This is a genomic window from Streptomyces purpureus (assembly GCF_014648195.1).
Taxonomy (GTDB): Bacteria; Actinomycetota; Actinomycetes; order Streptomycetales; family Streptomycetaceae; genus Streptomyces; species Streptomyces purpureus.
Window position 1 is genome coordinate 11825 of sequence record NZ_BMQQ01000008.1, and the last position, 54121, is coordinate 65945.

59 protein-coding genes and 2 pseudogenes (1 of these 61 only partly in view) are annotated in these 54121 nt (G+C 70.6%); 33 read left to right on the forward strand and 28 right to left on the reverse strand.

The window, feature by feature from the left end; translation table 11 throughout:
* The 6 genes and pseudogenes from IEZ01_RS34865 to IEZ01_RS12495 form a co-directional block, all read left to right on the forward strand.
* A pseudogene (locus IEZ01_RS34865) lies at positions 1 to 472 on the forward strand (redox-sensing transcriptional repressor Rex); the annotation flags it as partial.
* The gene (locus IEZ01_RS12475; protein WP_189201680.1) at positions 469 to 1824 is read left to right on the forward strand and encodes a glutamyl-tRNA reductase; all 1356 of its coding nucleotides are present in this window, start codon (positions 469 to 471) and stop codon (positions 1822 to 1824) included. The pseudogene IEZ01_RS34865 and the gene IEZ01_RS12475, both read left to right, overlap by 4 nt.
* A complete protein-coding gene (gene hemC / locus IEZ01_RS12480; protein ID WP_019888501.1) occupies positions 1821 to 2795 on the forward strand; it encodes a hydroxymethylbilane synthase in 975 nt (324 codons plus the stop codon). The genes IEZ01_RS12475 and hemC overlap by 4 nt, the downstream gene beginning before the upstream one ends.
* Positions 2792 to 4456, forward strand: coding sequence for a bifunctional uroporphyrinogen-III C-methyltransferase/uroporphyrinogen-III synthase (locus tag IEZ01_RS12485; RefSeq protein ID WP_189201682.1), 1665 nt, complete (start codon positions 2792 to 2794; stop codon positions 4454 to 4456). The genes hemC and IEZ01_RS12485 overlap by 4 nt, the downstream gene beginning before the upstream one ends.
* 203 nt (positions 4457 to 4659) lie before the next feature.
* The gene (gene hemB, locus IEZ01_RS12490) at positions 4660 to 5649 is read left to right on the forward strand and encodes a porphobilinogen synthase (protein WP_078513373.1); all 990 of its coding nucleotides are present in this window, start codon (positions 4660 to 4662) and stop codon (positions 5647 to 5649) included.
* 134 nt (positions 5650 to 5783) lie between these two features.
* The gene (locus IEZ01_RS12495; protein ID WP_019888505.1) at positions 5784 to 6356 is read left to right on the forward strand and encodes a peptidase inhibitor family I36 protein; all 573 of its coding nucleotides are present in this window, start codon (positions 5784 to 5786) and stop codon (positions 6354 to 6356) included.
* Positions 6357 to 6404: 48 nt separating this feature from the next.
* Here the strand turns inward: IEZ01_RS12495 and IEZ01_RS12500 are convergent, their stop codons facing one another.
* A complete protein-coding gene (locus IEZ01_RS12500) occupies positions 6405 to 7148 on the reverse strand; it encodes an AfsR/SARP family transcriptional regulator (RefSeq protein ID WP_189201684.1) in 744 nt (247 codons plus the stop codon).
* A 122-nt stretch (positions 7149 to 7270) separates the two neighbouring features.
* Positions 7271 to 8149, reverse strand: a complete 879-nt coding sequence (locus tag IEZ01_RS12505) for an AraC family transcriptional regulator (protein ID WP_189201686.1) — start codon at positions 8147 to 8149, stop codon at positions 7271 to 7273.
* A 217-nt stretch (positions 8150 to 8366) separates the two neighbouring features.
* On the opposite strand from IEZ01_RS12505, the gene IEZ01_RS12510 reads away from it, so the two are divergent.
* Positions 8367 to 9014: a hypothetical protein gene (locus IEZ01_RS12510; protein ID WP_028797826.1), complete on the forward strand. Its 648-nt coding sequence runs from the start codon at positions 8367 to 8369 to the stop codon at positions 9012 to 9014.
* Between the two features lie 9 nt (positions 9015 to 9023).
* Here IEZ01_RS12510 and IEZ01_RS12515 read toward each other — a convergent pair whose 3' ends face one another.
* Entirely contained in the window at positions 9024 to 9935 is a 912-nt protein-coding gene (locus tag IEZ01_RS12515) for an NAD(P)-dependent oxidoreductase (RefSeq protein WP_189201688.1), read from the reverse strand.
* 152 nt (positions 9936 to 10087) lie between these two features.
* Between IEZ01_RS12515 and IEZ01_RS12520 the strand changes: the two genes are divergently transcribed.
* Positions 10088 to 10357 carry a DUF1876 domain-containing protein gene (locus tag IEZ01_RS12520; protein ID WP_019888512.1) on the forward strand — a complete coding sequence of 90 codons (270 nt, stop codon included), beginning with the start codon at positions 10088 to 10090 and terminating at the stop codon, positions 10355 to 10357.
* A 79-nt stretch (positions 10358 to 10436) separates the two neighbouring features.
* Here the strand turns inward: IEZ01_RS12520 and argS are convergent, their stop codons facing one another.
* On the reverse strand, positions 10437 to 12209 hold the full coding sequence (argS, locus tag IEZ01_RS12525; protein ID WP_189201690.1) for an arginine--tRNA ligase: 1773 nt from the start codon (positions 12207 to 12209) through the stop codon (positions 10437 to 10439).
* A gap of 203 nt (positions 12210 to 12412) precedes the next feature.
* Here argS and lysS point away from each other — a divergent pair, with 203 nt between their 5' ends.
* Together lysS and IEZ01_RS12535 are read left to right on the forward strand one after the other, a co-directional pair.
* Complete coding sequence (gene lysS, locus IEZ01_RS12530) at positions 12413 to 14149, forward strand: lysine--tRNA ligase (RefSeq protein ID WP_189201692.1); 1737 nt, start codon at positions 12413 to 12415, stop codon at positions 14147 to 14149.
* A gap of 158 nt (positions 14150 to 14307) precedes the next feature.
* Positions 14308 to 14517, forward strand: a complete 210-nt coding sequence (locus IEZ01_RS12535; RefSeq protein ID WP_019888515.1) for a hypothetical protein — start codon at positions 14308 to 14310, stop codon at positions 14515 to 14517.
* A gap of 28 nt (positions 14518 to 14545) precedes the next feature.
* Here the strand turns inward: IEZ01_RS12535 and IEZ01_RS12540 are convergent, their stop codons facing one another.
* The 3 genes from IEZ01_RS12540 to IEZ01_RS12550 form a co-directional block, all read right to left on the reverse strand.
* Complete coding sequence (locus tag IEZ01_RS12540; protein ID WP_040875612.1) at positions 14546 to 15811, reverse strand: DUF2637 domain-containing protein; 1266 nt, start codon at positions 15809 to 15811, stop codon at positions 14546 to 14548.
* A gap of 183 nt (positions 15812 to 15994) precedes the next feature.
* Positions 15995 to 16741 (reverse strand): hypothetical protein, encoded by a 747-nt coding sequence (locus tag IEZ01_RS12545; protein WP_019888517.1) that lies wholly within the window; start codon positions 16739 to 16741, stop codon positions 15995 to 15997.
* 158 nt (positions 16742 to 16899) lie between these two features.
* A complete protein-coding gene (locus tag IEZ01_RS12550) occupies positions 16900 to 17715 on the reverse strand; it encodes a DUF3558 domain-containing protein (protein ID WP_189201694.1) in 816 nt (271 codons plus the stop codon).
* 163 nt (positions 17716 to 17878) lie between these two features.
* On the opposite strand from IEZ01_RS12550, the gene IEZ01_RS12555 reads away from it, so the two are divergent.
* Complete coding sequence (locus IEZ01_RS12555) at positions 17879 to 19072, forward strand: RtcB family protein (RefSeq protein WP_189201696.1); 1194 nt, start codon at positions 17879 to 17881, stop codon at positions 19070 to 19072.
* 63 nt (positions 19073 to 19135) lie between these two features.
* Here IEZ01_RS12555 and IEZ01_RS12560 read toward each other — a convergent pair whose 3' ends face one another.
* Positions 19136 to 19900, reverse strand: a complete 765-nt coding sequence (locus IEZ01_RS12560; protein WP_189201698.1) for an SDR family NAD(P)-dependent oxidoreductase — start codon at positions 19898 to 19900, stop codon at positions 19136 to 19138.
* 142 nt (positions 19901 to 20042) lie between these two features.
* Here IEZ01_RS12560 and IEZ01_RS12565 point away from each other — a divergent pair, with 142 nt between their 5' ends.
* Both IEZ01_RS12565 and IEZ01_RS12570 read left to right on the forward strand, forming a co-directional pair.
* On the forward strand, positions 20043 to 20543 hold the full coding sequence (locus IEZ01_RS12565) for a hypothetical protein (RefSeq protein WP_019888521.1): 501 nt from the start codon (positions 20043 to 20045) through the stop codon (positions 20541 to 20543).
* A gap of 39 nt (positions 20544 to 20582) precedes the next feature.
* A complete protein-coding gene (locus tag IEZ01_RS12570; RefSeq protein ID WP_189201700.1) occupies positions 20583 to 21302 on the forward strand; it encodes an AAA family ATPase in 720 nt (239 codons plus the stop codon).
* A gap of 27 nt (positions 21303 to 21329) precedes the next feature.
* Here the strand turns inward: IEZ01_RS12570 and IEZ01_RS12575 are convergent, their stop codons facing one another.
* Positions 21330 to 22064, reverse strand: a complete 735-nt coding sequence (locus tag IEZ01_RS12575) for a Mut7-C RNAse domain-containing protein (protein ID WP_189201702.1) — start codon at positions 22062 to 22064, stop codon at positions 21330 to 21332.
* Positions 22065 to 22186: 122 nt separating this feature from the next.
* On the opposite strand from IEZ01_RS12575, the gene IEZ01_RS12580 reads away from it, so the two are divergent.
* A complete protein-coding gene (locus IEZ01_RS12580; RefSeq protein WP_189201704.1) occupies positions 22187 to 22618 on the forward strand; it encodes a GNAT family N-acetyltransferase in 432 nt (143 codons plus the stop codon).
* A 114-nt stretch (positions 22619 to 22732) separates the two neighbouring features.
* Here the strand turns inward: IEZ01_RS12580 and IEZ01_RS36025 are convergent.
* Positions 22733 to 22927 (reverse strand): annotated as a pseudogene (locus tag IEZ01_RS36025) (GNAT family N-acetyltransferase); the annotation flags it as partial.
* A gap of 193 nt (positions 22928 to 23120) precedes the next feature.
* On the opposite strand from IEZ01_RS36025, the gene IEZ01_RS12585 reads away from it, so the two are divergent.
* Positions 23121 to 23954, forward strand: a complete 834-nt coding sequence (locus IEZ01_RS12585; RefSeq protein ID WP_040875177.1) for a TroA family protein — start codon at positions 23121 to 23123, stop codon at positions 23952 to 23954.
* 3 nt (positions 23955 to 23957) lie between these two features.
* Here the strand turns inward: IEZ01_RS12585 and IEZ01_RS12590 are convergent, their stop codons facing one another.
* The 4 genes from IEZ01_RS12590 to IEZ01_RS12605 all read right to left on the reverse strand — a co-directional run bounded on the left by IEZ01_RS12590 (position 23958) and on the right by IEZ01_RS12605 (position 26931).
* Entirely contained in the window at positions 23958 to 24347 is a 390-nt protein-coding gene (locus tag IEZ01_RS12590; RefSeq protein ID WP_040875614.1) for a MerR family transcriptional regulator, read from the reverse strand.
* A 103-nt stretch (positions 24348 to 24450) separates the two neighbouring features.
* Complete coding sequence (locus tag IEZ01_RS12595; RefSeq protein WP_189201705.1) at positions 24451 to 25686, reverse strand: RNA polymerase sigma factor; 1236 nt, start codon at positions 25684 to 25686, stop codon at positions 24451 to 24453.
* 118 nt (positions 25687 to 25804) lie between these two features.
* Positions 25805 to 26221: a YciI family protein gene (locus IEZ01_RS12600; protein WP_189201707.1), complete on the reverse strand. Its 417-nt coding sequence runs from the start codon at positions 26219 to 26221 to the stop codon at positions 25805 to 25807.
* A 158-nt stretch (positions 26222 to 26379) separates the two neighbouring features.
* The gene (locus tag IEZ01_RS12605) at positions 26380 to 26931 is read right to left on the reverse strand and encodes a hypothetical protein (RefSeq protein WP_078513375.1); all 552 of its coding nucleotides are present in this window, start codon (positions 26929 to 26931) and stop codon (positions 26380 to 26382) included.
* Positions 26932 to 27200: 269 nt separating this feature from the next.
* On the opposite strand from IEZ01_RS12605, the gene hemL reads away from it, so the two are divergent.
* The 8 genes from hemL (at position 27201) to IEZ01_RS12645 (ending at position 35465) form a co-directional block, all read left to right on the forward strand.
* Positions 27201 to 28508 (forward strand): glutamate-1-semialdehyde 2,1-aminomutase, encoded by a 1308-nt coding sequence (hemL, locus tag IEZ01_RS12610; protein WP_189201709.1) that lies wholly within the window; start codon positions 27201 to 27203, stop codon positions 28506 to 28508.
* Positions 28505 to 29185 carry a histidine phosphatase family protein gene (locus IEZ01_RS12615; protein WP_019888537.1) on the forward strand — a complete coding sequence of 227 codons (681 nt, stop codon included), beginning with the start codon at positions 28505 to 28507 and terminating at the stop codon, positions 29183 to 29185. Before hemL ends, IEZ01_RS12615 begins: the two co-directional genes overlap by 4 nt.
* Before the next feature lie 160 nt (positions 29186 to 29345).
* Positions 29346 to 30596 (forward strand): polysaccharide deacetylase family protein, encoded by a 1251-nt coding sequence (locus IEZ01_RS12620; protein WP_189201711.1) that lies wholly within the window; start codon positions 29346 to 29348, stop codon positions 30594 to 30596.
* 77 nt (positions 30597 to 30673) lie between these two features.
* Complete coding sequence (locus IEZ01_RS12625) at positions 30674 to 31279, forward strand: TlpA family protein disulfide reductase (RefSeq protein WP_019888539.1); 606 nt, start codon at positions 30674 to 30676, stop codon at positions 31277 to 31279.
* Between the two features lie 7 nt (positions 31280 to 31286).
* The gene (locus tag IEZ01_RS12630; protein ID WP_229832925.1) at positions 31287 to 32060 is read left to right on the forward strand and encodes a cytochrome c biogenesis CcdA family protein; all 774 of its coding nucleotides are present in this window, start codon (positions 31287 to 31289) and stop codon (positions 32058 to 32060) included.
* A gap of 6 nt (positions 32061 to 32066) precedes the next feature.
* The gene (resB, locus tag IEZ01_RS12635) at positions 32067 to 33815 is read left to right on the forward strand and encodes a cytochrome c biogenesis protein ResB (protein WP_373287604.1); all 1749 of its coding nucleotides are present in this window, start codon (positions 32067 to 32069) and stop codon (positions 33813 to 33815) included.
* Positions 33812 to 34894: a c-type cytochrome biogenesis protein CcsB gene (ccsB, locus tag IEZ01_RS12640; RefSeq protein WP_019888545.1), complete on the forward strand. Its 1083-nt coding sequence runs from the start codon at positions 33812 to 33814 to the stop codon at positions 34892 to 34894. The genes resB and ccsB overlap by 4 nt, the downstream gene beginning before the upstream one ends.
* A gap of 43 nt (positions 34895 to 34937) precedes the next feature.
* Positions 34938 to 35465, forward strand: a complete 528-nt coding sequence (locus IEZ01_RS12645) for an SRPBCC domain-containing protein (RefSeq protein WP_019888547.1) — start codon at positions 34938 to 34940, stop codon at positions 35463 to 35465.
* 16 nt (positions 35466 to 35481) lie between these two features.
* On the opposite strand, the gene IEZ01_RS12650 is transcribed toward IEZ01_RS12645, so the two are convergent.
* The 5 genes from IEZ01_RS12650 to IEZ01_RS12670 form a co-directional block, all read right to left on the reverse strand.
* Positions 35482 to 37035: an ABC transporter substrate-binding protein gene (locus IEZ01_RS12650; protein ID WP_019888549.1), complete on the reverse strand. Its 1554-nt coding sequence runs from the start codon at positions 37033 to 37035 to the stop codon at positions 35482 to 35484.
* Between the two features lie 6 nt (positions 37036 to 37041).
* A complete protein-coding gene (locus IEZ01_RS12655; RefSeq protein ID WP_189201715.1) occupies positions 37042 to 39102 on the reverse strand; it encodes a hypothetical protein in 2061 nt (686 codons plus the stop codon).
* 108 nt (positions 39103 to 39210) lie between these two features.
* On the reverse strand, positions 39211 to 40128 hold the full coding sequence (locus IEZ01_RS12660; RefSeq protein ID WP_189201718.1) for an isopenicillin N synthase family dioxygenase: 918 nt from the start codon (positions 40126 to 40128) through the stop codon (positions 39211 to 39213).
* On the reverse strand, positions 40125 to 40574 hold the full coding sequence (locus IEZ01_RS12665) for a nucleoside deaminase (RefSeq protein ID WP_189201720.1): 450 nt from the start codon (positions 40572 to 40574) through the stop codon (positions 40125 to 40127). The genes IEZ01_RS12660 and IEZ01_RS12665 overlap by 4 nt, the downstream gene beginning before the upstream one ends.
* Before the next feature lie 32 nt (positions 40575 to 40606).
* Positions 40607 to 40891, reverse strand: a complete 285-nt coding sequence (locus tag IEZ01_RS12670; RefSeq protein WP_019888557.1) for a GntR family transcriptional regulator — start codon at positions 40889 to 40891, stop codon at positions 40607 to 40609.
* A gap of 152 nt (positions 40892 to 41043) precedes the next feature.
* Between IEZ01_RS12670 and IEZ01_RS12675 the strand changes: the two genes are divergently transcribed.
* Positions 41044 to 41373 (forward strand): hypothetical protein, encoded by a 330-nt coding sequence (locus tag IEZ01_RS12675; RefSeq protein WP_158685694.1) that lies wholly within the window; start codon positions 41044 to 41046, stop codon positions 41371 to 41373.
* 23 nt (positions 41374 to 41396) lie between these two features.
* Positions 41397 to 41732: a hypothetical protein gene (locus IEZ01_RS12680; RefSeq protein ID WP_189201722.1), complete on the forward strand. Its 336-nt coding sequence runs from the start codon at positions 41397 to 41399 to the stop codon at positions 41730 to 41732.
* On the opposite strand, the gene IEZ01_RS12685 is transcribed toward IEZ01_RS12680, so the two are convergent.
* The 4 genes from IEZ01_RS12685 to IEZ01_RS12700 form a co-directional block, all read right to left on the reverse strand.
* Positions 41726 to 42229 (reverse strand): hypothetical protein, encoded by a 504-nt coding sequence (locus tag IEZ01_RS12685; protein ID WP_019888561.1) that lies wholly within the window; start codon positions 42227 to 42229, stop codon positions 41726 to 41728. The genes IEZ01_RS12680 and IEZ01_RS12685 overlap by 7 nt on opposite strands.
* Positions 42220 to 42648 carry a glycine-rich domain-containing protein gene (locus IEZ01_RS12690; protein ID WP_028797830.1) on the reverse strand — a complete coding sequence of 143 codons (429 nt, stop codon included), beginning with the start codon at positions 42646 to 42648 and terminating at the stop codon, positions 42220 to 42222. The genes IEZ01_RS12685 and IEZ01_RS12690 overlap by 10 nt, the downstream gene beginning before the upstream one ends.
* Before the next feature lie 162 nt (positions 42649 to 42810).
* Positions 42811 to 43020: a hypothetical protein gene (locus IEZ01_RS12695; RefSeq protein WP_189201724.1), complete on the reverse strand. Its 210-nt coding sequence runs from the start codon at positions 43018 to 43020 to the stop codon at positions 42811 to 42813.
* A complete protein-coding gene (locus tag IEZ01_RS12700; protein WP_028797831.1) occupies positions 43017 to 43253 on the reverse strand; it encodes a hypothetical protein in 237 nt (78 codons plus the stop codon). The genes IEZ01_RS12695 and IEZ01_RS12700 overlap by 4 nt, the downstream gene beginning before the upstream one ends.
* 172 nt (positions 43254 to 43425) lie before the next feature.
* Here IEZ01_RS12700 and IEZ01_RS12705 point away from each other — a divergent pair, with 172 nt between their 5' ends.
* The 3 genes from IEZ01_RS12705 to IEZ01_RS12715 all read left to right on the forward strand — a co-directional run bounded on the left by IEZ01_RS12705 (position 43426) and on the right by IEZ01_RS12715 (position 46080).
* A complete protein-coding gene (locus IEZ01_RS12705; protein ID WP_189201726.1) occupies positions 43426 to 44178 on the forward strand; it encodes a DUF6879 family protein in 753 nt (250 codons plus the stop codon).
* Positions 44179 to 44190: 12 nt separating this feature from the next.
* Entirely contained in the window at positions 44191 to 45045 is an 855-nt protein-coding gene (locus IEZ01_RS12710; RefSeq protein WP_019888566.1) for a helix-turn-helix domain-containing protein, read from the forward strand.
* A gap of 105 nt (positions 45046 to 45150) precedes the next feature.
* Positions 45151 to 46080: a DMT family transporter gene (locus IEZ01_RS12715; protein ID WP_189201728.1), complete on the forward strand. Its 930-nt coding sequence runs from the start codon at positions 45151 to 45153 to the stop codon at positions 46078 to 46080.
* On the opposite strand, the gene IEZ01_RS12720 is transcribed toward IEZ01_RS12715, so the two are convergent.
* Positions 45983 to 46867, reverse strand: coding sequence for a LysR family transcriptional regulator (locus IEZ01_RS12720; protein WP_189201730.1), 885 nt, complete (start codon positions 46865 to 46867; stop codon positions 45983 to 45985). The genes IEZ01_RS12715 and IEZ01_RS12720 overlap by 98 nt on opposite strands.
* The gene (locus IEZ01_RS12725) at positions 46867 to 47262 is read right to left on the reverse strand and encodes a PLD nuclease N-terminal domain-containing protein (protein ID WP_189201732.1); all 396 of its coding nucleotides are present in this window, start codon (positions 47260 to 47262) and stop codon (positions 46867 to 46869) included. Before IEZ01_RS12725 ends, IEZ01_RS12720 begins: the two co-directional genes overlap by 1 nt.
* Before the next feature lie 171 nt (positions 47263 to 47433).
* Here IEZ01_RS12725 and IEZ01_RS12730 point away from each other — a divergent pair, with 171 nt between their 5' ends.
* The gene (locus tag IEZ01_RS12730) at positions 47434 to 48885 is read left to right on the forward strand and encodes a menaquinone biosynthesis decarboxylase (RefSeq protein WP_189201734.1); all 1452 of its coding nucleotides are present in this window, start codon (positions 47434 to 47436) and stop codon (positions 48883 to 48885) included.
* Positions 48886 to 48964: 79 nt separating this feature from the next.
* Positions 48965 to 49867 (forward strand): menaquinone biosynthesis prenyltransferase MqnP, encoded by a 903-nt coding sequence (mqnP, locus tag IEZ01_RS12735; protein ID WP_189201737.1) that lies wholly within the window; start codon positions 48965 to 48967, stop codon positions 49865 to 49867.
* Between the two features lie 15 nt (positions 49868 to 49882).
* On the opposite strand, the gene IEZ01_RS12740 is transcribed toward mqnP, so the two are convergent.
* Both IEZ01_RS12740 and IEZ01_RS12745 read right to left on the reverse strand, forming a co-directional pair.
* Positions 49883 to 50647 (reverse strand): hypothetical protein, encoded by a 765-nt coding sequence (locus IEZ01_RS12740; protein ID WP_189201739.1) that lies wholly within the window; start codon positions 50645 to 50647, stop codon positions 49883 to 49885.
* A gap of 269 nt (positions 50648 to 50916) precedes the next feature.
* Complete coding sequence (locus tag IEZ01_RS12745; protein ID WP_028797833.1) at positions 50917 to 51522, reverse strand: rhomboid family intramembrane serine protease; 606 nt, start codon at positions 51520 to 51522, stop codon at positions 50917 to 50919.
* Positions 51523 to 51613: 91 nt separating this feature from the next.
* Between IEZ01_RS12745 and IEZ01_RS12750 the strand changes: the two genes are divergently transcribed.
* The gene (locus IEZ01_RS12750; RefSeq protein WP_028797834.1) at positions 51614 to 52285 is read left to right on the forward strand and encodes a UbiX family flavin prenyltransferase; all 672 of its coding nucleotides are present in this window, start codon (positions 51614 to 51616) and stop codon (positions 52283 to 52285) included.
* Positions 52286 to 52292: 7 nt separating this feature from the next.
* Here the strand turns inward: IEZ01_RS12750 and IEZ01_RS35630 are convergent, their stop codons facing one another.
* Positions 52293 to 52427 carry a hypothetical protein gene (locus tag IEZ01_RS35630; RefSeq protein WP_019888577.1) on the reverse strand — a complete coding sequence of 45 codons (135 nt, stop codon included), beginning with the start codon at positions 52425 to 52427 and terminating at the stop codon, positions 52293 to 52295.
* A gap of 125 nt (positions 52428 to 52552) precedes the next feature.
* On the opposite strand from IEZ01_RS35630, the gene IEZ01_RS12755 reads away from it, so the two are divergent.
* Both IEZ01_RS12755 and mqnE read left to right on the forward strand, forming a co-directional pair.
* The gene (locus IEZ01_RS12755) at positions 52553 to 53008 is read left to right on the forward strand and encodes an Lrp/AsnC family transcriptional regulator (protein WP_019888578.1); all 456 of its coding nucleotides are present in this window, start codon (positions 52553 to 52555) and stop codon (positions 53006 to 53008) included.
* Between the two features lie 51 nt (positions 53009 to 53059).
* On the forward strand, positions 53060 to 54121 hold the 5' portion of the coding sequence (gene mqnE, locus IEZ01_RS12760) for an aminofutalosine synthase MqnE (RefSeq protein ID WP_019888579.1). Its footprint extends 102 nt past the window's final position; 1062 of the gene's 1164 nt are visible here — the first part of the coding sequence; it begins with the start codon at positions 53060 to 53062; its stop codon lies off the right edge, out of view.

The following is a 54121-nucleotide window of genomic DNA, read 5'->3' on the forward strand; positions in this document are numbered from 1 at the left end:
TATCGGTAACCTCGGCGCGGCCCTCGCCGGCTACGGCGGCTTCGCCTCCCGCGGCTTCCGCGTCGCGGCGCTGATCGACGCCGACCCCGCCATGACCGGCAAGCCGGTCGCCGGGATCCCCGTCCAGCACAGCGACGACCTCGAAAAGATCATCGAGGAGGACGGCGTCTCCATCGGCGTCATCGCCACCCCCGCCGGCGTCGCCCAGCAGGTCTGCGACCGGCTCGTGAACGCCGGGGTCACCTCGATCCTCAACTTCGCGCCGACCGTCCTCGCCGTGCCCGACGGTGTCGACGTGCGCAAGGTCGACCTCTCCATCGAGCTGCAGATCCTCGCCTTCCACGAGCAGCGCAAGGCCGGCGAGGAGGCGGGCGGCACCGAGGCCGCCGTACCCCCCGCCGTACGTGGCGCCACCCCCGGCGCCAACCGGAAGGGACCCGACGGGGACATCCCCGCCGTGATGCCGGCATGAGCCTCCTCGTCGTCGGTCTCAGCCACCGCAGCGCCCCCGTCAGCGTCCTCGAGCGCGCCTCGCTCGCCCCGGACACCCAGGCCAAGCTGCTCCAGGACACCCTCGCCGCCGAACCGGCCGCCGAGGCCACCGTCCTGGCCACCTGCAACCGCATCGAGCTCTACGCCGACGTGGACAAGTTCCACGCCGGTGTCGCCGAGCTGTCCACGCTGCTCGCCCAGCACAGCGGCGTCAGCCTGGAGGAGCTCACTCCCTATCTCTATGTGCACTACGAGGACAGGGCCGTCCACCACCTCTTCTCGGTGGCCTGCGGTCTGGACTCCATGGTCGTCGGCGAGGGCCAGATCCTCGGCCAGATCAAGGACACCCTCGCCCTCGGCCAGGAACTGCACACCGCCGGCCGGCTCCTGAACGACCTCTTCCAGCAGGCCCTGCGGGTCGGCAAGCGCGCCCACAGCGAGACCGGCATCGACCGCGCCGGGCAGTCGCTCGTCACCTTCGGCCTGGAGCAGCTCTCCCAGGGCACCGACGTCACCGAATGGGCCACGGGCAAGAAGGCCCTGGTCATCGGCGCCGGCTCGATGTCCTCGCTGGCCGCCGCCACGCTCGCCCGCGTCGGCGTCTCCGAGATCGTGATCGCCAACCGCACGGCCGCCCGCGCCGACCGGCTCGTACAGATCCTCACCGAGCCCGGCTCCACCGGCGTGGCCGCCCGGGCCGTCGAGATGGCCGCCGTCGGCGACGAGCTGACACGTGCCGACGTCGTCGTCTCCTGCACCGGCGCCACCGGCCTCGTCCTGACCGGCGAGGCCGTCGAGACCGCCATGCGCGGCCGCACGGCCCCGCTGGCCCTGCTCGACCTGGCCATGCCCCGCGACATCGACGCCGCCGCCCACCGCATGGCCGGCGTCCGGCTCGTCGACATAGAGTCCCTTGCCGAGGCCTCCGCCGACGCGCCGATGGCCGCCGACGTCGACCAGGTCCGCTCCATCGTCTCCGACGAGGTCGCCGCCTTCGGCGCCGCCCAGCGCGCCGCGCACATCACCCCGACCGTCGTCGCCCTGCGCACCATGGCCGCCGACGTCGTCGCGGGCGAGGTCGCCCGCCTCGAAGGCCGCCTCCCCGACCTCGACGACCGCCAGCGCGCGGAGATCACCCAGACCGTGCGCCGCGTCGTCGACAAACTCCTGCACGCCCCCACCGTGCGGGTCAAGCAGCTGGCCAGCGAGCCCGGCGGCGCCGGGTACGCCGACGCGCTGCGGACACTCTTCGACCTCGACCCGGAGGCGGTCGCCTCCGTCTCCCGGGCCGACCTGAATGACGCCGATGTCAAGAACCGAGGGCGAGTATGACCGAGAGGGCACTGAGGCTCGGGACCAGGCGCAGCAAGCTGGCCATGGCCCAGTCCGGGCAGGTGGCCGACGCCGTACGGCAGCTGACCGGACGGCCCGTCGAGCTCGTGGAGATCACCACGTACGGGGACACCTCCCGTGAGCACCTGGCGCAGATCGGCGGCACCGGTGTGTTCGTCGCCGCGCTGCGCGACGCGCTGCTCGCGGGCGAGGTCGACTTCGCCGTGCACTCGCTGAAGGACCTGCCGACCACCCAGCACCCCGAGCTGGCGCTGGCCGCGATCCCCAAGCGCGAGGACCCGCGCGACGTACTGATCGCCCGCGAGGGCCTGACGCTGGACCGGCTGCCCAAGGGCGCCCGGATCGGCACCGGCTCGCCGCGGCGCATGGCCCAGCTCCACGCGTACGCGCGCAGCCACGGGCTGACCATCGAGACCGTGCCGATCCGCGGCAACATCGACACCCGCGTCGGATACGTGCACAAGGGCGAGCTCGACGCGGTGGTACTCGCCGCGGCCGGACTCAACCGCATCGGCGGGACGGCGGAGCTCACCGGCTCCCTGTCGCTCGACCACCTGTCGGTCGACACCGTCCTGCCCGCCCCCGGCCAGGGGGCCCTGGCGATCGAGTGTGTGGCCTCCGACGCCGCCCTCGTCGCCGCGCTCGCCGAACTCGACGACCCGCACACCCGGGCCGCCGTGACCGCCGAGCGATCCCTGCTCGCCGCCCTGGAGGCCGGCTGCAGCGCACCTGTGGGTGCGCTGGCCGACCTGCTGGCCGACGGACAGGTTGTCACCGAAATGCGCCTGCGCGGCGTCGTCGGCACGACCGACGGCTCCACGCTGGTGCAGCTGTCCACCACCGGTCCCGTACCCACGTCGCACGGCGACGCCATCGCGCTCGGTCGCGAACTCGCGTCCGAGATGCTCGCCAAGGGTGCGGCCGGTCTTATGGGGGAGCGAGCACTTTGAGCCCCACCAGCCCCACCACTGCAACCCCGGCGTACCCCGGACACGGGCACGTCACGTTCCTGGGCGCCGGACCGGGCGACCCCGGACTGCTGACGCTCCGCGCCGTCGAGGCGCTCGCGGGCGCGGACGTGCTGATCGCCGAGCCGGATGTCCTCGACGTCGTACGCGTCCATGCGCGCCCAGGCGTGAGCACGCCTGAGCTGACGGTTGTTGACGATGCGTCAAAGGCCGCCGTTGTCCCTGTGTTGAGGGATGCGGCCAATCTTGTCATGGAGGCCGCGCGGGGCGGCAAGCGGGTCGTCCGTGCGGTGACCGGCGACCCCGGCCTCGACGGCAACGCCGGCGCCGAGATGCTCGCCTGCGCCGCCGAGGGCATCGCCTTCGAGGTCGTGCCCGGTGTCGCCACCGCGGTGGGCGTCCCCGCCTACGCCGGTGTGCCGCTGCGCGACTCCGAGGGCACCGACGTGCGCTTCGTCGACGCACGTACCGCCAGCGACCGCTGCTGGACCGAGGTCGGCGCCTCCGACGGCACCGTCGTCGTCTCGACCACCCTGGACGCGGTCGCCGCGGCCGCCGGGGAGCTGGTGGCGGCTGGCCGTAAGCCGGACACCCCGCTCACGGTGACCGTGGCCGGCACGACCACCCGGCAGCGGACCTGGACCGCGACGCTGGGCACCATCGCCCAGGTCTTCAAGCAGGGGAAGGTGCTGCCGTCCCCGGACGGGCACCAGCCCGTGATAGCCGTGGTCGGGGAGCGCAGCTCCGCCGCCCAGCGCGACCAGCTGTCGTGGTTCGAGTCGAAGCCGCTGTTCGGGTGGCGCGTCCTCGTCCCGCGGACGAAGGAGCAGGCGGCGTCGCTCTCCGACCAGCTGCGGTCCTACGGGGCCGTGCCGCATGAGGTCCCGACCATCGCCGTCGAGCCGCCGCGCACGCCCCAGCAGATGGAGCGCGCGGTCAAGGGCCTGGTGACGGGCCGCTACGAGTGGATCGCCTTCACCTCGGTCAACGCCGTCAAGGCGGTCCGGGAGAAGTTCGAGGAGTACGGGCTCGACGCCCGTGCCTTCGCGGGCATCAAGGTCGCCGCAGTGGGCGAGCAGACCGCCGCCGCGCTGGTCGACTTCGGCGTCAAGCCGGACCTGGTGCCCAGCGGTGAGCAGTCCGCGGCCGGCCTCCTGGAGGACTGGCCGCCGTACGACCCGGTCTTCGACCCGATCGACCGGGTGTTCCTGCCGCGCGCCGACATCGCCACGGAGACGCTGGTCGCGGGCCTGATCGAGCTCGGGTGGGAGGTCGACGACGTCACCGCCTACCGGACCGTACGGGCCTCGCCGCCGCCGGCGGACACCCGCGAGGCGATCAAGGGCGGTGGCTTCGACGCCGTGCTGTTCACCTCCTCCTCCACGGTGCGCAACCTCGTCGGCATCGCCGGCAAGCCGCACAACGTGACGGTCATCGCCTGCATCGGCCCGGCGACCGCGAAGACGGCGGAGGAGCACGGCCTGCGGGTCGACGTCCTGTCGCCCGAGCCGTCCGTCCACAAGCTGGCGGAGGCGCTGGCGGACTTCGGCATCCGCCGCCGCGAGGCGGCGCTGGAGGCCGGGGATCCGGTGACCCGGCCGAGCGAGCGCAGACCAGGGGCGCGGCGGCGTCGTACGACCTGAGACGTGTGGGGTGCGGGGCCTTCAGGGATCCCGCGCCCCGGTGACGCGGCCGGGCGCGCGCAGACGCCGGACGACCTGAGACGTGTGGGGTGCGGGGCCTTCCGGGGCCCCGCACCCCACTGCGTTACGCCCGTCCGCCCGGAAGGCGTCGGGCAACAAGGTGTCGGTAAACGCACCCCTCACGCGGGCGTAGCCTCGAGCGTATGAACTCGTACGGATCCTTTCCCGGTGCGCGGCCGCGGCGGCTGCGGACGACGCACGCCATGCGGCGCATGGTCGCCGAGACGCGGCTGCACGCGGCCGATCTGATCCTCCCCGCGTTCGTCCGGGAGGGCATCAGCGAGCCGGTGCCGATCGCCGCCATGCCCGGCGTCGTGCAGCACACCCGGGACACCCTGCGGAAGGCGGCCGTGGAGGCCGTGTCGGCCGGAGTCTCCGGGATCATGCTCTTCGGCGTGCCCGAGGACGCGAAGAAGGACGCCGCCGGAACCGCCGGCACGGACCCCGACGGGATCCTCCAGGTCGCGATCCGGGACGTGAAGGCCGAGGTCGGCGACGAGCTCGTGATCATGTCGGACCTGTGCCTGGACGAGTACACCGACCACGGGCACTGCGGTGTCCTGGACGCCGACGGACGCGTCGACAACGACGCCACGCTGGAGCGGTACGCCGAGATGGCGCAGGTCCAGGCCGACGCGGGCGTCCATGTCGTGGGCCCCTCCGGGATGATGGACGGCCAGGTCGGCGTGGTCCGGGACGCCCTGGACACCATCGGCAAGGAGGACGTGTCGATCCTCGCCTACACCGCGAAGTACTCCTCCGCCTTCTACGGCCCCTTCCGGGAGGCCGTCGGCTCCTCGCTGACCGGCGACCGAAAGACGTACCAGCAGGACCCCGCCAACCTGCGGGAGTCGATGCGCGAGCTCGCCCTCGACCTCGAGGAGGGCGCCGACATGGTCATGGTCAAGCCCGCGGGCCCGTACCTGGACGTGCTGGCGAAGGTCGCCGAGGCCGTGGACGTCCCCGTCGCCGCGTACCAGATCAGCGGTGAGTACGCGATGATCGAGGCCGCCGCCGAGAAGGGATGGATCGAGCGGGACCGGGCGATCCTGGAGACCCTGACCGGGATCCGGCGCGCCGGCGCGCAGATGATCCTCACGTACTGGGCGACCGAGGTCGCCCAGAAGCTCTGACACCCGGCAGCGTCTGACGCCCCGCGCACAACGCGGGCACAACACCGCCACAACGGGCGTACAACGCGCCGCTGAGAGCCTTCCCTCTGTTCGGACCGCACCATTCGGCAGTTCGAGAGAGGGAAGGCACTTCTGTGACACAGCAACGCACTTTCCGGGGGATCGCTCGGCTCGTCACCGCGCTCGCGGGAATCTTCGTCGTCCTCGTCGGCGGGCTCGCCACCGCGGGTGCCGCGGGCGCCGCGAGCACGCCCGGCTTCCAGGCGCAGGCCAGGAACGCCGGGCTGAGCGCCGGGCAGGCCGAGGGGCTCCAGGCCCAGGTGGACGCGTACAAGGAGCGCACGGGCGGGGTGCAGACCGCGCCGAACAAGATCGCGTTCCCGGGCGGGGAACTGACGGTCGTCGTGCCGGGCGAGAAGTACGCGCGTGATCTCAGCGACCCGGTCGGGACCCTGGCGGCCTGCCAGCACCTGCGCTTCTGCGCGTACAGCGGGACCAACTTCACCGGCAGCCAGATCAACATGTACACCTGCCGTACCTACAACATCCCGTGGTCCGGGGACGGCTCCTGGGACAACAACCAGTCGTCCGGCACCCGCGCCAAGATGTACAACAGCTCCGGGTCGCTGATCTACACGACGCCCGGCGCCCGTAGCTACGACAAGGTCGGCAGCTGGACGCCGGTGTACAAGGTCCGCAACTGCTGATCCCGTAGCAGTCCCGCGAGTTCGCCGGTCCCGGCCGTCGCCTGTACGTCAGGTGGCGGCCGGGACGTTCTGCCCGGTGAGGATGGACTGCTGGAGGCGCAGCAGTTCGGGGCCCGGGCCCAGGCCCAGTTCCTCGTCGAGGAGGCGGCGGCCGTCGTGGAAGACGTCGAGGGCTTCGGCGCGCCGGCCGGAGCGGTAGAGCGCCACCATCAGCTGGGCGCGGAAGCGTTCGCGGAAGGGGTGGTCGGCGACCAGGGGGCGCAGCCGGGCCGCGGCGGTGCTGTCCTGGCCGGTGGCGAGGTCGGCCTGGGCGAGCAGCTCGCAGGCGGCGAGGTGGAGTTCGTGGAGGCGGAGCGTCTCGCCGCGGACCAGGGGGATGTCGAGGTCGCCGTAGGCCGGGCCGTGCCACAGGGCGAGCGCGTCCTGCAGGACCGTACCGGCGTCGTGGGCGGCGCCGTCGTCGAGGAGGCGGCGGGCGCGGGCGCAGGCCGCCTCGAACCGCTGGGCGTCGATCTCGTCCGGTCCGGGGTGGAGGAGATAGCCGGTGGGGCAGGTGAGGACGCGGGCCTCGCCGAGGAGGCGGCGGAGTTTGTGGATGTGCCAGCGCAGCATGTCGGCGGCGGACGGTGGGGGCGCGGGCGCCCAGAGGGCGTCGATGAGGGCGTCCCGGGAGAGCACGGAGCCCGCGCGGGCGAGGAGTACGGCGAGGAGGGCGTGCTGCTTGCCGCCGCCGGGTGTGATGCGGTGCGGCCCGTCGTGGACGATGATCGGCCCGAGCACACAAAAACGCATGAATCCCCCTTGTGTGGAGCGGTTGGGCGTTGTTCCGGTGTGGTCGGGGGTGAGCGTGGCACGGCGCCGGGGCGGCGTATTGGAGAAATCTGCGGTCCTCGGCGCGGGCCCGCCGCCGGCCTTCAGGCCGGGTGGGGCAGCAGCACGCTGGTGACCTCGCCGCGCAGCCGGTCCTGCTCGCCGGGGGCGCCCGCGCCGCTCGTACGGTCGGCACGGAAGCGGCCCGGAGTCAGCCCGGTCATCGCCGTGAACTCCCGGTTGAGATGGGACTGGTCGAAGAAACCGCAGGCCTCCGCGGTCCGCGCGTACGACAGATCGGTGGCGAGCAGTCGCAGGACGCGGCCGAGGCGGTGGATCCGGGCGGCGGTCTTCGGTGTCGTCCCTATCTGCTGGACGAAGTGGTGGTGGAACTGTCGTTTGCTCCAGCCGGAGCGGGCGGCCAGCGCGTCGAGCGGCGCGGTGCCGCCGGTGCGCCGCAACTCCTCCCACGCCCAGGCCACTTGGGGGGCGTGCGGGCGGCCCGAGGCCGACCAGCGCAGCAGCGTGGCGTCGAGCCGGGCGAACCGTTCGGGCCAGGTGGGGGTCTCGGCGAGCCGCTCGGTGAGTCTGCGGACGCGGGGGCCGAGGATGTCGGTGGGGTCGGCGGCGTTGCCGGGAGTGTCCGCGAGCGCGGCCCCGAACAGCGCGAAGGCCGCCCACGGCGAGAGGATGATCTCCACACCGTGCAGGCGGCCGTCGTGTTCCCCGATGACCGGCCCGGTCCGCAGACCGGCCAGCAGGGAGTGGTACGAGCCCGTTTCCGTGGCTCCGTGGAGGTCCAGACGGGAGCCGAAGCCCAGCATCAGGGTCACGGAACCGTTCGGCACCTCAAGGCGGCGGCGGGGCTGGGGGAGTGCGAACCGGAAGCCGCGGTAGCAGCGGACCCCGGGCCACAGACGCCGGTCGGGTAAGGAGAAGACCGACTCCCAGGTGCCCTCGGGACATGCGTGGTGACACAGCATGGGCACGAGTGTGGGGGCTGGGGGCGGTGGTGTCGTGGGGCTTTTGCGACAGTCCGGGGCGGGGCGGGGTGACTGCCGAGGCCGGGGGCACCGGTGGCGATCGGCTGCAACCGTGAGGTGTTCATGCCGCGTCCCCGTCCGTGCGTTGCCCGTCGTCCGGCCCCATTGCCCGGCCCCATCGCCCGGCCTCATCGCCTGGCTCAGGAGGAGGAGCACCATGGTCACTCAAGGCGCCACACCACCACCCGCCCGCAGGAGCGGAGGGTGTCTCTCGGCCCTGCTGACACTGGCCGTGATCCTCGGCCTCGGCTACGGCGCGTCCCAGCTGTTCGGCGACGACTCGTCCTCGTCCTCCTCGGGCTCTTCGGGCTCCTCCGGTGGCAAGTCCTCCTCCTGGAAGGTCGGCGACTGCGGCGGACCCGACCCGGACGACCGGCCCGACGGGATCAAGGCCCTCGACTGCGACGACTCCGGCGCGACCTTCAAGGCCCTGGAGATCAAGGAGGCCAGCTTCCTCGCCGACTCCGTCCAGTGCCCGCCCGGCACCGACCTGATCGTCCAGGTCAAGGTCTCCTACGGCGGCAGCGGCAAGGGCGGCGGCATCCCCACCAACACCGTCTGCGGCCGCAACCTCTCCGGCGACCACCCCGGCGACGCGGGCGCCGGTGGCGGCCAGCTGGTGAAGGGCGACTGCGTGACCTCGCAGGCCCAGGAGGTTCCCTGCGCCTCCGGCGGCAGCGGCGTCCTCAAGGTCCTCGACCTCGTCAAGGAGAAGGAACAGTGCCCGGCCGGCACCGACGACCCCATGCAGCTGACCATCGGCATCGGCAGGCCGTACGACGTGATCTGCGGCGGCCGGGTCTGAGGCGCCCGGTCACTGCTTGAGCATCATCACCAGACGGGACAGGCCGTCGGCTCCGTGACCTTCCTCCACCGCCCGGTCCAGCAGCGGCGCGAGGAGGAGGAAGAAGCCGGGGTCGACGCCCTGGGCGCGGAAGGTGTCCGTGAAGTTGGGCAGGACCTCCCGGTTCATGGCGAGGTTCGACACATCGGTCAGGTGCTGCTCCGTGTCGATGGCCGTGGCCAGGTCCGGTACGGCCCCGAGCATCGCCGTGATCCACTCCTGGAGCGGTCCGGCGAACTCGGTGGCCGGGACGGACTCCGAGCGGATCAGGGCGAAGGCCTGGGCGACCCCCAGGAACATGCCGTACATGCCGGTCAGCAGCGCCAGGTCGTGCAGGGCCGCCCGGCCCGGTTCCGTACCGACCCAGCGCGTGCCGCCGAAGGCCGCGAGCGTCGGCCGGTGGGCCTCGTAGGCCTCCTCGTCACCGCTGTAGAGGACGTACGCGGCCGGGCTTCCGATCATCTGCGGGACGGCCATGATCCCGCCGTCGACGTACGCGGCGCCCGCCTTCGTCGCCCATCCGGAGATCGAACGGGCCTGCTCCGGGGTGCCGTTGGTGAGGTTCACCAGCGTCTTGCCGGTGAGGTCGAGGCCGGCGAGCGCCTCGGTGACGTTGTCGTTGGTCGACAGGCAGACGATCACCAGCGGGCTCGCCGCGACCGCCTCGGCCGGCGAGGCGGCCGGCAGCGCGCCCTGGGCGGTGAGCGGGCCGGTCTTGGCGGCGGTGCGGTTCCAGACGGTGAGGCGGTGGCCGGCGGAGAGCAGGGTGGCGGCGAGGGCGGAGCCCATCAGGCCGAGGCCGAGGACGGAGACGTCGGTCGGGGCGGCGGAGGTGGTCTTGGGCGTGTTCTCGGGGGTGTTCCCAGCGGTGTTCTCAGGCATGAGTCGATCTTTGCCCCACGCCGTGAGGCCAACAAGTACCGACTAAATAGTGGGGTACTTACCTCTTGGTAAGTAATGGAGTGCGGGCGCGCTGTGGTGATCTGCGGGCTCCCGGCGCACCCTGGAAGGAGTACCTCTGGAGGTGGTCCCTCATGCAGACACTCGTCGGATGGCACATCGACATGGAATTCAAGGAAGAGGGCGACAGGACACGGGCGGCCGCCATGGTCAGACTCGCCGACGGCACCGAATTCCGCTCCCACGGCACCGCCAACCGCCACCCCTCCGACCCCGAACAACTGCGCGTCGGGGAGGAGATCGCCGGAGCGCGCGCCCTCATGGAGCTCGCATCCCAACTCCTGCAGAAGGCACACAAAGAGATCGACGAGGTGTCCGGCCGCACCTCCCACCCCCTGAGGTGACAAGCCGAACCTGAGGTGAAAAAGCCGAGGGGGTGCGCCCGGCGCGACCGCCGGACACACCCCCAGGGGCAGGAAGGCGTCAGAGACGCCCGGGCGTACGGATACCGAGCAGCGCCATGCCCTGGTGCAGCGTGCGCGCCGTCAGGTCGACCAGGAACAGCCGGTTCTCCACGACCTCCGGCGCGTTGTCCGTGCTCAGCACCTGGCACTGGTCGTAGAACGTCGTCAGGTGCGACGCCAGCTGGTACAGATACGCCGCCAGCTTGTGCGGGGCGTACTCCGCGGCCACATCGGCGAGCAGCTCACCGAACCCGTCCAGGTGCAGCCCGAGCGCCCGCTCCGCCGGCGCCAGCTCCAGCTCCGGGTGCGCCACCGGACGCGCCTCGCCGGCCTTGCGCAGGATCGACTGGATACGGGCGTACGCGTACTGCAGGTAGACGGACGTGTCGCCGTTGAGCGACACCATCTGGTCCAGGTCGAACTTGTAGTCCCGGGCGGCCGACGTCGACAGGTCGGCGTACTTCACCGCGCCGATGCCCACATACCGGCCGTTCTCGACGATCTCCTGCTCGCTCAGGCCCACCTTCTCGGCCTTCTCCCGCACCACCGACGTCGCCCGCTCGACCGCCTCGTCCAGCAGGTCGACGAGCCGCACCGTCTCACCCTCACGGGTCTTGAACGGCTTGCCGTCCTTGCCGAGGACCGTGCCGAACGCCAGCTGGACCGCCTTGACCTCGTCGTTCAGCCAGCCCGCCCGGCGCGCGGTCTCGAAGACCATCCGGAAGTGCAGCGACTGCCGGGCGTCCACCACGTACAGCAGCGTCGACGCCTTCAGGTTCCGCACCCGGTCCCGGATCGCGGACAGGTCGGTGGCCGCGTAGCCGTACCCGCCGTTCGACTTCTTCACGATCAGCGGGGTCGGCTTGCCGTCCGGCCCCTTCACGTCGTCGAAGAACACGCACAGCGCACCCTCCGACCGCACGGCCACACCCGACTCCTCCAGGAGGCGGCACGTCTCGTCCAGCATGTCGTTGTAACCGGACTCGCCGATCACGTCCGGGTCGCGGATCTCCATGTCCAGCTTGTCGAAGACCGAGTAGAAGTAGATCTTCGACTCGTCCACGAACCGCTGCCACAGCGCACGCGTCTGCTCGTCCCCGGACTGCAGGGCCACCACCCGGTCACGCGAGCGCGCCTTGAACTCCTCGTCGGAGTCGAACAGCGCACGCGACGCCTTGTACAGCCGGTTCAGGTTCGACATGGCCTCCTCGCCGGAGACCTCCTCGCCGGACTTGTGGTCCAGCTCGTGCGGGTGCTCGATCAGATACTGGATGAGCATGCCGAACTGCGTGCCCCAGTCCCCGATGTGGTGACGCCGCACGATCTGCTCGCCGCTGAACTCCAGGATCCGGGTCATCGCGTCACCGATCACCGCCGACCGCAGGTGCCCGACGTGCATCTCCTTCGCCACATTCGGCTGCGCGTAGTCGATCACCGTCGTACCCGGCTGCTCGGCAAAGCCGACACCCAGCCGGTCGCCGTCCGCGTACCGCGCGGCCAGCGTCTCGGTGATCGCCCGGTCCGAGACCGTGATGTTCAGGAAGCCAGGCCCCGAGACCTCGATCTCCTTCAGCACCTCGCCCGTCCCGATCCCCTCGACGACCTTCGCCGCCAGCTCCCGGGGATTGGCCTTCGCCTTCTTCGCCAGCGCCAGGATGCCGTTGGCCTGGAAGTCGGCCCGGTCGCTACGTCGCAGCAGAGGGTCGGCGGCACCGGCCTCCGGCAGAGCTGCCGAGAGGGCCGCCGCGAGGCGCTGCTCAACGGTCGAAGCGAGGGAAGGGACCGAGGCCATGAGCTTCCGTTCCTGTAGATCAGTCGTCGGTGTATTTCGCTTGTCAAGTGTCCCACGGGCCAGCAAGGTGTTTTCCCGGCCTGTGGACAACTCGCCGGGCAACTCCCCGACGCGGATCACCCGCTGTGGACAACCTTCGGAGGACTCCTTCCGTCTGGGAGAATGACGTACACAAGCTTCGAGAATCCCGATCACTCAAGGACGTGCCGACCGTGGCTCAGAGCAGCACCGAGACCGACTGGGTCTCCCGTTTCGCGGACGAGGTCATCGCCGAGTCGGAGCGACGTGCGCCTGGCAAACCGGTCGTCGTCGCCTCCGGACTCTCCCCCTCCGGCCCCATCCACCTCGGCAACCTCCGCGAGGTCATGACCCCGCACCTGGTCGCCGACGAGATCCGCCGCCGCGGATACGAGGTCCGCCACCTCATCTCCTGGGACGACTACGACCGGTACCGCAAGGTGCCGGGCGGCGTCGAGGGCATCGACGAGTCCTGGGCCGAGCACATCGGCAAGCCGCTGACCTCCGTGCCCGCCCCGGCCGGCTCCCCCCACCCGAACTGGGCCGAGCACTTCAAGGCCGCCATGGTCGAATCCCTGGCCGATCTCGGCGTCGAGTACGACCCCATCAGCCAGACCGAGCAGTACACCGCCGGCGCCTACCGCGAGCAGATCCTGCACGCCATGAAGCACCGCGCGGCCATCGACGCCATCCTCGACCAGTACCGCACCAAGAAGGCCCCCGCCAAGAAGTCGCAGAAGCCCGTCGACGAGGCCGAGCTGGAAGCCGCCGAAGGCTCCGGCGCCGCCGCCGAGGACGACGGCTCCCAGGGCGCCGCCGGCTACTTCCCGTACAAGCCCTACTGCGGCCGCTGCGAGAAGGACCTCACCACCGTCGTCTCCTACGACGACGACACCACCGAGCTCGTCTACACCTGCAGCGCCTGCGGCTTCGGCGAGACGGTCGCCCTCAACGAGTTCAACCGCGGCAAGCTGGTCTGGAAGGTCGACTGGCCCATGCGCTGGGCCTACGAAGGCGTCATCTTCGAGCCCTCCGGCGTCGACCACTCCTCGCCCGGCTCCTCCTTCGTCGTCGGCGGCCAGATCGTCCGCGACATCTTCGACGGCGTCCAGCCCATCGGCCCCATGTACGCCTTCGTCGGCATCTCCGGCATGGCCAAGATGTCCTCCTCCCGAGGCGGCGTCCCGACCCCCGCCGACGCCCTGAAGATCATGGAAGCGCCCCTGCTGCGCTGGCTCTACGCCCGCCGCAAGCCCAACCAGGCCTTCAAGATCGCCTTCGACCAGGAGATCCAGCGGCTCTACGACGAGTGGGACAAGCTGGAGGCCAAGGTCCAGGACGGCACCGTCCTGCCCGCCGACGCCGCCGCCTACTCCCGCGCCGTCCGCACCGCCGCCGCCGAGCTCCCGCGCACCCCGCGCCCGCTCCCGTACCGCACGCTCGCCTCCGTCATGGACATCACCGCCGGACACGACGAGCAGACCCTGCGCATCCTCACCGAACTCGACCCCGACAACCCCGTCACCAGCCTCGACGAGGTCCGCCCCCGCCTGGACCGGGCCGAGAACTGGATCACCACCCAGGTCCCGGCCGACCAGCGCACCATCGTCCGCGACCAGCCCGACACCGAACTCCTCGACTCCCTCGACGACGAAGCCCGCACCTCCCTGCGGCTCCTCCTCGAAGGCCTCGACACCCACTGGTCCCTCGACGGCCTCACCACCCTCGTCTACGGCGTACCGAAGGTGATGGCCGGCCTCGACCCCGAAGCCAAGCCCACCCCCGAGCTGAAGGTCGCCCAGCGCTCCTTCTTCGCCCTGCTCTACAAGCTCCTCGTCAGCCGCGAGACCGGACCGCGCCTGCCCACCCTGCTCCTCGCCGTCGGCGCGGACCGCGTGCGCACGCTCCTCGGCGCCGCGTAACGCCGCCGCCTACGCGAAAGGGGCCGCCACCATCCGGTGACGGCCCCTTTCCGCATCCCCCGCACAATCCAAGACGGCCCCATGTGCATCCTTCGGACTACCTGCCATTCGGCCGTGCGCATGACGAAACCACGCCGCCGCCGGGGGACCGTGGACACATGAAGAACGAACTGATCGCGATCATCGGCTGGGTCCTCGGCGTCCAGGGTGGCCTGGGCGCCGGCGGACGCATCTTCGGGGACGGACCCTGGGGCCTGCTCCACAAATGGTGGGACATCCCCACCCCCGGCTACATCGCCCTCGCCGTCCTCGGCATCGCGCTCGCCCTCTACGGCGAAACCACCAAGAAGCGCGCCGCCAAAGCCTGACCACGCCCACGCCCCGGCACCGGCGGGCTCACGCGATGTGGTCCGCCTCCAGCTCCGACTCGAACCGCTGCCGGAACATCGGCATCAGCCGCCGCAGCAGCGTCGCGCTCAACGGATGCTGTATCCCATGGACGTCGACAAGAATGATGTCCAGCTGCTCGTTGCTCGGAAACGCACCGTGCTGATGCGCATAGTCGCGGTACACCGGATACGCCAGCTCGGCGAACTCCTCCACATCCGCCTGCGTCACCGGACCCGCCTCCATCCGCGGCCCCGGAATCGTCGCCTGCGCCTCCTGCACCCCCGGCACATCCTCCGGCCCCGCCGGAATCATCACCGGCGTCGGCTCCAGACCCTCCACATACGTCGGCGCGTACTGACCCTCGTACGCCCCCTGCGGCATCTGCTGCGCCTGGAACCACGGGGACTCGTGGCTCACCGCCACATCCTCCCCCTGCTCGGGATGCGGCTGCGCCTGCCCGCCGCCCGGAAGCTCATGACCCCCCTGAACCCGCCCCGGAGCCCCGGCCCCCGCCTGCCCCGCCTGCCCCGCCTGGAGAGCCGGCGCGTCATCGGCGTCCCGCGCCACCGTCGGATTCGGCGGCAGCAGCACCGGCTCGATCCCGGCCGCCGCCAGCCCCGCCGGAGCGGTCTCCGCCAACGGCACCCCGTACTTCGCCAGCCGCAACGGCATCAACGCTTCCACCGGCGCCTTACGCCGCCACGCCCGCCCGAAACGCGCCTGCAGCCGCGCCTGATAGATCAGCCGATCCTGCTCCAGCTTGATGACCTGCTCGTACGAACGCAGCTCCCACAGCTTCATCCGCCGCCACAGCCGAAACGTCGGCACCGGCGACAACAGCCAGCGCGTCAGCCGCACACCCTCCATGTGCTTGTCCGCCGTGATGTCGGCGATCCGCCCCACCGCGTGCCGCGCCGCCTCGACCGCCACCACGAACAGCACCGGGATCACGGCGTGCATCCCCACACCCAACGGGTCCGGCCACGCGGCCGCACCGTTGAACGCGATCGTCGCCGCCGTCAGCAGCCACGCCGTCTGACGCAGCAGCGGGAAGGGGATCCGCATCCACGTCAGCAGCAGGTCCAGCGCCAGCAGCACACAGATACCGGCGTCGATACCGATGGGAAAGACCAGGGAGAAGTCGCCGAAGCCCTTCTTCTCCGCGAGTTCGCGCACAGCGGCGTACGACCCCGCGAAGCCGATCCCGGCGATGATCAAAGCTCCCGCGACCACGACGCCGATGAGTATCCGGTGCGTGCGTGTCAGCTGCATCGCGGCCACCCGCGATCCCCTCCCGTTGTCGACATCAAGCCAGCACAGCGTGGCACACGTGTACGGAGCCCGACCCTCGGGGGGAGGGACGGGCTCCGCAAAAGCCAGCCATAAGCCGGACGTTGGGCGTCTTGCGCCCTTATGCCACTCCTCGGCGCTACGTGCCGGGGCTACCTGTTGGCGCTACTTGTTGGCGGCCGCGATCGCGGCGACCGCCTCCTTGGCCGCCTTCGTCGCGCCCTCCATCATCGCCTTCTCACCCGGAGCGCCGTCACCGGCGTAACCGGCGCCGTTGAAGGACAGCACCACCACCGCGTTGGCCGTACGCGCCACGATCGTCGCGTACTTGAACTCCTCGTCGGTCTTCTTCGTGTCGTACGCCACCGCGGTCGCCTCGTCCCCGATGCCGTTCGCCGGCGACGTCCGCATCTTCGAGGCACCCGGGGTCGCCTTCAGCTTGGCGATCTCCTTCTCGGCGCTCTCCTTGGCACGCTCATCACCGCTGCCCAGCACCGGGTCCGAGTTGTAACGGAAGAGCGAGACGTCGAGCCAGCGGTACTGCGACCCGTCGACACCCTTGTCCTCCAGGCCGTTCCAGGAGCAGCCACCACGGTTGGCCGGGTTGCTCGACTTGCCCGGCGTGCCCGCCTTCGTCTTCACCTTCGGCACCAGGTCCTCGATCGTCTTGGCGGCGATCGCCTGACAGGCCGAGGGCAGCTTGGCGTACTTCGCCGGGATGACCGTCGGCGTCGGCTTCTCCGAGACGCCACCACCCGGGGCGGCGGACGACGCCCCGGCCGAGGGCGCCTTCGCCCCAGGCGCCTGGCCTTCCTTGCCGTCGGAGTCCGACGAGCAGCCGGCGACGGCGAGCATCACGGGGACGGCCGCGCAGGCGAGTATGCGGGTGAGTCGCGGGGCTGATCGGTGCATGGTTCCTTCAGTCGTCACTCGGGTGCTTGGTCGCTTCGGGTCGTCCGGTGCCGTACGGCGTTCTTCTGTTGTCGTCGCCGGGCGTCATCGGGTCTGTCCGGACACGTTACGTGGCCCACGGCCGCCAAGGCCGCCGCCCACCGGCGCCCCGACAGGAGCTACTCGTTGAACCGCTCGGCCAGGCTGCGGGCCAGACCCTGCGCCTTGTCCTGCAGTTCCTTGCTGTCCGGCAGCCCGGCCGGGGCCGTCGGCTGCGCCACGTACTCCACCGTCACGACCACGTTCGATGTGCGGAACACCACGCTCACGGTCCGCTGCTGGGCGCCCGACCCGGCCCCGGTCAGTACATCGTTCAGGAACGCAGCGTCACCGAGCCCCTCCAGCACCCGCGGCTCCAGACCGAGCCCGGTACCGGTCCCCGAGGGGGATGAAGCCGGGGCGGAGGGGGCGCTGGAGGTCTTCGCGGGCGTCCCGGAAGGGGTGCCCGAAGGGACGGCGGGCGTGCTCGCGGGAGCCGAGCTCGCCGGCGCGGGCAGCGCGGCCGCGACCTGCTTGCGGGCGTAGACCGCCTGCGCGCGGTCGTCGTCGCTGACCGTGGCGTCGTAGGAGACGACCCGCTCGAAGTCCAGCCGCAGCTGGTGCGACGCGTCGGGCGCGTCCGCCTTCCAGGTGCAGCCGGCCCGCCGGTCGGTGTCGTACGTGACGGCCGCCGTGCCCCGGTAGACCCGCGCCTGCTGCTCCTCGGGCATCCCGGCGGCGCCGGGAAGCAGGTCACGCAGGGTGGTGCGCTCGACCGAGCCGCAGGGCTCGAAGAGCGTGCGGTACTTGCCGGGGGCCGCGGCGGGCGCGGCCGGCCCGGCCTTGGCATCGGTCGCGGAGCCGTCGGTCCCCGCCCCGGCGGTGCAGCCGGTGACGCCGGCGGCGAGCGCCGCGGCGAGTGCCGCCAGACCGGGTGCGTACGCCTTTCGCTGCACGGTCCCAGGCTCCCTTCTGCCCAAAAACTCGTTGCCGTCGGATGGCGGCCGGTGGACACAATGTGTATCGCACGCGCAGCCGTCGATGCCGGTCCGTAGTCACGTATACGGACCTTGGAGCCGGTTTTTGCGTTATCAGGCTTTTCGGGGGAATTGAGGAAGTATGTCGTACGTAGAGGTGCCGGGCGCGAAGGTGCCCATCCGCATGTGGACGGATCCCGCGACGGTCGACGACGGGGCCATGCAGCAGCTGCGGAACACCGCGACGCTGCCGTGGATCAAGGGCCTGGCCGTGATGCCGGACGTGCATTACGGCAAGGGCGCGACGGTCGGCTCCGTGATCGCGATGCAGGGTGCGGTCTGCCCGGCGGCGGTCGGTGTGGACATCGGCTGCGGGATGTCCGCGGTGAAGACGTCCCTGACGGCGAACGACCTGCCGGGGGATCTGTCGCGGCTGCGGTCCAAGATCGAGCAGGCGATTCCGGTGGGGCGGGGGATGCACCGGGAGATGGTGGACCCGGCGCGGCTGTACGGGTTCCCGATGGCGGGGTGGGACGACCTGTGGGCGCGGTTCGACGGGGTCGCAGAATCGGTCAAATTCCGCCATGAGCGGGCTGAAAAGCAGATGGGAACGCTCGGCGGGGGCAACCATTTCTGTGAGCTTTTGATCGATTCTGACAACTCTGTGTGGTTGATGCTGCACTCCGGCTCCCGGAACATTGGTAAGGAGCTCGCCGAGTACCACATCGGTCAGGCGCAGAAGCTGCCGCACAACCAGGGCTTGATCGACCGCGATCTGGCGGTGTTCGTCGCGGAGACCCCGCAGATGGCGGCCTACCGGAACGACCTCTTCTGGGCGCAGGAGTATGCGAAGTACAACCGCGCGATCATGATGGCGCTGTTCCAGGACGTTGTTCGCCGGGAGTTCAAGAAGGCGAAGGTGACCTTCGACCCGGTGATCTCCTGCCACCACAACTATGTGGCGGAGGAGCGTTACGAGGGCATGGACCTGCTGGTCACCCGCAAGGGTGCGATCCGTGCGGGCTCCGGCGAGTACGGGATCATCCCCGGCTCGATGGGCACCGGCTCGTACATCGTGAAGGGTCTCGGCAATGAGGCCGCGTTCAATTCGGCCTCGCACGGCGCTGGCCGACGGATGAGCCGGAGCGCGGCGAAGCGGCGCTACTCGGCGAAGGACCTGGAGGACCAGACCCGGGGCGTGGAGTGCCGTAAGGACTCCGGCGTCGTGGACGAGATCCCGGGCGCCTACAAGCCGATCGAGAAGGTCATCGACCAGCAGCGGGACCTGGTCGCGGTCGTCGCGAAGCTGAAGCAGGTCATCTGTGTGAAGGGCTGACGCCCACGGGTCTCATGGAGAAAGGGGCCGCCCCGGCCGGGGTGGCCCCTTTTCCCGTACGGATCACAGCTCGCGGTGGACCTTGGTGTTCGAGGCCTGGGCGCGGGGGCGGACCACCAGGAGGTCGATGTTGACGTGGGGCGGGCGGGTGACGGCCCAGGCGATCGTGTCGGCGACGTCGTCCGCGGTGAGGGGCTCCGCCACGCCCGCGTAGACCTTCGCGGCCTTCTCGGTGTCGCCGCGGAAGCGGGTCGTCGCGAACTCCTCGGTCTTGACCATGCCGGGGGCGACCTCGATCACGCGGACCGGGGTGCCGACGATCTCCAGGCGGAGGGTTTCGGCGAGGACGCGGGCGCCGTTCTTGGCGGCGACGTAACCGGCGCCGCCCTCGTACGTGGCGTGGGCCGCCGTGGAGGAGAGGACCACGACCGTGCCGTCGCCGCTGGCGGTGAGGGCGGGGAGCAGGGCCTGGGTGATGTGCAGGGTGCCGATGACGTTCGTCTCGTACATCTGGCGCCAGTCGTCCGGGTCGCCGGTGGCCACGGGGTCCGCGCCGAGTGCGCCGCCGGCGTTGTTGACCAGGACGGCGATCGTGCGGAAGGCGGTGGCGAAGGTCTGAACGGCCTCGCGGTCGGTGACGTCGAGGGCGTAGGCGGTGGCCTGGTGGCCCGCTTCGTTGATCTCGGCGGCCAGGGCCTCGATGCGGTCCTTGCGGCGGGCGGTGAGGACCACGCGGTAGCCGGCCGCGGCGAGCTGCCGGGCGGTGGCGGCGCCGATGCCGCTGCTTGCTCCGGTGACGACGGCGATCCTGTTCCCGGCGGCAGTCATGGCAGTGCTCCTCGCGCGTGTGGTCGATATGCGGTCAGGATAGGCGCGGCCGGCGGACACCGGCCGGGGGTCCGCGCCGCGCGGGCTGACGGTTCATCAGGAAATATGCGGAGAAATCGGTTGTGATCGGTATCTTCGGATCATGAGTGTCCTGCGCAGTGCTTTCCTCGCGGCGGCCGTCGCCGCCGTGTCGGTGACCACCACCGCGGCCGGCGCCGCTCCCGCCGACCGGACCGGCCGGACCGAGCCGGCCGTCGTCCCCGAGGCCGACGTGGCGCACCACGGGCACGCCACCCTCTGGGACGGGCGGATCGGCGTCTGGCTCACCAGCCGCAACCACGGCCCGGCCGCCCTGGCCGACCTGACCGTACGGCTGGAGTTCTCCCAGCCCCTCGCCCCCGACCAGCAGCCGCCGAGCGGTTGCCTGCGGGACGGCGACCGGGTGCTCCTGTGCGGTACGGGCGCCCTCACCGCGGACGGCTCGCCGCGGGAGCTCGCCCTCGACCTGCGGGCCGTCGGCGCCCCGCACGAGGTGACCGTGCGCATCGACACCGTGTGGAACGGCGGCGCGACCGACCGGGACCCGGCCAACCACCGCCACGAGGTCCTCGTCCCGGCGACCGGCGACCCGTACATCTTCTGACTCGACGGGATTGTCAGACCCCGGTGCGACACTCGACCCGTGATCGTCGAACGCGCATACGCTCATCTGTCGCCGTCCGACCAGCAGGACCTCCAGCAGGAGTGGCCCTGGTCCGTGCCCTGTGTGCGCCAGCTCCTCACCGAAGGGCTGCGCTTCACCGCCCCCGTCACCTTCCTCGTCGGTGAGAACGGCTCCGGCAAGTCCACTCTCGTCGAAGCCCTGGCCGAAGGCTTCGGCCTGGACTCCTGGGGCGGCTCGCACGACTGGCGCTACGCCACCCAGCGCGGCAAGTCCGCCCTCGGCGAGCGCATACGGTTCGACGCGGCCCCCCGGGGCCGCCGCATGCTCGGCAACCGCGCCGCGCGCAAAGGCTTCTTCCTGCGGGCCGAGACCGCCCTCGACGCCCTCGACCGGGAAGGCTTCGCCCCCGACCAGGTCAGCCACGGCGAGGGCTTCCTCGCCGCGTTCCGCGGGAAGTTCCTCCAGCCCGGCCTCTACGTCATGGACGAGCCCGAAGCCGCCCTCTCCTTCTCCTCCTGCCTCGAACTCCTCGGCCACATCGACCAGTTGGTCAAGAAAGGCGGCCAAATCGTCTGCGCCACCCACTCGCCGCTGCTCACCGCCCTGCCCGGCGCGGACATCATCGAGATCGGCCCGCACGGCATGCGCCGCGTCGCCTGGAAGGAGCTCGCCGTCGTCGACCACTGGCGCCGCTACCTCGCCGACCCGCAGACGTACCTCCGCCACATACTCGCCTGACGCCTTCCGGCCCCGGCGCGGGCCCTGCTAGACCGGCGCGTCACCGAACTCGCGCAGCGCGTCCCGCACGATCGCCTCCAGCCGGGCGTGGTGGGCGCCCCGCCAGTAGACCCGCTCGCACGCCGCGCACTGCGCGAAGACGTCGTACGTACGCTCGGTGCCCTGGTGGAGCTGTCCCCGTACGGAGTCCTTGTCGGCGTCCGCCAGCTCTCCGTTGCACGCGGTGCAGCGGGTCCACGGCGCCAGGCGCGGCGCGAACCGCCCCAGCACGTCGCGCAGCTGATCGTCGGGACGGTCGCTGTAGACGTACGCCCCCGCCCACAGCTCACGGCGGCGCAGCAGCCCCCGGTCCCGGGACAGCATCACCCGCCGCTCCCTGGCGGAGAGCGCGGCGAGCGCCGGGTCGCCGATGTCCTCGCTCTCGTACGCCGCGTCCACACCGAGCAGTCGCAACCGCCGTGCCAGCGTGCCCAGATGGACATCGAGGAGAAAACGCAGCGGGGCGCCCGGAACCTCCTGCGGCCGCTCGACGCCGTACACCTCGACGCTCTCGCCCGCCGCCGGAATGTGCGAGACGGCCACCGCACGGCCGTCGACGAGGAGACGGCCCGCCTCCGTGAGCGGTACGCCCAGCGACTCGACGACATGGCCGAGCGTGGACGCGCCGTCGGTCCTCAGCGTGGTGCGCCCGCCGCGGCGGTCCGCCGGTACGAACAGGTGCAGGTCGGGGGCGAAACTGATCTGGATCTCCGGTCCGTTCACGCCGTCAGCATGTCATCGACCGCGCCGCGCCAGCCAGGAAATTCGGGGCTTCGGGCGCCGGTGCCTGTGCCTCGATCGCCAACTCCCTGGGCGACGGCGGGACGCCCCGGTAGCGTGCCAGTATGAAGATCATCGACCTTGAGCCGGGCGACCCCCGCCTCCACGACGACCTCCTGCCGGTCCTGCTCGAGCTGCGCCCCCATCTCACGGGCGAGCTCTTCCGTGAGATCTACGCCAAGGGCCACCCCCAGGGGCTCCGGTTCACCGCCGCGTACGCCGACGACGGCAGCTGCGTCGGCGCGGCGGGCTGGCGGATCGTCGACAACACCAGCCAGATCCGCAAGCTCTACGTCGACGACCTCGTCACCGCCGCGCACGCCCGCTCCACCGGCGTCGGCCACCACCTCCTCGCCCACCTCGAAGCCCACGCCCGCGCGGCCGGCTGCCACCACCTCAACCTGGACTCCGGCACCCACCGCACCGACGCGCACCGCTTCTACCACCGTGAAGGCCTCACCATCGCCGCCTTCAACTTCGACAAGGAGCTCAGCTAGACACCGCCGGACCGCCTGCCGTCGGGCATCGCGGCGGCCAGGTCGAGCCGCCAGTCATGGCAGCGCAGGGGATTCCCCGGCGGATACTCGAAGGCCCGCTCACTCCGCCGGGAGCAGCACCACCCGGTACATCCGCCCCGCGCCCGTCCGGTCCGCGCTCAGCTTCACGTACCGCCGGTGACGCCCGACCAACTGCTCATCCGACTCCGGGCCACCGAGATGGCCCGTCAACTCCGGCGCGTTGACGGCCTGAAGCAGGGCGAAGTCCCGCTCGGAATCCGACCACGGCTCGATCCATACCCCTCCCAGGGAGCCGCCATGACCGCACTCTAGGGCGGGGGTCTGACAGCCCGGGCCGATGCGCCTCCACCACCCGGGGGCGCACGCCTGCGCCCTTGTGCGGCTCGTCGAACCGCACCAAGGTGTCCGGAAAAGCAGCCCCGCCGGGAGGGAGCAGCGCGTGACACACGCCGGACCATGGGAATTCACGGACGACAGGGGCATGGCATTACGGCTGCGGCGCAGGCCGGAGCGGGTGGCGGCCTACATACGGGCCGGAGCCGCCCTTGAGGACGCGGGTCTGCGGCCGGTGGCGGTGTACGGCTCGGGTCACGACGGTCCCGCGCCCGACCCGGTCAAGGCCGGGGCCCTGGCCGGGGCGGGCGTCCCTTACCTGGGGCCCGGGCGGAGTCTTCGGGACGAAGAGCTGGTCGCCGTACGGCCCGATCTCGTCGTCGACGTCACGTACGACGGCAAGAGCGCCTACGCCCTCGACGAGGCCACCACCGAACGTCTCGGCCTGCCCCTCCTCACGCTCTCCGTCGGCGCCGAACTGTCCCTCGGGGACATCCTCGACCGCTTCGGCGAACTGGCCGCGGCCCTCCGCGACGATGACACCGGGGCCCCGGGCGCAGGAGAACTGGGCGCCGCCGAACAGGCCGTACGCGCCGCGGCCGCGGCCAACCCCTCCGTACGTGTCCTCGCGCTCTCCGCCGCCGGCCCCGACCAGGTCCATCTCGCCCGCCCGCACGCCTGGCCCGAACTGGCCCACCTGCTGGCCCTCGGCGTCCCGCTCGCCGAACCAGGACCCGGCGCCGGTACGAACTGGCTCACCGCCGGCTGGGACCTGGCCGCCGCACTCCGCCCCGGCCTCGTCCTCCTCGACAGCCGCGCCAACGCCGTCCAGGCCGACGCGCTGACCGCCTACCCGGCCTGGCGGGCCCTGACCGCCCACGCGCGCGTGACGCCCTGGAACCCGGAGACCCCGCCGAGTCCCGCCGCGCACGCGCACTTCTGCCACACCGTCGCCGCGGCCCTCCAGGCGGTCGCGGGCTAGCCGCTACCGTCCGGCCGGACGGAAGAGCCTCGCGCGCAGCGCCTCCGCGAACTCCTCCGCCCTCGCCAGCTGCGCCCGCAGATCCGCCACCCGCTGGGCGGCGGCCCGCTCGTACCGCTCGACCCGGCCGAGCAGCACCTCCCGCTCGTCCGGGTCGAGCTCCGCATCGCAGTCGAGACGGTCCATCGCCGCCAGCAGCTCCCGGGTCTCGTCGAGGGCGAAACCCAGCGGCTTCATCCGGCGGATCAGCATCAGCCGGGCCACGTCGCTCTCGGTGTAGAGCGGGAAGCCACCCTCCGAACGGGCCGACGGCACGACCAGACCACTGTCCTCGTAGAGGCGGATGGTGCGCAGCGACATCTCGGTCCGCGCGGCGACCTCGCCGATCTGCATGTGCTCGGCCTGCGCGCATTGCTCGGTGAACACGGCTGACACCCTCCCACATTAGGATTGTCCGTTTTGTCTGCCTGTCATGATGCCCTTCCATGACGCGGCGTCAGCCCAGCCGCGCCGCCCGCCGCCGCAGATAACGCGCCTCCGGCACACTGAGCGTCGCGGCCGCCGCCACCCCGTACGCCTCCCGCGCCGCCTCCCGGTCCCCGGCCCGTTCCAGCAGATGCGCCCGTACCGCCGCCAGCCGGTGGTGTCCCGCCAGCCGCTCCTCCAGCCGCGCCACCTCGGCGAGGCCCGCCCCCGGCCCGTGCACCATGGCCACCGCCACCGCCCGCCCCAGCTCCGCCATCGGCTCCGGCGCCCGCTCCACCAGCAGGTCGTACAGCGCGAGGATCTGCGGCCAGTCCGTGTCCTCGGCCCGCTCCGCCTCGTCGTGCAGCGCGGCGATCGCCGCCTGCAGCTGATACGCCCCCGCCGGCCCCTCCGACAGCGCCTCCTCCACCAGCGCCGTACCCTCCGCGATCGCCGCCCGGTCCCAGCGCGTACGGTCCTGCTCGTCCAGCGGCACCAGCTCACCGTCCGGCCCGGTCCGCGCCGCGCTGCGCGCCTCGGTCAGCAGCATCAGCGCCAGCAGCCCCGTCACCGCCCCCTCGTGTGGCAGCAGCCGGCGTACGGCCCGGGTCAGCCGGATCGCCTCACGGGCCAGATCGGCCCGGTGCAGGGCCCGGCCCGATGTCGCCGTATAGCCCTCGTTGAAGATCAGGTACAGGACCTGGAGCACGGCCGCCAGCCGCTGGTCCCGGTCCTCGGGACCGGGCTGCCGGAACGGCTCACCGCGCAGCCGTGCCTTGGCCCGGCTGATCCGCTGCGCCATCGTCGTCTCCGGCAGCAGATGCGCCCGGGCGATCTCCGCCGTGGTCAGCCCGCCGACGGCGCGCAGCGTCAGCGCGATCTGCGCGGCCGGGGTCAGCTCGGGGTGGCAGCACAGGAAGAGCAGCGTCAGGGTGTCGTCCTCGGAGGGCCCCCGGCTCTCGCCCGGCGCGGGCGCGGCGAAGGCGTCCCGGGGCGTGAGCCGTGCGGCCGTCTCCTCACGCCGCCGCCGCGCGTCGTCGGCGCGCAGCGCGTCCGTCAGCCGCCGTGAGGCGACCTTGATCAGCCAGCCGCGGGGGTTGTCCGGCACACCGGCCGACGGCCACTGCCGCGCGGCGGCGAGCAGGGCTTCCTGTACGGCGTCCTCGGCGGCGTCGAAGTGCCCGTACCGGCGCACGAGCGCGCCGAGGACCTGCGGCGCGTGCAGGCGCAGCAGGTCCTCGACGTGGTGGAGGCGGTCGTTCGGCATGGGGCGGGCCCGGGATGCCGGAGGGTGGGTGACAGATGCCGACTGTCAGCGTCGCGTATCTGTCAGCGCCCGTCCGTCATCCGTCATGGGACGTCCGTCATCGGTCAGCGGTGAGCTGTCAGACCTCGCCGCGACCCGACTCGTCGATCGGCCGGATCACCACCGGGTAGTCCTTGCTTCCCTCCGGGACCGGGCACTGTGCGACCCGCGCCGCGATCTCGGTGACCCGTTCCAGGCTGTCGCAGTCCAGCACCCAGTATCCGGCGAGGACTTCCTTGGTCTCTCCGTACGGGCCGTCCGTGACGACCGGCCGTCCGTCGGATCCCAGGCTGACGAAGCGGGTCCGGGCGGGTTCGACGAGTCCCTGTCCGTCGACGAGTTCCCCGGTCTCGGCGAGGTCGTTGTTGATCTCACCCATGAAGGCGAACATCGCCTCCAGTTCCTTCTCGCTCCAGGCGGGGCTGTGCGCGGAGCCCTTTCCGTTCATCGCGTCGTAGTCCGCCTGGGCGCCCTGCACCATCACGAGGTACTTCATGGCTTCGCTCCCTTGGGGTGCGCCGTCGCCCCGTGCGGGCGACTCTCACCGGAGACGTCGGAGCCGACGGCGCGTTCTCGACACGCCCCGGGCTTTTTCTCCGCACCACTTTTCCCGACTACCGCCGGGTACGCGCGCGGCCCGGCCCCGGCGTGGCGCTACGGCCAGACCAGGCAGTAGGGCTGGTGGCCGGCCTCGTGGAGGCGGACGGAGAAGTCCTGCCATTCGTGGAGGAGCTGGTAGACGTTGAAGGCGTCGCGGGGGCCGCCGCGGTCGGGGACCGTGGACCAGATGAAGGCGGCGGCGCCGACCGATTCCTCGCCGATGTCACGCAGGGGGTCGACGACGGTCATGGGGAGTTTGACGACGGCGTAGTCGGGGTGGAGTACGACCAGTTCCAAGGGCGGGACGCGGTGCAGGGGCATGCCCTGGATGCCCGTGAGGACCATCGCGGCTATGGTCTCGGGCTTGATCTTGGTGAACATTCCGCCCATGCCGAGCTCGTCGCCGCCCAGTTCCTCGGGGCGCATCGAGATCGGGACGCGGGCCGCGGTGGCGCCGTCGGGGGCTCCGAAGTACTTGTAGGTCACGCCCAACCGGCCACTCCTGCTTCCCGTGGGCTCGTCCGTCCGTCGTCGGTGCTTCCCCCGCCGGGCAGGCTCGGGACCCAGGTCGTCGGTCCCCTCGCCCAGTCCGCCACCGCGATGCATATCTCCACCCGACTGCTTTTTAGGCAACACGGCCCCCGCCGCGCAACCCGATCATCGTGACAGTGACCTCCCCCACGCTCGTGCGGTGAAACACCTGTCCGCAAGAACGTCCTGGCCTCTGACACCATGGATTCATGAGCTTTCCCTATGACGCCTCATTTTCGCAGACGCGGAGGCCGGCCGCCTCGTCGTGAGAGGCGGGCGTACAGGTAAGCCCATGCCGTCGCCGTTCCGCGGCCGTCAATCCGTACTCGCAGGTCAGGACCAAAGTGCCGTATTCATACGAAGCCCCAGTCTCACAGACGCTTTTCGACCGCGCGTCCCTCGTGACGCCCGGCGGCGTGAACTCACCGGTGCGTGCCTTCCGGGCCGTGGGCGGTACGCCCCGGTTCATGGTGTCCGGCACCGGTCCGTACCTCACCGATGCCGACGGCCGTGAGTATGTCGATCTCGTCTGCTCGTGGGGGCCGATGATCCTCGGCCATTCCCACCCCGAGGTGATCGCCGCCGTCCAGGCCGCCGTGGCGCGCGGCACGTCCTTCGGTACGCCCGGTCAGGGCGAGGTGGAGCTGGCCGAGGAGATCGTCGGGCGGATCGAGCCGGTCGAGCAGGTGCGGCTGGTGTCGTCCGGTACCGAGGCGACGATGTCGGCGATCCGGCTGGCCCGTGGTTTCACCGGGCGCGCGAAGGTGATCAAGTTCGCCGGCTGCTACCACGGGCATGTGGACGCGCTGCTGGCCGCGGCCGGTTCGGGTCTGGCCACGTTCGCGCTGCCCGACACGCCCGGGGTGACCGGTGCGCAGGCCGGGGACACGGTGGTGCTGCCGTACAACGACCTGGAGGCCGTGCGGGCCGCTTTCGCGGCGCATCCGGGGGAGATCGCCTGTGTGATCACGGAGGCGTCGCCGGGCAACATGGGTGTGGTGCCGCCGAAGGACGGGTTCAACGCCGGTCTGAAGGAGATCTGTGCGGAGAACGGCGCGCTGTTCATCTCGGACGAGGTGATGACGGGGTTCCGTACGTCGCGTGCGGGCTGGTACGGCGTCGACGGGGTGAGGCCGGATCTGATGACCTTCGGCAAGGTCATGGGCGGTGGCTTCCCGGCCGCGGCGTTCGGCGGGCGGGCCGACGTCATGGCGCATCTGGCTCCGGCGGGCCCCGTCTACCAGGCGGGCACGCTGTCGGGTAACCCGGTCGCCACGGCGGCGGGTCTGGCGCAGCTGCGGCTGCTGGACGGGGCCGCGTACGAGAAGGTCAACGCGGTGTCGGCGCAGATCCAGGGGCTGGTGACGGACGCTCTGAGCAAGGAGGGTGTGGCGCACCGGCTGCAGACGGCGTCCAACATGTTCTCGGTCTTCTTCACCGAGGACGAGGTGATGAACTACGACGACGCCAAGCGGCAGGAGTCGTTCCGCTTCACCGCCTTCTTCCACTCGATGCTGTCGAACGGCGTGTATCTGCCGCCGTCGGCGTTCGAGTCGTGGTTCGTGTCGACCGCGCACGACGAGCGGGCCGTCGAGAAGATCGCCGGCGCGCTGCCCGCCGCCGCCCGTGCCGCGGCGGAGGCCACCGCATGAGCGGCAGCGACATCACCGTCGTGCATCTGATGCGCCATGGCGAGGTGCACAACCCCGACGGCGTCCTGTACGGGCGGCGGGCGGGCTATCACCTGTCCGACCTCGGCCGGCAGATGGCGGACCGGGTCGCCGAGCATCTGGCGGAGCGGGACATCACGTATGTGACCGCCTCGCCGCTGGAGCGGGCGCAGGAGACGGCGGCGCCGATCGCGAAGGCGCACGGGCTGAGCGTGGACACCGACGAGCGGCTGATCGAGGCCGGGAACGTCTTCGAGGGGAAGACGTTCGGGGTCGGGGACGGCGCGCTGCGCAAGCCGGGGAACTGGAAGCATCTGACCAATCCGTTCCGGCCGTCGTGGGGCGAGCCGTACGTGGAGCAGGTCGTACGGATGATGGGCGCGCTGGACGCGGCGCGGGACGCGGCCCGTGGGCACGAGGCGGTCTGCGTCAGTCATCAGCTGCCGATCTGGATTCTGCGCAGCTTCGTGGAGCGGCGGCGGCTGTGGCACGACCCGCGTCGGCGGCAGTGCACGCTGGCGTCGCTGACGACGTTCACGTACGAGGGCAACAAGATCGTGTCGGTGGGGTACAGCGAGCCGGCGCGTGATCTGGTGCCGCCGCATCTGCTGGCGGGCGCGAAGCCCGTGAAGGGGAGGTCGAAGGCCTTCGGCGCCTGAGCCGCGAGTCTCAATCTCTTCAGCTTCTCTTCAGGGGCGGTCGTTGACGGGATGTCATACGGCCGCCCCTGAAAGTTTGTTCTGATATCCGGAACCTGTAGGTCCGTTCCCGCATCTCACCTATTGCCGGTTTGAATGACAAATCGCGAATGGGGTCGATATGCGAGGGATCAGTCGAAGGGGCCTGCTCGGTGCGGGTGCGGGAGCCGCGGCGGCGATCGGGATCGCGGGCTGCACCTCCACGAGCAAGGGCGAAAACGGCACATCCGGGCAAGACGGTCAGGGGAAGGGTGATCCGGGCGACCGGCCGAACCCCTCTCCCTCCTCCGACGGCCGACCCCTCGGGGACGGTTCCACCGCCGACACCGGCAAGCAGCCCCACCAGCCCCAGCGGCCCGTCCCGCTCGAACCGGGCCAGACGCCCCCGCAGTTCGTCGTCTTCTCCTGGGACGGCGCCGGCGAGGTCGGCAACGGCCTCTTCCCCCGCTTCCTGAAGCTCGCCAAGGACCACGGCGCCGCGATGACGTTCTTCCTCTCCGGGCTCTACCTCCTGCCGGAGTCGAAGAAGACCCTCTACCGCCCGCCGAACAACGGCATAGGCGCCTCCGACATCGGCTACCTCAAGGACGAGAACATCCGGCGGACGCTCGCCTGCGTCCGCCAGGCCTGGCTCGACGGCCATGAGATAGGCACGCACTTCAACGGCCACTTCTGCGGCGGGCGCGGCTCCGTCGGCAACTGGTCGTCCGCCGACTGGCAGAGCGAGATCGACCAGGCGGTGAAGTTCGTCACCGAGTGGAAGACCAACACCGGCCGGCGCGACCTCGACCCGCTCCCCTTCGACTACCGCAAGGAGCTCGTCGGCGCCCGCACCCCGTGCCTGCTCGGCCAGGACAAGCTGCTGCCCACCGCAAAAAAGCTCGGCTGGCGCTACGACGCCAGCTCCCCCGGCGGCACCCAGCGCTGGCCCGCCAAGCGCCAGGGCCTCTGGGACCTGCCGCTGCAGGCCGTCCCCTTCCCCGGACACTCCTTCGAGGTGCTCTCGATGGACTACAACATCCTCGCCAATCAGTCCAAGAATTCGACGCAGGGCATGCCCTCGCGCTTTCCCGGCTGGCGCAAGCAGGCCACCGAGGCGTATCTCGCCGGATTCACGCGCGCGTACGAGTCCAATCGCGCGCCGCTCTTCATCGGCAACCACTTCGAACAGTGGAACGGCGGCATCTACATGGACGCCGTCGAAGAGGCCCTGAAGGGCATGGCCGGCAAGAAGGATGTGAGGCTGGTCTCGTTCCGGCAGTTCGTGGACTGGCTGGACGTACAGGACCCGAAGATCCTCGCCAAGCTCCGCACGCTCGGCGTCGGACAAACACCGGCCGGCGGCTGGAACGGCTTCCTGCGCGCCGTTTAGTCGGGCTTGACAAGGGGCTTTACGGGCACCGAGGGGGGCGGCCAAGATCCGTGGAACGCCCATGCGAAACTTTTCACATGAGCCTTAGCCGCGCCCCCCGACGCACCCTGCTCGCCGTCGGAGCCCTCTCGGCCGCCCTTGCCCTGACGGCCTGCAGCTCGGACAGCAACGGCAAGTCCGGCGGAGGCGGAGACACCAACTTCGTCGCCAGTACGGGCGGTGTCGAAACCGTCGCCAAGGGCGAGCGCAAGGCACCCAACAAGCTCGTCGGCGAGACCCTCGACGGCAAGCAGCTCGACGTCGCCGACCTCAAGGGCAAGGTCGTCGTCATGAACCTGTGGGGATCGTGGTGCCCGCCGTGCCGGGCCGAGGCGCCGCATTTCGCCAAGGTCTCCAAGGAGCTCAAGGCCAAGGGCGTGGAGTTCGTCGGGATCAATACCCGCGACCCCAACAAACAGCCCGCGATCGCCTTCGAGAAGGACTACGGCATCACCTACCCGAGCCTGTACGACCCGGCCGGAAAGCTGATCGTGAACGGCTTCCCCAAGGGCAGCCTGAATCCGGCCGGTATTCCCTCCACGATCGTCCTCGACAAGGACGGAAAGATCGCGGGACGGGCCCTGATGGCCCTCAACGAAACCAGGCTCCGCCAGCTGATCGACCCGCTGGTCGCGGAGAAGTGATCGCGTGCTGACCCTCGCAGCCGCGGCCGCCGACGAATTCGGCCGCAACGAGACCGTCTACAGCGGAGCGATGATGCTCGCGCTGCCGATCGCCGTCATCGGCGGTCTGGTCTCGTTCTTCTCGCCCTGCGTGCTGCCGCTCGTACCCGGCTACCTCAGCTACGTCACCGGGGTCAGCGGCACCGACCTGGCCGAGGCCCGCCGCGGCCGGATGGTCGCCGGCGCGAGCCTGTTCGTCCTCGGCTTCACCGCCGTCTTCGTCTCCGGCGGCGCCCTCTTCGGCAACTTCGGCACCAGCCTGGTCGGCCACCGGGAGATACTCTCCAAGGTCGCCGGTGTGCTGATGGTCCTGATGGGCCTGCTCTTCATGGGTCTGATGCCCTGGATCACCCAGCGCGAATTCCGCTTCCACAAGCGGCCCACCGCCGGACTCGCCGGCGCGCCGGTCCTCGGCGTGCTCTTCGGCGTCGGCTGGTCGCCCTGCTTCGGCCCGACCCTCACGTCGGTGAACATGCTCGCCTTCAGCGAGGCCAGCGCGGGACGGGGGGCGATACTGATGGTCGCCTTCTGCCTGGGCCTCGGCGTGCCCTTCGTCGTCGCGGCCGTCGCCTTCCGCAAGGCGCTCGGCGCCTTCGGCTGGGTGAAGAAGCACTACGCGTGGGTGATGCGGATCGGCGGAGTGATGATGATCGCGACGGGTCTGCTGCTTCTCACAGGTGTGTGGGACACGCTGGTGCAGACGATGCAGAGCTGGGCCGACGGCTTCACGGTGGGGATCTGAGTACCAATGAGCAAGGCCGATTCCATGAACAAGGCTGCTTCCGAGGCCGCTTCCGAGTCTCCGACGGGGGCCGAGGGGGCGCACGAGCTCGGTGAGGCCGGGGCCCAGCTGTCGACCGCGCCCCGCGAGGAGAACGCGATCGGCGGTCCGACGCTCGGCGTCGTCGGCTGGATCCGCTGGTTCTGGCGGCAGCTGACCTCCATGCGGGTCGCGCTGATCCTGCTGTTCCTGCTCTCCCTCGGCGCGATCCCCGGCTCCCTGATCCCGCAGAACAGCGTGGACGAGCTGAAGGCGCAGGCCTTCAAGGACGCCCACGAGACCCTCACGCCGATATACGAGAAGCTCCAGCTCTTCGACGTCTACGGCTCGGTGTGGTTCTCCGCGATCTACATCCTGCTCTTCGTCTCCCTCATCGGCTGCATCGTGCCCCGCAGCTGGCAGTTCGTCGGCCAGCTCCGCGGCCGCCCGCCGGGCGCCCCCGGCCGCCTGACCCGGCTGCCCGCGTACACCACCTGGCGCAGCGAGACCGAGCCGGAGCAGATCCGCGAGGCGGCCCTCGCGCTGCTGAAGAAGCGCGGCTTCCGCGCGCACGTCGCCGGTGACGCGGTCGCCGCCGAGAAGGGCTATCTGCGGGAGGCGGGCAACCTCCTCTTCCACATCGCGCTGATCGTGATGCTGGTCGCCTTCGCCACCGGACAGCTCTTCAAGTCCGAGGGCGGCAAGCTGATCGTCGAGGGCGACGCCTTCTCCAACACGCTCACGCAGTACGACGACTTCAAGTCCGGGTCGCTGTTCAGCACCGACGAGCTCGTGCCGTTCAGCTTCGACCTGGACAAGTTCACCGGCACGTACGAGCGGTCGGGGCCGCAGCGCGGCACTCCGCGTACCTTCGAGGCCGCCGTCACCTACGGCAGGCCGGGTGAGGCGCAGAAGAAGGCCGTCATCCGGGTCAACGAGCCGCTGAACGTCGACGGTTCGAAGGTGTATCTGATCGCGCACGGCTACGCGCCGGTCGTCACCGTCAAGGACGGCAAGGGCAAGGTCGTCTTCAAGGGCGCCGTGCCGCTGCTGCCGATCGACAACAACATCACCTCCACCGGCGCTATCAAGGTGATGGACGGCTACCGCGACCCGAAGACCGGCAAGAAGACCCAGCTCGGCTTCAAGGCGTTCTTCGTGCCGACCTTCGCCGGCGCCGGGCAGGGCAACATGTTCTCGCAGTTCCCGGCGCTGGACTTCCCCGTGATGGCGGTCACCGGCTACACCGGCGACCTGCGCGTCGACGGCGGTCTGCCGCAGAACGTGTACCAGCTGGACACCAGCAAGATGAAGCAGTTCACGGTCGGTGAGAACGGGCAGGTCGCCCAGCGGCTGATCCCCGGCGAGACCATGACGCTGCCGGGCGGTGCGGGCTCGATCACCTTCGAGAAGGAGATCAAGGAGTGGGCCAGCTTCCAGGTCTCCCAGCAGCCCGGCAACGGCCTCGCGCTCGCCGGGGCGATCGCCGCCATCGCGGGCCTGGCCGGCTCGCTGTTCATCCAGCGGCGCCGGATCTGGGTCCGGGCCGTGCGCGGCGCCGACGGTGTGACCGTCGTCGAGATGGCCGGACTCGGCCGCAGCGAGTCCACCCGACTGCCCGAGGAGCTGGGCGAGCTGGCCCTGACGCTCCACGCCGAGGCGCCCACCGCCCCGGACACCCCTGAAGAACCCGAAGCCGACGAAGCAGCCGTTCCTGCCGAAGGGCACGAGAAGTGATCATCGCCGCCGCGACCAACGAGAGCCTGGCGCAGATGAGCAACACGCTCATCTACTCCTCGATGGCCGTCTACACCCTCGCCTTCCTCGCCCATATCGCCGAGTGGGTCTTCGGCAGCCGCAGCAAGGTCGGCCGTACCGCCGCCGCCCTGACCGCCCCCGCGGCCGCCGCCGCCTCGGTCACCGTCCAGGTGAAGGGGCAGGCCGGCTCCACCGCCGTCCTCGACAGGCCGAAGGTGGTCACCCGGGCCGCCGCGGGCCGGCGCGAGGTTCCCGACGGCCCCGGCGCGGCCGGCGGCACCGTCAAGGGCGACCTGTACGGGCGGATCGCCGTCTCGCTGACCGTCCTCGCGTTCCTGGTCGAGGCGGCCGGTGTCGTCACCCGGGCGCTGTCGGTGCAGCGGGCCCCCTGGGGCAACATGTACGAGTTCTCCACCACCTTCTCGACGGTGGCGGTAGGCGCGTACCTCGGTTTCCTTCTCGCGAAGAAGAACGTCCGCTGGATCGGCCTGCCGCTGGTCACCACCGTCCTGCTCGACCTGGGTGTGGCCACGACCTGGCTCTACACCGAGAGCGACCAGCTGGTCCCGGCGCTGCACTCGTACTGGCTGTGGATCCACGTCTCCACCGCGATCTTCTGCGGGGCGGTGTTCTACCTCGGCGCGGTCGCCACGCTGCTGTACCTCTTCCGTGACTCCTACGAGGACAAGCTGGCGACCGGGGGTGAGCCGGGCGCGTTCGCGCGGTCCGTCCTGGAGCGGCTGCCGGCGGCCGCGAGCCTGGACAAGTTCGCCTACCGGATCAACGCGGCGATCTTCCCGCTGTGGACGTTCACGATCATCGCGGGCGCGATCTGGGCCGGTGACGCATGGGGCCGCTACTGGGGCTGGGACGCCAAGGAGGTCTGGTCGTTCATCACCTGGGTCGCCTACGCCGCGTACCTGCACGCCCGGGCGACGGCCGGCTGGAAGGGCCGCAAGGCCGCGTACATCGCGCTGATCGCCTTCGGCTGCTTCCTCTTCAACTACTACGGCGTCAACATCTTCGTGAACAGCAAGCACTCCTACGCGGGCGTCTGAGCCCCGGCTCGCGCCCTGGGGCCGTCCGGGTGACGCTGGAGGTATGGCCGCCGAAGCGATACCCCGCGGTGCGAGTGAGACCCGAGGCGACACGCATGTGCTGCGGTACGTGCTGAGCCTGCCGCACGAGATGGTGCGGGTCTGGGCCGCCGTGGCCACTCCGGAGGGACTTCCGCAGTGGCTCGCGGCGGCCGACCCCTTGGAGCCACGGCTCGGCGGAGCGGTGACGCTGCGGTGGCTGAACAGCGAGACGGTGGTCTCCGGCCGGGTCACGGCGTGGGACCCGGAGTACGTCGCCGAGTACACCGTCGAGGAGCCGCACGGCCGGATCCGCTTCCATCTGGAGCCGGCCCGGGACGGCGGTACGGTCCTGCGTTTCACCAACGAGTTCCAGGGCTCCGACGAGCTGCGCCTGGACTGCCTTGCGGGCTGGCACCACCACTTCGAGCTGCTGGAGTCGGCGCTGGAGGGCCGGCCCACGGACTGGCTGACCTGGACGCCGGAGCGGTGGCGCGAGCTGCGCGAGACGTACGAACGCGAGGAGGCGCGCTGGCCGCGCTGGGAGCCCTGAGCCTGCGCGCGGGCTGTCAGCCCTTTCCGGGCGGGAGGCAGTTGTCCTTCGGGGGGTGGCCCTCCGGCCAGGCCATCTGCACGAAGCGCTGGCTGCCGTCGAGGGCGAGCTCCACGATCGGCACCGCTTTGTTGTACGGGTTGCCGTAGTTGTCGAGGCAGATCCAGCCGCTCGCGCCCTCCACCCGCAGGGAGCCCTTCACCTGGGGCCACTGCGCGCCGACGTCGCGCAGTTCCGGCAGGGTGCTGCCGGTCGGGGTGGCCTGGCGGATGGCGTGGACGGCGGTCGCCATGGCGTCGTACGCGACGATCGACTGCCCGTCGGCGAGCGCGATGGGGCCGATCGGGCCGCTGGGGGCGCGGGCGGCGCGGGCGAGCGTGGTGACGAACGTGTCGTACGCGGCGGTGGAGCCGCCTGTGGTGGGGACGGGTCGGCCGGGGACGGGCTTCCAGGCGTCGGGGTGGGCCAGCGAGGCGTAGCGGACGGTCACCTTGGCGCGCAGGGCCGCGCGGTCGAGTTTCTTGTCGCCGCCGAGGTAGGAGCCCTCGTCGCCGGTGAGGACGGTGAAGGCGCGGCTCTTGCAGCCGCGGGCGCCGAGCGCGTTGATGAACTGGCGCAGCTGGGTGTGGCGGCCGGCGAAGAAGACCGTCTCGGCGGTGGTGTCGCAGATGAGGTGGGTGATCTGCCGGAAGGTGTTGGCGGTGGTGCCTTCCTCGGTCATGTCGGCGGGTGAGGTGAACAGCTGCGGCTCGTAGGGTGCTTTGCCCTTGAGGGAGGCGGCGAAGGCGGATTTGAGGGTGTCGGTGTAGTGGTCGCCGGTGCGGGTGTCCTGGACGAGGATCGCCTTGGCGGCGTCCACCTTGCCGAAGGCGGCCAGGGCGCGGGCCTCGTCGCCGTTGGTGGGGGAGACCCGGGCGAGGCCGGGGTAGCGGTTGCGGCCGGGCCCGTTGGCGATGTCGTCGGCGGTGATGGTGGTGCCGACGACGGCGACACCGGATTTGGTGAGTTCGGTGACCGCGTCGCGTATCTCGGTGGAGCTGGTGGCGACGCCGGAGACGGCGCGCAGCTGGTCCGGGGCGCCGGTCATCGTCTTGAGCTGGTCGACGGTGGTGCGCCAGTGGGCGTTGCCTTTGCCGGTGTTGGCGAGGACGAGGCGGATGCGGGGCTTCTGGTCGTTGGACTCGTGGTTGGCGCGGTACTGCTGGGCGTAGGCGCCCTGGAGTTCGTGCAGGACCTTGCCGCTCATGCCGGTGTCGGTGGAGGTGATCGGCAGCAGGATGGCGACGGTGACGTGGTCGCCGCTGCCGAGGGTGGCGTTCTCGCGGGCGATGGCGGTGGCGACCTCGCGCAGGGCGGGGACGCCGAAGTCGTGTCCGGTGCCGTTGACGCCGACGCATTCGGTGCTGCCCTGGGGGCGGGCGACGCCGGGGGCGCAGGAACGGTCCTCCGGGTCGTTGACGGTGTCGACGACGTAGAGCGTGGCGCCGACGGTGACGGCGAGGGTGATCACGGAGGTGACGACCTTCTGCCGGGCGGTGTAGAAGACGCGGTAGCGCAGCCGGTTGGGCATGGGTGCTCAGGCTCCGTCCTCGCTTCCGGGCGGCACCGTCAGGTCCCGCCAGGCGCGGATGTCCTTCGGCCAGTGGGTGGCCGCGTCCCACAGCGGACTGCTGCCGGTGCGGTGGCGCCCGGAGAGCTGGCGCAGTTCGTGCGCCATCCGCTCCACGACGTCGTCGTCCGGCAGGGCGAGCGGATCGGTCAGCAGCCATACGGCGTGCAGGAGCCGCCGCAGGCAGAGGTGGAGTTCGGCGGCGTCCTCCTCGACGCCGGGGGGCAGTTCGGGGACGTCCTGGCCGAGGGCGACGGCGCGGCGGGGGTCGGCTGCGGCGCGGTGCTGTTCGCGCGGGTGGGGCGCGGAAGCGATGAACGTGAGCCGGCCCAGCCAGCCGGTGATGTCCGGCTGGGGGAAGTCGAGCCGTAGCCGGGTCACGGCGTCCTCGGTGCGGCCGAGCGCGAGGTCCTGGTGGAGGCGGTACGGGCCTGGGTCGGGGCCGTAGAGGCCGTGGAGGGTTTCGTGGACGGCGCGCCAGGCGGTGTAGGCGGGGTGGTCGGCGTCGTGGAAGCGCAGCCGGTGCAGCAGCAGGGCGCGCAGCAGCGGGTCGCCGACGAAGTGCCTCGGTCCGCTGGGCCAGTCGTCGGCGTGGAGCAGGTCCCGTACGCGCAGGACGAGGTCGCCGTCGGGGGATTCGCCGCGGAGCCGGGTGCGGGCGAGGGTGCGGGCGGAGTCCTCGTCGTGGGCGGCGGCGAGGACGGCGAGCGGGTCGGGGCGCAGGCCGGGGAGGAGTTCGCCGAGGAGGGTGGCGGCGACGGGCCTGGGCGGGGTGTCCTCGCGCAGTTCGACGGTGAGGTCGAGGAGGGCGCCGGGGGTGAGGGTGGGGCGAAGCCGGGCGGGGGCCTGGCCGGCGGCGCGGCTGAGGAGGGTGACGCCGAGCGGGCGGCCGCCGGTGAGGCGGTGGGCGGCGCGGGCGAGTTCGGCGGGGGTGCGGCCGGCGGGGTCGTGGCGGTCGAAGGCGCGCTGGGTGTGGGCCGGGCTGAGCGGGGTGAGTTCCACGGCGAGGATGCCGGAGGTGATGTCGGCGCCGCGGGGGCAGGGGGCGCGGTGGGCGGTCTCGGGCAGCCGCAGCCGGGTGGCGTGGCGCAGTCCGGCGTGGTCGCGGACGCGGGAGGAGGCCATGACGACGATCTGGTCGCGCCGTCCGGTGGCGCGTTCGCGCAGGAGCGGTTCGACGAGGCGGCGGCCGAGGGGGAGGTGGGCGTTGTCGAGAAGGACGAGGGGGCGGCCGCGGCGGGTGCCGCGGCGGGTGAGTCCGGTGTAGGCGCGGCCGAGGTCCTCGACGAGGGCGCCGACGAGGAAGTCCTCGGCCTCGGTGCGGCGCCGGCCGCCCTGCTCGAAGTCGATGGCGAGTTGCTGGAGGCCGGCCTTTCCGCGGCCGCCGGCGTTGCGGTAGGAGCCGTACCAGGCGTCGGACTTCTGCTGGAAGCGGCCGAAGACCTCTTCGAGGACGGTTTCGACGGTGGCTTCGGCGAGGAGTCCGGCGAGCGGGGCGGTGGATTCGGCGGCGCTGGCGGCGAGTTTGGCGAGGACCTTGGTGACCCAGGTGGCGGCGGCGCCTTTGGTGGCGTCGACGGTGGCCAGGACCGGGCCGAGGCGCTGGAGGTCGCGGCGGGCGCGTTCGTCGTCCTCCTGGGACCAGCCGATGGAGGCGACGGCGACGAGGCCGAGGGAGAGCCGGGGGAACTGGACGGTCTTGGCGCTGTGGATGCGTGGGGCGAGCTGGACTGCGAGTTCGGCGAGGGCGCCGGTGAGCGGGTTCCAGCCGGGGCCGTGGTCGGCGGGCGGTTCGATGTGGGCGCAGTCGAGAAGGGCGAGCGGGGTGCCGCCGCGGTAGGCGTTGCGGATCTGTTTGAGCAGGGCGGTCTTGCCCATGCCGCGGCCGCCGGTGAAGACGGTGACGGGCGGGTCGTCGGGGTGTTCGTAGGGGACGGGGGTGAAGCTGTACGGGGTGAGTCCGGTCAGGCGCGCGGTGAGACCGGCGGGTTCGAGGACCGCCTCACGGCCGTACAGTTCTCTGTCCACCGCCACCCCCCAGTGTCACGGGACACTTCCTGTCACAGCGTCAAGTTCAGAATATCGACAGGGAGTTGGGATCTGGGCAAGGATTCGGTGGATCTCGGGGAGGTTTCGTCAGCCGGCGGTGATCGCGTCGAGCCGGCCCCGCAGGTACGTGTGGGATTCGACGCCGCCGATGGTGGTGCCGGGGGTGCACTCGTAGAAGTAGACGAGCGACATCAGTTCCTCGGCGGGGGCGTCGACGGGCGGCGGCAGGACGCGGTGGCGGCCCGAGCGCCAGCGCCCGCCGGTCCAGTGGGCCATCAGGTCGCCGATGTTGATGGTGAACGCGGCCGGGTCGTAGGGAGCGTCCTGCCAGCCGTGTTTGTCGGTGTACACCTGGAGCCCGCCCTTTCCGGCCTGCCGGTCCAGGACGGTGACGGTGCCGAAGTCGGTGTGCGGCCCGATCCGGAACTGCCCCGGCCGGGCGGGTCCGACGGTGTCCGCGCCGGGGTACCAGTTGATGTTGAAGCCCCAGGTGGGGTGGGCGGTGTGCCGGGTGAAGAAGTCCTCGCCCTCGCCGAGTGCGCTGCCCAGGCGGGCCAGGAGGTGGTCGGAGAGCGCCCGCATCTGCGCCAGGTAGGTGGTGACCAGCGGTTCGAGGGCGGGTGTCTCGGCGGGCCAGGTGTTGGGCCGGAACCACTCGGCGTCCACGGCCGGGTCGCCGGTCGGCTCGTCCGCCGCGAACGACAGCGACTCCTTGAGGTCGGGCGGGGTCTCGGTGCCCTCCGCGTAGCCGTTGGCCTCGGCGCCGGGGCCCAGCCAGCCGCGCCCGCCGACCTTCACGGCGTACGGCTCCTTCGCGGCGGCGGGCAGGCGGAAGAACCGGCGCGCCTCGGCCCGGATCTCCGCCCGCAGGCCGGGGTCGACGCCATGGCCGGTGACCAGCAGAAATCCGGCGGTGCGCAGGGCGCGGTCGACGACGGCGCGCTGGGCGGCCGGATCGTCACGCAGGTCGATGGTGGGGACGGGGGTCCCGGGGGTGTCGGTCATGCGCCGATGTCCTCGTTCCAGAGCGCGGGGCGGGCGGCGATGAAGTCGCGCATGAGGGCGACGCACTCGGCGTCGTCGAGCACCACGATCTCCACGCCGTGGGCGGCGAGCCAGTCGTGCCCGCCGTGGAACGTCTCGGCCTCGCCGACCACGACCCGGCCGATGGCGAACTGCCGGACCAGGCCGCTGCAGTACCAGCACGGGGACAGGGTGGTGACCATCGTCGTACCGCGGTACGAACGCTGCCGGCCGGCCGCCCGGAAGGCGTCGGTCTCCGCGTGCGCCGACGGATCGCCGTCCTGCACCCGCCGGTTGTGCCCGCGCCCGAGGACGGTGCCGTCGGGCCCGTACAGCGCGGCCCCGATGGGAATCCCGCCCTCGGCGAGCCCGGCCCGCGCCTCGGCGACGGCGGTGGCGAGCCACCGGTGGGCTTGGTCGTGGTCCATGGAGGTGACTCTTCCCCGGCGGGGCGAGGACGTCACACCCGCTGCTGGTCCTCGTCCGTCGGCAGCGGATCGACGACGAATGTGCCCTTGCCGTGAACGGTCAGGATCAGGCCTCGCTCGCGCAGGACGCGGGCTGCGCGACGGACCGTTAGGTAGGCGACTCCGTATTCCTCGGCGAGGTCCCGCTCGGCGGGCAGACGGGCGCCTGGGGCCAGCTGTCCGGCCGCGATACGGGCGGCGATGTGGTCGGCCAATGCGACGTACACCAGCTGGGGGCCCTGCGGGTCGAACTCGGGGATCTGGCTGCGGTCGGTCACACGACCAACGTAAGCACCGAAGACCTGTGCGAACCAATGGTGAGCTATGCAGAGCTATACATGCCTTATAGGCTCCCCGTGACAGACAAGACCCCGGCGAGGTGGCTAGACCTCCCGGGGCATGGCCACCAACTACTCAGGGAGTTGATGACGTGCGGAACCCTATCGCGCGCCGACTGGGCCGGGCCTGGATTCCGGTCCTCCTCTGGCTGCTCGTGCTGACCCTGCCGCCCACCGGCAGGCACCGCCCCCGCGCCGCGTCGCCGTCTCCCGCGCCACGGCACCGCGCCCCTGCCCGCCGGTCTCCGTACGCCAGGGAGCAGGCGATGCTCCTCGACGGCGCCCTCTCGCCCCTGGAGCGCCCGTACCTGGCGGCGGCCGCGTCGCGGACGGCGCAGCGCAGGCGGCGGCGCGCGCTGTGGCCGGCGACGGTCGGGGTGGACGTCGACCACCGGAACATCCACGCGGGGGGTGCGCGGTGAGCCGCTGCGGGGCGAGGCGGTCCGTGTTCGCGACCGCGGAAGTCGTGCGGCCGGTGTGGGCCGGCTCGGTCTGCGTGCTCGCCGTGGGCCATGACGGTCCGCACCGCGACCGTGCGGGCGACGCCTGGTGGGTGACACCGGAGATCGCCGACGCGGTGAGCGCATCCCTGCTGGCCCGCGCCCTTACGCCCACGCCCGAGCCGGAGTTCCGCTCTCCGCGCTGCATCGTCGGCCGCCACGACCGCTGCCGGGACGGGGTACCCCGCGAGACCGACGTACCGGAGGTGCGCCTCCTCGTCTGCACGTGCCCCTGCCACGGTCTGAACGCCGCGGACGCGGTGCCCAGGCAGGCTCAGTAGCGTCGCCCCGCCTCGGCTTGCGCCTTGAGCAGGGCGAGGTCGAGGCCAACGACGCGCATGTGGCCAGTCCGTAGGAGCTCGTGGTTGAAGTACAGAGCGCCGAAGCGGTGCTCCTTGTGCTTCTGGAACTCCCATCTCGCGTCCCGGAGATCCGCCAGCCGGCCACCGCCGGAGACGCGGGCCCGGGACGCCTGGCTCGTGATCCACTGCGCGTGCTGCTCGGCCTGGTCGCGTTCGCGGCAGTACTGGGTGGCCAGGGTCCACAGGATGCCCGGGGAGGAATCGTGGTCAAGGACGCCGACGATGCCGACCTCCCCGCAAGCGATGTCGCCTTCGGAGCGAGTGGAGTAGGCGAATAGCTCGCCAAACATGTGGAAGACGGTGACGCGGTCGCTGTCGACAACGGGCATGTGCTCGCGGCCTTCGACGGGGCGCCGTCCGTCCCGCGCGCAGGCGGCGCGGGACGGACGGACCAGGCGGGTGGGGGTCAGCAGCACGGCCCGTCGCCGCAGCAGGCCGGCTCGTTGCAGTCGGCTGCCGTGCCCCAGAGGGCGTCGTCGGCGAAGTAGCCGGCGGCCCGGAGCCTGTCGACGACCTGCCGCATCACGAGGCCGTCCCGGTAACGGGAGTTGGGGGCGTGGTGGATGTAGCGGCCGTACCGTGTCCGGCACCAGTCGGTGTACTCCTGGCTGTGGAGCATGAAGGTGTGCCAGGCGGGGTCGACCGTCTTGGACGGCGACAGCGGTTCCCCAGTCGTGCCCATCAAGTCGAGGAGCGCCAGGCCCTGGTCCATGACCCGTTCGGCCATGGGCAGGTCCATGCGGTACTCGTCCGCGCAGAATGCGGCAAGTCGTTGAAACAGCGGCGGCGGAACGAGGTCCCGACCGTGACGGACTTCAAGCGCGGTCGCGGTCATGCGATGCTCCTTGTGTGCGTGCCCGGCATGCGGCCTACCCGCACGCCATCGTGCGCCCGGCTCTCGGAAAGAGCCCGGCTGCCGTCCCGGTCTGTCCGGCCAGGAGGAGGCCGGGGCGGCGCCCTGCGGGTGGGCTCGACGTTCCCGCCCACCGGCGGGAGATCAGGGGTGTGTGCGGCGGCGGGCCATGTCCTGGTATTGGGCGGTGGCGACGACCGGGTCGTCCGACCCGACAGCCAGTTCCGCCCGGTGTGTTGCGCACGCGTAGACGTCCGCTCCGCCCTGCACCGCGATCACGATGACGGGAGCTCCGTTGGCGCTGGTGATCGAGTGGCACAGGGCGCAGGCGCGGCTGCGGGGGTCGTGCTTCACGCGGCCGCCTCCTTGCCCGAACGCGAGCCCGAGGTGTGGCTTCGACACGCGCGTGGGAACCAGTTCGCGGTGTAGTCGAGTATCCGGAGCGGGCGCGGGCCGAGGTCGACCGCCGTTCCGGTGGCCAGGCTGATGCCGCACCAGACACAGTCCTGGCCGCGCTGCTGCCGCTGCGTCAGGGTCCCGATGCGTGGCAGCGTCACCGCCGTCGGTTCTTCCGTCTCTGTGGCCATGACGAGGACCGTAGGGAGGGCCTGTTGACGCATACCAGGCGATGTTCTCGAATGTTCTCGCACTCTGACGGGATGTTCTCCTGTGGTCTCGTGCGAGGGAAGGCACGCTGTAGGTCCACACTGCTAGTTCGGTGATGCTGGTGGCGGCAAGCCCGACACCAAGGGAGACGACATGGCACGACGACTGCGGTTCAACGGAACGGACAGCAAGAGTGGTGGATGCCCTGCCCTCCACGAGGACCTGGACTCTGGGGAGATCATCGTCCAGGGCAGGCCGCTGACCGAACCCGATGACATCGCCCAGCTTCAGCACTTCGACCCCGGCGACGCAGCCGTGGCCGTACCGCGTGAACTCCTCGTCAACCACGGCCCCAAGGAGATGGAGCGCATTCCCAAGCTGATCAGCCTGGACGAGTTCGGCCAGTTGTTCCACCACTTCGAGCACTCCGCGTGGCACCTGGAGACCCGCCGCGGCTACGCCTCCGACCGCGAGGACCCGGGGTACGAGGAGTTCCTCAGGACTGGGACCGCGCCCATGGACCTCGATAGCGAGTGGTGCACGAACATCCGTCGGCAGACCGAGGCGGGCAAGTACGTCGGCCGGGTGCGCGTGGTCGACAACCCGCCGACCGAGGGGCAGCTGTTCCTCCTCAGCTACGCCCGGTGCAATGCGGCCACAGGCGAGGACGTGCGGAATCTCTGGCGCGAGGACGGCGTTCGTGCGCACCTGCCCGAGGAGGACTTCTGGATTCTCGACAGCCGCTTGGTGGCCATCCTCCGCTTCGACGATGAGGACGTGTTCCACGACGTTGAAATCGTCACAGAGCCCGCCCAGGTGCTGCGTTACTGCCAGGTACGCGACGCCGCAGTGCACGCCTCCGTGCCGTACGACGAGTTCGCGGCTCAGCTCGCCACGAAGGGCTAGTGAGCGGCACCGGTGAGCACGGACTACCAGCAGGCGCGGGAGGTCCTCGGCGCGCGCCTGCGAGAGCTGCGCTTCTCCGCCTCTGGCGGCCGGCTCACCGGTACGCAACTCGCAGAGCGACTCGGCTGGCCGCACTCGAAGGTGTACAAGTTGGAGGGCGGACGGCAGACCGCGACCAGCGAGGACCTTCGCGCGTGGGCTGACGCCGTTGGCCGGCCCGACACCTTCGCGGAACTGGACGCCAGGCTTCGTGGGTTCGAGTCACACATCCGATCCTGGCGGCGCCAACTCGCCGCTGGCCATCGTCCCGTGCAGGACAACTGGAACGCCGCCGTCGACCAGGTCCGCACCATTCACGCCTGGGAAGAGTCGGTCATCCCGGGCATGCTTCAGACCGCCGACTACGCGCGGCACATCTTCCTGCGGTACGCCGACCTTCAGGGCACCGTTCGCGACACCGACGAGGCGGTACGAGCCAGGATGAAGCGGCAGAACTGGCTGTACCAGAGCGGCAGGCACCTCCACGCACTGGTGTGGGAGGCTGCGTTGCACGCGTTGGTGTGTCCGCCTTCCGTGCTCGTCAGCCAGCTCGATCGGCTCACTGGAGTCATCGGGATGGACACCGTGAAGCTCGGGATCATCCCGCTTGGCGCATCGCTCAGAATCCCCACTGCGAATGGGTTCTGGGTCCTTGACGAGCAGGTGGTGATTGCCGAGGACTGGCATGCGGAATTGTGGCTCGATGACGATGAATCCGTGGCCATGTACCTGGGGGTCTGGCGCACGCTCAAGGAGTCAGCGGTGTTCGGATCAGACGCCCAGAATGTGATCAACAGCGTCCGCCGCTCGATGAGACCCCGGGATTGACGAAACCGCCCCCTCTTGGGTCATCGGCTCCGCCGATGACCCCATCGGCAGGACGCCCCACTGGCTCGTGGACCGGGCCCGGGCCGGATTCGTAGCGTCGCCGTCATGAGAAACGAGACCCGAGGAACCGCCGAACTGACCCTCGCCATGGTGCTTTCCGGCACTCTCGGCATCTTCGTCGTCGAGTCCGGGGCGTCACCCTTCGACGTGGTGTTCTTCCGGTGCCTCTTCGGGGCCGCCGCCCTCGGCGCGTACAGCCTCCTCCGCGGCTACTTCACCGGGCACGGCCTCACGCCGAAGAAGCTGGGGCTCGCCGCGCTCGGCGGGGTGTTCATCGTCTTCAACTGGGTCTTCCTCTTCGAGGCGTACGAAGCCACCTCGATCTCCTTCGCCACCGTCGTCTACCACACGCAGCCGTTCTTCCTGGTGGTCTTCGGCGCCGTGCTCTTCCGGGAGCGGATCACGGCGGCGAAGTTCGGCTGGCTCGGGGTGGCGTTCGTGGGGCTCGTCCTCGTCTCCGGCATCCGGCCCGGGGACACCGCGTCCCTCAAGGGGCTCGGGCTCGCGCTCGCCGCCGCCGTGCTCTACGCGCTGTCGACGATCGTCACCAAGCGGATCACCGGCGTACGGCCCCACCTGATCGCCCTCGTGCAGGTCCTGGCCGGCATCCCGCTGCTGCTGCCCTTCGCCGACTTCGGCGCGGCCGCCGGGCTCGGCGCCGGATGGGGCTGGCTCGCCGGCCTCGGACTCATCCACACCGGGCTCATGTACGTCCTGATGTACGCGGCCTACCAGAAGCTGCCCACCGCGAAGATCGCCGTGCTCGCCTTCACCTACCCCGCCGTCGCGATGTTCGCCGACTGGGCGGTGTACGGGCACCACATCGGCCTCGTCCAGGCGCTCGGCGTCCCGCTGATCGCCCTCGCGAGCCTGAAGATCACCCTTGCTGCTCGGACACCAGCCGCCGCGCCTGCTCCACGAACAGCCGCACATGCGCCGGCAGCCGCTTCCCCCGCCGCCACGCGATCTGAGTGAAGAGCGTGAACGGCGGACGCCAGTCCAGCTCCACCAGTGCCCCGGACGCCAGCTCCTCGGAGACGGTGACCCGGGGCACCAGGGCGATGCCGAGCCCGCCCGCCACGCCCCGCTTGGTCGCCTCGATCGTGCCGAACTCCATGAACGGCGGGGACCACTGGCTCAGCGACTCCTCGAACAGGTCGCGGTAGGGACATCCCGGCTCCGTCCCCACCAGCTGCGCCGCCGCCAGGTCGGCCGCCGTGAGATCGGCGCGGGCGGCCAGTGGATGCCGCGGCGAGGCGACGAGCACCAGCGGCTCCTCGGCCAGAACCTCGCTCTCCAGGCCTTCGTGCTCGGTGTCGGGCTCCATCAGGAAGCCGATGTCGTACGTTCCCTGGCGCAGCGCCTGCCGGGTCTCGTCGCCGAGGGTGGGGCGCAGCGACAACCGCACCTTCGGATAGCGGTGGTGGAAGAGCTCCAGGAGCGGCGGCAGCCGGTAGGACGTCAGCGACTCCATCGTGCCCACCGCGATCGACCCGGCCGGCTCCCCGGTCTCCACGACCGCGGCCCGCGCCTCGTCCGACAGCTCGATGATCCGGCGGGCGTACGGCAGGAGCCGCTCACCGGCCTCGGTGAGCCGGATGCGGCTGCCGAGGCGTTCGAACAACTCCACGCCGAGCGAGGACTCCAGGGCGCGGATCTGGCTGGTGACGCTGGACTGGGCGTAGCGCAGGTCGGCGGCGGCGCGAGTGAAGGAGAGGACGGAGGCGACCTTCTCGAAGGTGATCAGGAGCCGGAGCTCCATCAGCTGTCGCCGTCCTTGGCGTCGTCGCCCTGCTCGCGCTTCTTCAGCTCCTCCTCGCGGCGGCGCAGGTCGGCCTCCCAGTCCTTGAGGACGGCCTCGTCCTGCTTGTTCTCGTCCTTGAGGGACTTCAGGAACTCGGGGTTGTCGTCGGGGGCGACCCACTCGTGGCGGTGGTTGCGGTGCCATTCCGAGGGCGTACGGCCTCCGGCGGGGGCGCGGCGCAGCTTGCCGGCCGCGAGCCAGACGATCGGGCCGACCACCCAGAACAGCAGGATGATGAAGACCCAGGCGATCTTGGGGAGGTGCTTGGCCTCGTCCTCGGGGGTGTTGAGGCAGTCGATGAAGGCGTAGATCGTCAGCGCCAGCGGCAGGATGTACATCAGCGCCCTGAGCATGTGGGACAGCCCCCTGGAAGCAATGGCGAGGCACGCTTCTCCGGCCCCGGTGACAGCTCCAGCGTAGCCCGTGACCGCTGTGCTGTTCCGGGGGACGACCCCCGGACCCCCGGCAGGAATCGCCCGGCCCCGGGGCGGAGGCGCGAGCGGTGCTCAGGGATACTTGGCGCCATGGCTTACGACGATCTCCGCTCGCTGCTCCGGGCCCTGGAGCGCGAAGGCGACCTCAAGCGCATCAAGGCCGAAGTCGACCCGTACCTGGAGGTCGGGGAGATCGTCGACAGAGTGAACAAGGCGGGGGGTCCCGCCCTTCTCTTCGAGAACGTCAAGGGCTCCTCGATGCCCCTGGCGATGAACGTCTTCGGCACCGACCGCCGGCTCCTGAAGGCGCTGGGGCTGAAGTCGTACGGCGAGATCAGCGACAAGATCGGCGGGCTGCTCAAGCCGGAGCTGCCGCAGGGGTTCGTCGGCGTGCGGGAGGCCTTCGGCAAGCTGGGCTCGATGGTCCATGTGCCGCCGAAGAAGATCAAGGACGCCCCGGTCCAGGAGGTGGTCCTGACCGGTGACGACGTCGACCTGGATCAGCTTCCGGCCCTCTTCACCTGGCCGAAGGACGGCGGCTCCTTCTTCAACCTGGGCCTCACCCACACCAAGCACCCCGAGACCGGCGTACGCAACCTCGGGCTCTACCGCCTTCAGCGCCACGACAAGCGCACCATCGGCATGCACTGGCAGATCCACAAGGACAGCCGCAACCACTACGCGGTGGCCGCTGCCCGCGGGGAGCGGCTGCCGGTCGCGATCGCCTTCGGCTGCCCGCCGGCCGTGACGTACGCGTCCACCGCGCCGCTGCCGGGCGACATCGACGAGTACCTCTTCGCCGGGTTCGTGGCGGGCAAGCGGATCGAGATGGTCGACTGCAAGACCGTGCCGCTGCAGGTCCCGGCCAACGCGGAGGTGGTCATCGAGGGCTGGCTGGAGCCGGGCGAGATGCTCCCGGAGGGCCCCTTCGGCGACCACACCGGCTTCTACACCCCGCAGGAGCCCTTCCCCGCCCTGAAGATCGACTGCGTGACGATGCGGAAGCGGCCGCTGCTCCAGTCGATCGTGGTGGGTCGGCCGCCGACCGAGGACGGCCCGCTGGGCCGGGCCACGGAACGTTTCTTCCTGCCGCTGCTGAAGATCATCGTGCCGGACATCGTGGACTACCACCTGCCGGAGTCGGGCGGCTTCCACAACTGCGCGATCGTCTCGATCGACAAGAAGTACCCCAAGCACGCGCAGAAGGTCATGCACGCCATCTGGGGCGCGCACATGATGTCGCTGACCAAGCTGATCATCGTGGTGGACAAGGACTGCGACGTCCACGACCTGCACGAGGTGTCCTGGCGGGCGCTGGGCAACACCGACTACTCCCGCGACCTCACGGTGGTGGAGGGGCCCGTGGACCACCTGGACCACGCCTCGTACCAGCAGTTCTGGGGCGGCAAGGCGGGCATCGACGCGACGAAGAAGCTCCCCGAGGAGGGCTACACCCGCGACGGCGGCTGGCCGGACATGGTGGAGTCGGACCCGGCGACGGCCGAACGGGTGACACGTCGCTGGAAGGAGTACGGACTGTGAGGACGTTGCGGATGATGGGCTCGTGCAGCGCGGAGACGGGGTTTCCCCGCCTTCGCGGGGGTGATCCGGAGTACGGGCTGTGACCACGGCGGCCGTACCCGGCGCGCGCCCGGGCCGTACGAAAGCCTTCCTGCGGCTGGTGATGATCGAGCACTCGGTCTTCGCGCTGCCCTTCGCGTACATCGCCACGCTGACGGCGATGTTCCAGGCCGACCGGCGGATCGACTGGGTCACGCTGCTGCTCGTCACCGTCTGCATGGTGGGCCTGCGGACGTTCGCGATGGCCTGCAACCGGATCATCGACCGCGAGATCGACGCCCGTAACCCACGTACGGCCGGCCGCGAGCTGGTGACCGGCGCGGTGTCGGTACGGTCCGCGTGGACGGGGGCGGGGATCGCCGTCGTCGTCTTCCTGGGCGCGGCGGCCCTGCTGAACCCGCTCTGCCTGGCGCTCGCGCCGCTCGCCGTGATCCCGATGGTGGTCTATCCGTACGGCAAGCGCTTCACCAACTTCCCGCACGCGATCCTCGGCCTCGCGCAGGCCATAGGGCCGATCGGGGCCTGGCTCGCGGTGACTGGGGAGTGGTCCTGGGACGCGGTGATCCTCGGCTTCGCGGTCGGGATCTGGATCGGCGGCTTCGACCTGATCTTCGCCTGCCAGGACGTCCAGGCCGACCGCGCCCAAGGCGTCATGTCCGTCCCCGCCCGCTTCGGGATCCCGGCGGCGCTCTGGGGCGCGCGGGCCTCGGCGGTCGTCACGACGGGGCTGCTGGTCTGGTACGCGCTGGCCACGCAGGCGGGCCTCTTCCTCTGGATCGGCCTTGTGATCGTGATCGCCGCGTTCTGCTACGAGCACACGATCGTCAAGCCCCACGACCTGTCCCGCCTGAACCGCGCGTTCTTCACGACGAACGGTTTCATCGGCATCTCGCTCTTCCTGTGCGCGCTGATCGACCTGCTGGTGCGCGGCCTGACCGTGTAGCCGGCCGGGAGCGGCTCAGTCGATTTCGAAGCGCCCGGGGGTCGGTGCGGCCGGCGGCCCCGGCCGCGGAGCCGGGTCCTGGGCCTGCGCGGCGGGCGCGTTCATCTGCCGGAAGCCGCCCAGAGGATTGCTCCAGCTCTCGTCGGAACTGCTGTCCGAGTCGTAGTCCGAGTTCGAACCCACGCCGGCGTTGATGTCCTCGCCCTTACGGGGGGCGCCGCTCCTGTCGTTGCGCCGCTTGATCGAGTCCTGAAGGGTGTTCGGGTTCTCGAACAGCGGGAGACCGAGACCGGGGGCGGACTCGCCCGTCGCGGCCTCGAAGACCGCACGGGCGAAGGTGGTGCAGTTGAACGTGGCCAGGTTGTAGGAACGGCCCTCATTCGTCCGGATGAAGTCCCTCGCGCTGTTGTACTGCTCCTCCGTGAGCTCGGCGGTGAGCTTGGACGTCGCGTTGGCCGGGTTGTCGTGGTTCCTCATGACCTTCCCTTTCACCGAGGCGAAGGGCTTGTTGTGGGGGACCTCCTCGGCGGGGAAGAAGCCGTACGACTTCCATGTCTCCTGTCCGCCCTCGTCCTTGTAGAGGGCGACCCAGGCGTGGCCGAAGCCGAGGTTCCAGTAGTCGAGATGGTGGGTGCGGGCGGTCTTGCTCGTCTGGATCTGGATCCGGTACCGCGTGCGGTCGTCCTGCTCGCCGCCGGCTTCCACCCGCTGGATCTGACGCTGCCGGCCGAGCGCGCGGACGACCGCCGCGTTCCCGACGCTGCGTTGCAGCGCGTGCATGTCGGCGGGGGTGAGGTGCTGTGCTTGAACGGGCCGGTCGTCGTGACCCTGACCGACGGGGTTCGGAGCCAGGGGTGCCCGCCGGTCGCGGCCGTTTCGGCCGCGGCCCGGAGCCGCCTCGGCTGTTCCTCGGTCTCGGTGCATGAACATGGCCGCTCCGGGAGGCATGGCGTCACGACGGGTGCCCCGCAGTCTCCCCACGGCGCGGGCGTACGGTCGAGGTCCGCGAGGGCAGAGCCAGGGGCACCGCGGGGGCACGCGGGCACCCGTCAGGGGTGCAGGGCGGCCCGCTCACGGCCGGGGCGGAAGAGGAACGCCGCGCACACGCCGGCCACCAGGCCCACCAGATGGCCCTGCCAGCTCACCGACGTGTTCGCCGGGGAGATGCCGAGCAGGATCGAGCCGCCCCAGACCGCCGCGACCAGGACGCCGACCACGATGCCCAGCGCCTTGCGCTCGACGAAGCCGCGGACCACCAGGTAGCCGAAGAGGCCGAAGATCAGGCCGGAGGCGCCCGCGGTGTTGGTATGGGACGGCGATATCAGCCAGACGCCGAGGCCGTCGGCGACGATGATCACCGCGCAGACGACGAGGAAGCGCCGTATACCGCCGAGCGCGGCGAGGAAGCCGAAGATGAGCAGCGGGACGGTGTTCGCGGCGACATGGGCGAAGCCGAAGTGGACGAAGGCGCTCGGGACGACGTCCACGAGCTCGTCCGGATGGCGGGGGACGATCCCGAAGGTGTCCAGCGCGTGGCCGCTCGCGACGTCGGCCGCCTCAAGGAGCCACAGCAGCGCGACCCACGCCAGCATCAGTTTGGCCGCTGTCCTGGCCCGGTCGGCGGTGCGCCACCGCTCGGCTTTCGTTCCCGTCATCGCGGCCCCCTGCGGTGAATACGTTCACCCCTGGAACGGACGGGGCACCTTACTCGGTTCCGCCGCCGCGCCGCCGGATAGGCTCGGCGGCGTGGAGCCGGTTACAGAGCAGCGTCGTCCCTGGGTCGTCGGAGTGTCGGGGGCGTCCGGGACGCCCTACGCCGCCGCCGTTCTGCGGGGGTTGCTGGACGCGGGGGAGAGTGTCGACCTCGTCGTGTCGCGGGCCTCGCGGCTGACGCTGCTCGACGAGACGGGGATCGCCTTCCGGGACGCGCACTGGCGGGACGATCTGACGACCTGGCTCGCGCGGGGGGCCGACGGGAAGCCGGACACGTTCCGGGTGGACGTCGGCGACGTGCGCTACTGGGCGGCGGGAGACCTCGCCGCCGGGCCGTCCTCGGGGTCGTACCCCGTCAAGGGAATGATCGTCGTGCCCGCGTCGACCGCCGCCGTGGCGGGGCTGGCGCTCGGGCTGTCGAAGGATCTGCTGCAGCGGGCCGCGAGCGTGATGCTCAAGGAGCGGCGGCCGCTGATCGTCACGGTCCGGGAGACGCCGCTGAACGGGCAGACGCTGCGGCATCTGGTGACGCTGGACGAGGCGGGCGCCGTGGTGCTGCCCGCCTCTCCGGCGTTCTACGCGGGGGCGACCCACATCCAGGATCTGGTGGACTTCGTCGCCGGGCGGGTGCTCGACGCGGCAGGGGTGCCGCACGGCCTGTACCGCCGCTGGAAGGGAGAGCTGGGTGGCTCTCAGGCGGATTAGCGCCGGATCAGCGCTTCTTGGAGCGGCCGGGCTTGCGGGTCTTGTCGACTCGGTAGGCGGCGGCCGGCTGGTGAGCACGCGAGCGGTTGGCCAGCTCCTGCAGCGAGCGCATGTGGGCGTAGGCCATCTCGATCGTGTACACGGTGAGGTCACTCCTGAAAGATCGTCTTTGATCAACTGAATGATTCGCAGGGTGTCGAGCCCTGTGTACCTTTGATTCTACACCTAAACTCGCGGTATTGCTGGACAATGGAAGGCTTCAGGCATATGGACGCCGTTGACAGGCAGCTCATCCAGGCTCTGCGGGAGAACGGCAGGGCCTCGTACGCCGAGCTCGGCCGGCTCGTCGGGCTCTCCGGGCCCTCCGTCACCGACCGGATCAACCGACTGGAGGCCGCCGGCGTCATCACCGGCTACCGCGCCACCGTCGACGCTGCCTCGCTCGGTCTCGGCGTCACCGCCCTGATCGGCATCTCCCTCTCCGACGCCGCCGACCACGAGGACGTGGCGCGCCGGCTGAAGGACCTCGCGGAGATCGAGGACTGCTGGTTCATCGCCGGTGACGACTCGTACATGCTCAAGGTCCGGGCCAGCGACGTGGACGGCCTGGAGAAGACGATCCGCCGCCTCTCCGGCACCAAGGGCGTCTCCCGGACCCGTACGACCATCGTGCTCTCCACCAAGTGGGAGAACCGGGTCGGAGATCTGCCCGAGGAGGGCTGAGAGTACGGTGGGTGGAGCCTGAATTCGTCAGAAAATGGGAGGCGGCCGCAGATGGACGCGGGACTCAAGCGCGAGCTGGAGCAGAAGGTCCGTTCCGGAGAGCGGCTGAGCCGCGAGGACGGCATCGCTCTGTACGAGTCCGACGACCTGGCCTGGCTCGGCGGCCTGGCCCATGAGGTCCGGACCCGTAAGAACGGCGACGTCGTCCACTTCAACGTCAACCGCCACCTCAACATGACGAACGTGTGCACCGCGTCGTGCGCCTACTGCTCGTTCCAGCGCAAGCCGGGCGAGAAGGACGCGTACACCATGCGCATCGAGGAGGCCGTCCGCCTCGCCAAGGCGATGGAGAACGAGAACCTCACCGAGCTGCACATCGTCAACGGGCTCCACCCCAACCTCCCCTGGCGCTACTACCCCCGCTCCCTCTCCGAGTTGAAGAAGGCGCTCCCGAACGTCTCGCTCAAGGCGTTCACCGCCACCGAGATCCACCACTTCGAGACGATCTCCGGCATGTCGGCCTCCGACATCCTCGACGAGCTCATCGAGGCCGGTCTGGAGTCGCTCACCGGCGGTGGCGCGGAGATCTTCGACTGGGAGGTCCGCCAGCACATCGTCGACCACCGCACCCACTGGGAAGACTGGTCGCGCATCCACCGGCTGGCGCACTCCAAGGGTCTGAAGACCCCGAGCACGATGCTCTACGGGCACATCGAGGAGCCCCGGCACCGGGTGGACCACGTGCTGCGGCTGCGTGAGCTCCAGGACGAGACCGGCGGCTTCCAGGTCTTCATCCCGCTGCGCTACCAGCACGACTTCGTCGACATGCAGGACGGCAAGGTCCGCAACAAGCTCCAGGCGCGCACGACGATGGCGACCGGCGCGGAGGCCCTGAAGACCTTCGCCGTCTCGCGGCTGCTCTTCGACAACGTCCCGCACGTCAAGGTGTTCTGGGTGATGCACGGCGTGCAGACCGCGCAGCTCGCCCTCCAGCACGGCGCCGACGACATGGACGGCTCGGTCGTCGAGTACAAGATCACGCACGACGCCGACAACTACGGCACGCCGAACAAGCTCTCCCGCGAGGACCTGCTCGACCTCATCCGCGACGCC

Bases quoted from the DNA above. Each gene is read 5' to 3' on its own strand.
- resB (WP_373287604.1), top strand. From the start codon at position 32,067: ATGAGCAAGGCCGATTCCATGAACAAGGCTGCTTCCGAGGCCGCTTCC.
- IEZ01_RS12615 (WP_019888537.1), top strand. From the start codon at position 28,505: ATGAGCGGCAGCGACATCACCGTCGTGCATCTGATGCGCCATGGCGAG.
- IEZ01_RS12545 (WP_019888517.1), bottom strand. From the start codon at position 16,741: ATGCACCGATCAGCCCCGCGACTCACCCGCATACTCGCCTGCGCGGCC.
- IEZ01_RS12510 (WP_028797826.1), top strand. From the start codon at position 8,367: ATGGTCACTCAAGGCGCCACACCACCACCCGCCCGCAGGAGCGGAGGG.
- IEZ01_RS12475 (WP_189201680.1), top strand. From the start codon at position 469: ATGAGCCTCCTCGTCGTCGGTCTCAGCCACCGCAGCGCCCCCGTCAGC.
- IEZ01_RS12725 (WP_189201732.1), bottom strand. From the start codon at position 47,262: ATGCTCAGGGCGCTGATGTACATCCTGCCGCTGGCGCTGACGATCTAC.
- IEZ01_RS12505 (WP_189201686.1), bottom strand. From the start codon at position 8,149: ATGCTGTGTCACCACGCATGTCCCGAGGGCACCTGGGAGTCGGTCTTC.
- IEZ01_RS12590 (WP_040875614.1), bottom strand. From the start codon at position 24,347: ATGCAGATCGGCGAGGTCGCCGCGCGGACCGAGATGTCGCTGCGCACC.
- IEZ01_RS12625 (WP_019888539.1), top strand. From the start codon at position 30,674: ATGAGCCTTAGCCGCGCCCCCCGACGCACCCTGCTCGCCGTCGGAGCC.
- IEZ01_RS12690 (WP_028797830.1), bottom strand. From the start codon at position 42,648: ATGACCGCGACCGCGCTTGAAGTCCGTCACGGTCGGGACCTCGTTCCG.
- IEZ01_RS12650 (WP_019888549.1), bottom strand. From the start codon at position 37,035: ATGCCCAACCGGCTGCGCTACCGCGTCTTCTACACCGCCCGGCAGAAG.
- hemC (WP_019888501.1), top strand. From the start codon at position 1,821: ATGACCGAGAGGGCACTGAGGCTCGGGACCAGGCGCAGCAAGCTGGCC.
- IEZ01_RS12600 (WP_189201707.1), bottom strand. From the start codon at position 26,221: ATGAAGTACCTCGTGATGGTGCAGGGCGCCCAGGCGGACTACGACGCG.
- IEZ01_RS12595 (WP_189201705.1), bottom strand. From the start codon at position 25,686: ATGCCGAACGACCGCCTCCACCACGTCGAGGACCTGCTGCGCCTGCAC.
- IEZ01_RS12580 (WP_189201704.1), top strand. From the start codon at position 22,187: ATGAAGATCATCGACCTTGAGCCGGGCGACCCCCGCCTCCACGACGAC.
- IEZ01_RS12540 (WP_040875612.1), bottom strand. From the start codon at position 15,811: ATGCAGCTGACACGCACGCACCGGATACTCATCGGCGTCGTGGTCGCG.
- IEZ01_RS12620 (WP_189201711.1), top strand. From the start codon at position 29,346: ATGCGAGGGATCAGTCGAAGGGGCCTGCTCGGTGCGGGTGCGGGAGCC.
- IEZ01_RS12705 (WP_189201726.1), top strand. From the start codon at position 43,426: ATGGCACGACGACTGCGGTTCAACGGAACGGACAGCAAGAGTGGTGGA.
- IEZ01_RS12560 (WP_189201698.1), bottom strand. From the start codon at position 19,900: ATGACTGCCGCCGGGAACAGGATCGCCGTCGTCACCGGAGCAAGCAGC.
- IEZ01_RS12730 (WP_189201734.1), top strand. From the start codon at position 47,434: ATGGCTTACGACGATCTCCGCTCGCTGCTCCGGGCCCTGGAGCGCGAA.
- IEZ01_RS12515 (WP_189201688.1), bottom strand. From the start codon at position 9,935: ATGCCTGAGAACACCGCTGGGAACACCCCCGAGAACACGCCCAAGACC.
- IEZ01_RS12555 (WP_189201696.1), top strand. From the start codon at position 17,879: ATGTCGTACGTAGAGGTGCCGGGCGCGAAGGTGCCCATCCGCATGTGG.
- IEZ01_RS12755 (WP_019888578.1), top strand. From the start codon at position 52,553: ATGGACGCCGTTGACAGGCAGCTCATCCAGGCTCTGCGGGAGAACGGC.
- IEZ01_RS12535 (WP_019888515.1), top strand. From the start codon at position 14,308: ATGAAGAACGAACTGATCGCGATCATCGGCTGGGTCCTCGGCGTCCAG.
- argS (WP_189201690.1), bottom strand. From the start codon at position 12,209: ATGGCCTCGGTCCCTTCCCTCGCTTCGACCGTTGAGCAGCGCCTCGCG.
- IEZ01_RS12645 (WP_019888547.1), top strand. From the start codon at position 34,938: ATGGCCGCCGAAGCGATACCCCGCGGTGCGAGTGAGACCCGAGGCGAC.
- IEZ01_RS12605 (WP_078513375.1), bottom strand. From the start codon at position 26,931: ATGCATCGCGGTGGCGGACTGGGCGAGGGGACCGACGACCTGGGTCCC.
- IEZ01_RS12660 (WP_189201718.1), bottom strand. From the start codon at position 40,128: ATGACCGACACCCCCGGGACCCCCGTCCCCACCATCGACCTGCGTGAC.
- IEZ01_RS12665 (WP_189201720.1), bottom strand. From the start codon at position 40,574: ATGGACCACGACCAAGCCCACCGGTGGCTCGCCACCGCCGTCGCCGAG.
- IEZ01_RS12700 (WP_028797831.1), bottom strand. From the start codon at position 43,253: ATGGCCACAGAGACGGAAGAACCGACGGCGGTGACGCTGCCACGCATC.
- IEZ01_RS12715 (WP_189201728.1), top strand. From the start codon at position 45,151: ATGAGAAACGAGACCCGAGGAACCGCCGAACTGACCCTCGCCATGGTG.
- IEZ01_RS12745 (WP_028797833.1), bottom strand. From the start codon at position 51,522: ATGACGGGAACGAAAGCCGAGCGGTGGCGCACCGCCGACCGGGCCAGG.
- IEZ01_RS12500 (WP_189201684.1), bottom strand. From the start codon at position 7,148: ATGCGTTTTTGTGTGCTCGGGCCGATCATCGTCCACGACGGGCCGCAC.
- IEZ01_RS12720 (WP_189201730.1), bottom strand. From the start codon at position 46,867: ATGGAGCTCCGGCTCCTGATCACCTTCGAGAAGGTCGCCTCCGTCCTC.
- IEZ01_RS12565 (WP_019888521.1), top strand. From the start codon at position 20,043: ATGAGTGTCCTGCGCAGTGCTTTCCTCGCGGCGGCCGTCGCCGCCGTG.
- IEZ01_RS12740 (WP_189201739.1), bottom strand. From the start codon at position 50,647: ATGCACGCGCTGCAACGCAGCGTCGGGAACGCGGCGGTCGTCCGCGCG.
- IEZ01_RS12520 (WP_019888512.1), top strand. From the start codon at position 10,088: ATGCAGACACTCGTCGGATGGCACATCGACATGGAATTCAAGGAAGAG.
- hemB (WP_078513373.1), top strand. From the start codon at position 4,660: ATGAACTCGTACGGATCCTTTCCCGGTGCGCGGCCGCGGCGGCTGCGG.
- IEZ01_RS12585 (WP_040875177.1), top strand. From the start codon at position 23,121: ATGGCATTACGGCTGCGGCGCAGGCCGGAGCGGGTGGCGGCCTACATA.